Here is a 57,276-nt window from a genome sequence, read left to right on the forward strand (position 1 = left end):
TCGGCGCGCGTCACGTCCAGGTGGAACACGAAACGCAGCTGGCCCGGGTATCCCGCACACAGCAGGCCACGACGCGCCAGTCGGTCGCGTACCTCGTCGGCCTCGAGGCCGGGAGCGGACCTCGCGAAGACCATGTTGGTCCCGCTGGGCTCCACGGTCAGGCCCTCCACGTCCTTCAGGCCCTCGGCGAACAGCGCGGCGTGCGCGTGGTCGTCCGCGAGCCGCGTCACATGGTGGTCGAGGGCGTAGAGTGCCGCGGCCGCCAGCACGCCGGCCTGCCGCATCCCGCCACCCAGGACCTTGCGCCAGCGCCGCGCACCGGCCACGAACTCACGTGATCCCACGAGCGCCGAGCCGACCGGCGCGCCCAGGCCTTTGCTGAAGCAGACGGAGACACTGTCGAACCGGCCGGCGATCAGCCGTGCCTGCTCGTACGGGTCGTCCCCGCCGGCCACCGCCGCGTTGAACAGCCGCGCCCCGTCAAGGTGCGTGGCGAGTCCGTGGTCGCGGGCGATCTGGGTGGCGGTCTTCAGGTAGTCCATCGACACGGCCCGGCCACCGATGGTGTTCTCCAGGCAGAGCAACCGCGTCCGCGCGAAGTGCGGGTCGTCCGGTTTCACGGCCGCCGCGATGTCCAGCGGGTCCAGCGTCCCGTCCGCCCGATGCGCCAGCGGCTGGGGCTGAATGCCCCCGAGCACGGCGGCGCCACCGCCCTCCCACCGGTACATGTGGGCCATCTGGCCGGCGATGTACTCGTCCCCGCGGCCACAGTGGGTGAGCAGAGCGCACAGATTGCTCTGCGTCCCCGAGGAGACGAACAGCGCGGACTCGAATCCGAGCAGTCCGGCGATCCGCTCCTGCAGCGCGTTGACGGTGGGGTCATCACCGAAAACGTCGTCGCCCACGTCGGCCTCGGCCATTGCCCGGCGCATCGCCTCACCGGGCCGGGTGACGGTGTCGCTGCGCAGATCGATGACGCGGCCGGGCTCCCCGTGGGCGGCATCCGTCGCGCTCACTGCAGGGGAGACATCGACGCCGGCGGTACGGGCGGGATCAGTGGTGGGCACACGCATACTCTGCCACGCCGGGAGCGATCTGGACCGCCGGGGTTGCACGAGGCCACTCCGACGGTCCGAAGAGTGCGGCCCGGGACGGTCCTAGTCTCGGACCTCGACCCAGAAGGCGTCCGTCCCGTACAGGATGCGGTCGCTGAAGTAGTACCAGCGCAGCAGGCCGCCTGCGGAGCGGTTCTCTCCGTTCGGAACCGCGCGGACCGAGAAGTCCCAGGTGAAGCTGCCCGCGCCCTCCTCGGTGGACTGGAACGGGTACTCGTCACAGTCCTGGGTGGCCGTGTCGTACGGCGGCAGTCCACGCCAGTCCTCGTACGGGGGCCTGCGGTTGCAGGCGGCGTCCTTCATGGCCTCGTTGGCCTGAGCGGAGGGACTGCCGTCGGCGACGCGGTGCAGACCCTGATCGTCCCGGGCACCGCTGTACTTGCCGGGGATGTGCTTGGGCTCCAGCTCGATCGGATAGGTCTTCTCGGGGGTGTCCTGGGCGACCCGGATGTGCCGGGCGACCGAGGAGACACGGGTGTCGCTGATGTCGTACTGGAGGTGCGGGATCACCTCGTAGTTGACGCACGCCTTCGGATAGTCGACGCCGAACTGCGAGAAGTAGTCGGCGGAGTCGCAGCGGAAGGCGCGGTCGGCGGTGGTGGCATCGGGGCCCACGTAGCCGCCGCCGGAGCCGCCGAATCGGAAGTGCCAGTGGTGGAAGAGAACTTTGTCCGTGGAGGTGGACGCCTCCTCCTCGGAGTAGATGTCCCAGTGCAGCCACTCGCGGTGGTAGTCCCACTCGTCGAAGGTGTGCTCGATGCCACTGCCGGTCGCGAAGCAGTACTCGTAGCTCTCCGCGCAGTCCGAGAGGATGAACATCTTGAGGTCCGGGGCGGTGAAGTACCGGTCCCACAGGCTCCAGTCGTCGTACTCCACGGAGTCGTACTGGGCTTGGAGATAGGTGCGCAGAACGCGCTGCTGACCGTTGCCGACCGCCACCGCGTGGTAGGCCACGCTGTTGGTGCCCTGATACTCCGGCTTGCCATCGATGATCTTGAAGTACTGGACGCCTATGCGCATCTTCCGGCACCACAGCCAGCGGTTGAGGGTCTCGCCCTGGGCGGAGGATGCCCCGGCGCGGTCGAGGCACTGGTTGGTGTCCTGAGCCGGGGGCTCGTCACCGAGGTTGGTCGGCGGGAGGCCCAGGGCGGCGGCCTGAGCGGAGGCCCGTCCGTCCGTCGCCAACGGCACCTTGGAGGTGTCCAGGTACGACTTGGCTCCCGCCTTCCTCGCCTCGGCCAGGGCTTCCTTCATCGCCTGCTCCGGGGACAGGGACGCCGTCTTGGCCTTGGGTGCGGGCGCGGCCCGCCACGCCGACCGGGGACGCTGCGTCTTCTTGTCGACGTCCTCGCCGGTGAGGATCACCGGCTTCCCGATCCACTTCCCGTCGGCCGCCGTCCGTTGCCCGCTCCCGCCACCGGGCGAGGGCGCAGGCGTGGCGGACATGGCCGGCGCCCCCATCGCCAGGATCAGGGCGAGCGCCGCCACGACGGCGGACAGTAACTTTCCGGCCCCTGCGCGCACTACGGTTGGTTCTCCCACGATCGCGGTCCTCTCGTTGCTCCGAGTACGAAGAGTTCTCAAATCCCGAAAGCGAATGGCCGCAGACAACGTTGGTTCGGAGGACGGAACCAGACCAGGACGGAACCGGACGTTCCCCTTGTGCGGGACGTCTGACCCCGGCCTCGAAGGGAAGTGAAGGACCTTGCCCGGTCAGCCTGTTGACGTGCCGTGGAGCCGCATCGAGCACCTGCTCGCCCGGAACGCTCCCGCCTGTCACGCCCGGCTGAATCCGCCCGCCGATCCCGCGGTGCTGCGGGAGGCGGAGCAGGAGATCGGCCGCCCGCTGCCCGACGGACTGGCCGCCTGGTGGCGCGCCGCCGACGGGGTCTCCCCGGCCCGACCGACCCTCGGCGAAACGCCGTTCCGGCTCTTCCCGTACGGATGCGACCCGTACCCGGTGGAGGATGCGCTGAGGCGACGGAAAGAGTATCTGTGCTCAATGCGCGACACCGTGCCGCCGCCGCTCGCCGACGCTCTGGAAGTCTGGCTGGCCCGCTGCGGCCAGGACCGGGCCGGCACGTACTACCCGCATGACGTGACACCGCTCTGGCTTCCGCAGTGGCTGCCGGTGGGTGGGGACGCCATGGGCGGCGGCCTCTTCGTCGACCTGCGCGCAGGCGACCAGTACGGGTGCGTCGTCCGCCACGGCACCACGTCCCACGGCCCGGAACCGTCCTGGCCGAACATCGAGACCCTCCTCGCCCACGTGGCGGACACGCTTGAGGAACTCGGCGGGGACGGCGACTGACGGCGAACCGAACGGGTCTCGACGAGCCCGGCAACCGGCCCCGTAGTCGGACAGTCCGTCCCGTGGGGCGAGGGTCTCAACTACCTCCGAGCCGAGCCGCCGTCCGATCGGCGAACAGCCGAAGGACCATCGCACGTTCCGCGGTCGCCGAGACCCCACGCCCGGCAAGCCCACGCGAGCCGTGAGGCGCCGGTGCGGCCTGTGGTGACAAGAAACTAGGCCGTACCTCCCCATTGCGGGGTCGGCTTCTTCGGGTCCGTGGCGGTGATGGGTCTGCCGTCGGCCCAGTTCCTGTAGGTGATGCCGAAGGTGTCGACGGGCTTCTCATCCGCGTAGCCGTCCGTGCGGGTCACTGGGATGTTCAGGGTCAACGACATCGGCAGGTGGCGGGAGTCGGTGGTCAGGGTGAAGGTTGCCGTTCCGGACGTGGAGATCTTGAGGTACGGGCGGTAGAAAGCTCCCACCGTCGGATCGGCGGCCAGGTCGCTCAGGGCGGCGGTGCCGCGGAGAGTCGGTCCGCTGCCCTTCACCTTCTTCTCGGTGAACCCGGACGCCTTCGCGATCAGCGCCGCGAGGTCCGCTGGTTGCGCGAGCCACTGGGCTTCCAGGGCGTTGCGGACGGAGAGGTCGGTGACCGTGTCGGTGACGGGGACGACTTTGGTGGTTCCGTAGGCTCCGGCGCCCTTGGTGGCCGGCGTGTTGTCCGGGGTGACGTAGGCGCTCCCGCCGACCAGCACGATGTCCGGCGGAGTCCAGTTGTGGCCCTCGCCGTAGTCGTACAGCACATGTGTCGCGGCTCGGACCGGCTTTCGGCTCATGTCGAGCCGGCCCTGTCCGACGAAGAAGTTCGGGTCGCCCGGAGGTCTGGCGTCGATGTCGAAGGCGACCAGCTTCCGCTCGAGCATCGCGGAGGTGACAGCGGACGCCGCCGCCGCTCGCTGGTCCGGAGCGGCATTCGGCGCCGCGCCCGCGTTCAAGGCGCGGAGGGCGAGCAGGGCGAGGAGGGCCGTCACCGCAACAGCCGCTCCGGTCCGGACTGCCCGCCGCCGGATCGTCCTACCGTTGCCCGGCGCCGGCGGTCGACCGTCGGGAGGTCCGGGTGGCGAGGGCGGCTCTTGAGGTGAACGGCTGGGTACGCCGGTGGAGTCGGAGACTTCTTGCATGGCCAGATCGACGCGCTCGCGGAAGGCGGCGGCCAGGATGACGGGAATGGCGACCGGGGCGGCCTGCCAGATGAGCCGCTGCTGAGTGGTGCGGCACATGGAGCAGTTGCCGCAGGTCCGGCAGGTGCTGTAGTGCTCGACCACGCGTTCGGCGAGGGCAGCGGTGTAGCCGGGGCCGTTCTGCCGCTCGTGGTCCGCCAGCAGCTCACCGAGCACTGCACACCGGGTCCCGCCGTCCCGGACCAGCAGCAGGACGTGGAAGCGCTTGGCCACCAGTTTGTCGAAATTGGTGCACGCCTTGCTGACGGTGTTGGGGTCCTCGCCCTTGCGGGCCGCGATCTCCCGTCCTGTCAGCCCTCCGAGGTTCCGCAGTCGATAGAGGTCACGCTGGTCGTCATCGAGACTCTCGAACACCGTTTCCAGGAGCCGATGGACCCGTTCGAGGCGGATGAGGTCGTGGCCCGCCTCGACGACGCGTTCGCGTTCTTTCAGCTCTTCGACCGCTCCGTCGGCCATACCCGGGCGCTCCTTGCGGCCTCGCGACCAGTGTTTCAGCACCCGGCGCCGGGCGACCTCGACCAGCCAGGCCTCGAGTTGGTACGGCGGTCCCAGCGACGTGTACCGGTCGAAGTAGCGGAAGGCATCGACGAACGTGTCCTGCACGATGTCCGGCGCGTCGTCGGCGTCCACCCGGCCGGCGATGAATCGCAGGACGACGGGGCGGTGGCGCTCCGCCATCACGGCGTAGACGTCGGCTCGGGCGGCAGGGTCCGGGTACCGCGCAAGAAGGCGCAGCAGTTCCTCGTCCGTCTCGTCGGCCAGTCCTCGACAGGAAGCCCGCTCATTCATCCCGCGCCTCCGTGAGCTGCGGAAACGGCAATCGGAGAAAGCCAGTTGAAGAATCTTGCTCGGGAGGCGGGAAAAATCCGCCGGACCCGGCCTGACCCTCCGTACGGCCCCGAGCCCGAGGAGGCACCCATGTTCCGTACAGGAGGGCGTTCCACGCCCACTCGTCCCGTCGTCGCCGGTGGGTGGTCCCGATGAGTGTCTTCTCCCGTGCGGCCGTGTCCACGGGAGCGCCGCTCGCGATTCTGAGTGTCCGGCACGACTGGCATGGGGTCGCGCTCGCCGCCCTGGTCACGATCGTGGCAGTCCTCGGCGGGGAGGTGGTGGGAGCCGTGTCCCGCTGGGCGCTCGCACCCGCACAGCGCCAGCAGCGCTGGCTGCTCAAGCACGGCCATGTCACGGGGCAGTTGACCGCGCGGCAGCTGGTCGAGCTGACGCGGGCGACTCATGCGGCGGAGCTGTCCGCGCGTCCTGAAACGACGCCCCCTCCCGCACCCCGCACAGACACGACAGGCCTGTGACGGCGGTCCCCCAGTCCCCATACGCCCCTCCCCCGCCCGGGTTCCCACCCGGCATCCCATGCTAGAGAGGACCGCCTCATACCAGGGCTACTTCGACGAATCACCCCGTGGAGAGGTCCGGCATCGTCCGGCATCTCACCGCGTGCCGGCTGATCCGGAGCCGATGCTTGCATCGGCATCGGCATCCGCCCGACCAGCCGCCGTCCGCGGTGGCGGTGGCGGTGGCAGTGATCGTGTCGTCACCGACTGCGAGCACCCCGTAGTCCTCTGTACGAGTCCGGTTTCGCAGCCCTGTACGAGGCCGGCCGGGACGAGGTGCGCCGTATTTTCAGGGATGGTGTCGTTGGAAGCGGACGAGACCGAGGTGCGCCTCGACGGTGTGCGGCAGAGCCTGGAACCCGGGCAGAACGTCGTCTCGCATGGAGTGGACCGCAATCTCGGCCTCGACACAGCGCTCCTGATCAACGGGCCTGACCGATGCCGTCGTATCCGTGGGAGAGCTACCGCGAGAGGGAGGACCCGATGCCGTCTTTGCTTTCGGTGAATGTCGGTATGCCGAAGAATGTGCCTTGGCAGGGCCGGACCGTCTTCACGGGCGTGTGGAAGTACCCGGTGAACGGACCGGTCATGGTGCGTCGTCTCAACATCGACGGCGACGGGCAAGGGGACACGGCCGGCCACGGCGGTGAGCAGCGGGCCGTGCTGGTCTACCAGATCGAGTCGTACCGGCACTGGAAACAGCACTTCGGGCGCGACGATCTCGGGCACGGTCAGTTCGGGGAGAACCTCACCGTCGACGGCCTTTCGGACGACGAAGTGTGCATCGGTGACCGGTACCGCATCGGGGAGGCCGAGTTCGAGGTGACCCAGCCGCGGGTCACCTGCTACCGCGTGGGTATGCGCCTCGGTGAACCCGAGCTGCCCGCTCTGCTGGTCAGCCACCACCGTCCCGGCTTCTACATGCGGGTCCTGCGGGAAGGGCACATCCAGACCGGCGACGAGATCGTCAAGATCGGGTCCGGGCCGGGCACACTGAGTGTGGCCGACACCGACGCACTGCTCTACCTCCCCGGCCGGGACCCCGAGCGGCTGCGCCTGGCGGTGAGCATCCCCGCTCTGAGCCCCGGCTGGCAGGGCTCGTTCCGTGAACTGCTCGAGGCCGCGGAGAGTCCGGGCGCTGCTGCCGCGGGCGGCGCGGCGTCGGTCTGGGACGGCTTCAGGGCTCTGCGCGTAGCCGAAGTGATTCCCGAGACCGCGACGGTCTCCTCCATCCACCTGGTCGCCCCGGACGGGTCACGGCTGCCTCCTGCCCGCGCGGGCCAGTATCTGACCCTGCGCGCGCCCGGAGCCGGACAGCCTGCCCCGGTGCGCAGCTACTCGCTGTCCTCGGGGCCCGATGACGGCCGCTACCGGATCAGCGTCAAACACGAGCCGCACGGCGCCGTCAGCGCGTATCTGACCACGAAGCTGCGGCCGGGTGCGATGCTCGATGTCGCGGCTCCCCGAGGCGACTTCGTCCTCCAGGAGGGCGCCGGACCGGTTCTTCTCATCTCCGCCGGCATCGGTCTCACTCCGGTGCTGGCCATGCTGCACGAGCTTGCGGCCTCGTCCAGCGGCCGCGAGGTCTGGTGGATCCACGGTGCCCGCGGCCCGCGGGAACACGCACTGGCCGCAGAAGCACACGCGCTGCTCACCGCGCTGCCGCACTCCCGCGAGCACGTGTTCTACAGCGCCGCCCGGCCCGGCGAGTACAACCGCCGTCAGGCCCGGCCAGGACGTCTCACCAAGGACACTTTGACCGCTCTCGGTGTCCCGGCGGACGCGACCGCCTACGTCTGCGGACCGGCCTCATTCATGACCGACATCAAAGACGCGCTCACCGCTGCCGGGGTCGATCCTGGCGCCGTCCATTCCGAGCTGTTCGGCGCACTGCCCTCCATCACCCCCGGTCTGGCCGGACAGAGCGGTCTGCGGCCGCATCAGCCGCCCGGTCCGCCCGGGACCGGCCCGGTGGTGACCTTCGCCCGCAGCGGCATCTCCACACCGTTCCCGGACGGGCGAAGCAGCCTGCTCGAACTCGCCGAGGCATGCGACGTTCCCGTCCGCTGGAGCTGCCGCACCGGGGTGTGCCACACCTGCATCACACCTCTCCTGTCCGGCGAGGTCGCTTACACCACGCCCCCGCTTGAGGATCCCGCCGCGGGACAGGCGCTGATCTGCTGTTCCCGTCCCGACACCGACCTCGTCCTCGACATGTAGGAACGGCCCGGTACCGACCGCACCAGTCCGCCGCAGGAAACCGCAGGAAACCGCCGAAGAGGATGTCGAGAAAGGCCCGGTTGCTCCGTCCCGGAGCCGGCTGCGGCCACCGTGGCCGTACGGCACGAAGGAGGCCCGGCATGACCCACTGCGCCGAACTCGTCGGCTGGCTGGAGCAGTAGGGGGACAGTCATCGGCTCTGTCGAGTCCGCGGCCCGAAGGCATCATCATCGGACTCGCCGAGCAGTTCGCCTGACGACTACCGAAGGGGCTGTGGTCCCAGGGCTGTGGTCCCAGGGCCATGGCCCCCCGACCCGCCCACGGACGATCTCAGGGCCGGGCGGCAGCGTCCTGGGGGACGAAGGCGCGCTCCAGCAGGGTGTACAGGGTGTCCCGCTCCTGCTCGTCGAGTCTGTTCAGGCCCGCTTGGGTGGTGTGCATCTTCCCGCGGATCACGTCGATGACCCGCTCGCCCTCCGCGGTCAGGACGACGTTCTTGACGCGGCGATCGGAGGGTCTCGGCTCGCGGCGCACCAAGCCGCGCTTCTCCAGCCGGTCGATGATCCCGGTCATGTTGGAGGCGTCGCAGGTCAGCGTGGTGGCCAGCGCGCTCATGGAGGCGGGTCCCCGGCGCAGCACGTTGAGTGTCTTGCCCTGGCTGGCGGTGAGGTTCTCGCTCGCGGCGGCGACCGTGAAGTCGCCGTAGTAGGCAGCCAGGGACACCGAGAGCAGCTCCATGAGCTGGGCCGGGTCACTGCGGGGAGTACCAGTCACGCTCGTCACCCTACGCCAGGAAACTTGACGATCTCAAATATTGATGGCTACGGTCACGCCATTGCTTGATGTTCTCAAGCATCGATGTTCTCAAGTAGTTCTTCAGCTCTCAAGGCAGGAAATCCCTCCGTGTCCCACCCACAGCAAACGGTCACCCGACGACCCGCAGGCGACACCACGGTCGTCCTGGCGCTCGGGCTCGCCGCCATGGTCGTCTCGATGATGCAGACCCTCGTCGTCCCGATCCTGGGGATCATCCAGAACGACCTCGACACCACGACGGCGAACGTCAGCTGGGTGACCACGGCCACGCTCCTGTCGGCCGCCGTCTTCACCCCGCTGCTGGGACGGTTCGGCGACCAGCACGGCAAGAAGCCGACCCTCGTGGGCGTACTGCTCGTGATGATCGCGGGCTCGGTGCTCGCCGCCACCACGACCTCGCTGACCTGGCTGATCGTCGGCAGGGTGATGCAGGGAGCGGCCACCGCGATCTTTCCGCTCGCCCTCTCCATCCTGCGCGAGGAGATCAGGCCGGAGAAACTGCACGGCGCCATGGCCCTGGTCAGCGGCACACTCGCGTTCGGCAGCGGGCTCGCACTGGTCGGTGCGGGACTGCTGACCCGCGGCTCCGACCCCGACTACCACCGGGTCTTCTGGCTCGCCGTGGTGCTCGCGGTGGCGGCGCTGGCAGGCGTGCTGCTGGCGGTCCCCGCCTCCCGCACGAAAACCGGAGGGCGGACGGACTGGCTGGGCGCGGTCAACCTGGCGGTGCTGCTGGTGCTGCTCCTGGTGCCCATCTCGCAGGGACACGCATGGGGATGGACCTCCGGCCGTACGCTCGGGGCCTTCGCCGGCGCGGTCGTGATGGCAGTCGTGTGGGTCATCACCGAGCTCCGGGTCAAGGAACCGATGGTGGACATGAAGATGTTCGCCCATCGTCCCGTTCTCTTCACCAACCTGGCCGGGCTGCTGCTGGGCTTCGCGATGTTCGCCCAGTTCATCGGCGTCTCCTACCTCGTCCAGATGCCCGAGGACATCGCCGGCTACGGCTTCGGCGCCTCCGTGCTCCGAGCCTCCGTCGTGTACCTGCTGCCGACCACCCTCGTGTCGCTCGTGGGCGCCCAGCTCGGCGGTGTACTGGTGCGCCGGCTCGGCGCGCGCGGCACATTGGCCGCCGGTGCCTGCTTCGGCGTGCTCGGCTTCACCTGGCTGAGCACCGCGCACGACACCACTGCCTCGGTGATCGGTGCAGGCATGATCATCGGTCTGGCGATCAGCTTCGGTTACGCCTCCATGCCCGCGCTCATCGTTGCCAGCGTTCCGGCCCACCAGACCGGCATCGCCAACGGCATCAACTCCATCTCCCGCTCCGTCGGCAGCGCCGTCGCGAGCGCGGTGATCACCTCGCTGCTGGCGTCCAAGACCATTCCGCTGCCGCAGGGGATGCCGGCACTGCCGCAAGAAGGCCAGTTCACGTTGAGTTTCGTGATCGCGGGAGTGGCGTTCCTGCTGGTTGTGGTCGTCGCCCTGTTCGGGATCAAGGTGGCGCACCAGCCTCGTACGACCGTACCGAGGAAGGTCACGGATTCCGGGACGACGCCGCTTGCCGAAGCCGAACCCCGAGCCGAGATCGTCTGATCGCAGACCCCGTACTCCCTCGCACCTTCTTCGAAAGGCAGATCGTCCATGACGACCCCGGACCACACCGGCCACGGCCGCTTCCACGACCAGGTCGACCACCCCACTGCGGTCGCGGCGGAGACCGCCCGCTTCGTCGCCGCGGTCAGGAACGCCGACCTGGCCGCACCAGTGCCCACCTGCCCCGGCTGGACCCTGGCCGACCTGGTCAAGCACACCGGCAGCGTCCAGCGCTGGTTCTCAGCACTCCTGTGTGCTCGCATCCAGGAACCGCCGCGCACGCGTGAAGTGGATCTGCGGCTCCCGGACCAGGAAACCGGATACGCCGAGTGGTTGGACGAGAGTGCGACCGTGGCCGCGGACGCGTTCGCGACCACCGAACCGGACTTGCCGATGTGGGCATGGGGCGTCGACCAGCACGCGCGATTCTGGGCACGCCGGATGCTCTTCGAGACCGTGCTGCACCGGGTCGACGCCGAACTCGCACTCGGCCTCGAACCCGCCATCGACCGAGCGGTCGCGGTCGACGGGATCGATGAGTTTCTCGTCAATCTGCCCCTCGCCACCTCTTTCGCCCCCAAGGTGGCCAACCTGCGCGGCCCCGGCCGGACCATCGGCTTCCACACGACCGACGGGGACGATGCCTGGCTCGTCCGCCTGCGGCCCGACGGCTTCGGACTCGAGACGAACGGCCACACCGCCGACACCGCCGACACCGCCGACGCGACCGTACGGGGAACTGCGGCCGACCTGCTCCTGCTCGTCTACGGCCGCCTGCCCCACACCGCGGGGGCCATCGCCCACGAAGGCGACGAGCACCTGCTGGCCCACTGGTTCGCCAACTCCGCCTTCTGAAGCACCGCGTTTCGTCCTGGCGAAGGCCACCTGCGTTTCGAGATGCCGTCCGGCTGCGACGGCGAGCTGCCGGAGCGGCTGCGCGGTTCTCCTGGAGACCATCGCGCCGCAGGACCGGACGATCGGACCGGGCAGTGCCGTCCTCCACCTGAGCGGCGCGTTCCCCCGCCGGTGCTCAGTCGGGGCGTCCGAACATCGCGCTCGTCACGTGCTCCGGGACGAAATCCTGCGCGTCACGCACGGACGCGCAGGAGCGGTGGGCGCTGAAGGCGCCGGGGGTGCGGCCCGTCATCGCCTTGAACACCCGGTCGAAGTGCAGCTGATCATGGTACCCGGCCTGGGCCGCCGCATCCGCCCAGGTGGCACCGGCCTCTTTGCCACGCAGGACCGCCTGCAGCCGCATCACCTGCGCCGTCCCCTTCGGGGTCAGCCCGATCCGGCAGCGGAAGCGGCGCTCGAGGTGACGGCGGCTCCAGCCCGTGCGCGCCGCGAGTTCCTCGACCCGGATCCTCCCGCACGTGCCCTGAATACGATGCCAGGCCCAGGCCACCTCGGGGCTGGCGGCGGGACCGGTTTCGAGCGCCCGACGCAGGACGTGGTCCAGCAGGGCGAAACGGCGGCCCCAGTCAGGGGCGTGGGCCAGTCGGGCGGGCAAGTCGGCCCAGGGAGACGAGCGCAGTTCGTGCACGTGCCGCCCCCCCGTCGGTCAACGCGGACACGGCAACCCTAGAAGTGCCGGGCGTCCGGTGACCTGAACGTCCCGAAGTCGGCTGGTATCAGGCAACGTCGGCCGGATATCCGGCATCCCGGGCCGCAGGTCGCACTCGTACAAGCACTCGACGCCCGCTGCCGACAATGCTGAGGCATCGCGGTCGGACGATGACCGCGATGGAGCGCAGACGCTGATCACCGTGGATCCGGACCACCACCTGGAGTCGACCACGGCACACGGATCGAGAAACCGGCGCGGGGTCAGCCGGTCAAGGTCAGGAGCACTTCGTCGATGATTTCCCCTCGCGCGTTCGCGAAGTCCCGCTCACTGCCGGAGACCTCGAACCCGCACTTCTTCAGAACCTGGATCGAGGCGAGGTTGTCCGCCGCCGCGCGGGCGTGCAACGGACGCTCCGTCGCGATGACGAGCAGCTCCCGCAGCGCGGCCGTGGCCGCGCCTCGCCCCCAGTACTGCCGCCCGATCCAGTACGTGACCTCGCGTTCCTCGGGCGGACCGAACACGGCAGCGTTCCCGACGACCTCGTCGTTGTCGCCGACGACGGTGCGCGCGATGACCGCTGGGTCTTGACGGATCCGTGCCCAGTGTTCCTGGAACAGCGCCCGGTCTGATGGGTCCTTGGCAGTGAATGCCGCCATCCGGAGCCCTTCGAGATCGTTCATCTGAGCGAAGAAGACGGGCAGGTCGGCGTCTCTCACAGCTCGCAGCACTACTTCCATCAGAGCCCCCCGGCTGGTGATCGTGAGCGGTAGGCAGCGGAGGCTACCGGCGGTTGCCTGCAGTGTCAGGCATACCGCGACATCTGCGCAGCACTCGCAGGGTCCACACGCCCGTCTTCTCCGAGCGTCAACATCCTATTCCTGGACCGCGGTTCCGGTGGCAGTGGAATCCAGGAGATCCCCTGCTGCAGTACCGACCGGAGCTGATCGATGGCTGTCCGGCGGGTACCAGCCTGACTCCCGACATGTGATCGGGGAGCGAGATGTGATCACGTCGTTCGCATGGATGCAGCCGCTTCGCTGGTGTGCCGCACCTGGTCGGCGGTCAGGCGTCGAAGGTCCCAGATCAGCTCGGCCATGTCTGCCGCCGCAGGCTCCTGGGTGTGCGGCTCCTCGGACGGTGCGATGCCGGTCAGTGCGGTCAGGTCGCCGACGGGGATGCCCAGCAGGGTTCCGAAATCGGCAACAAGGTCGGGGGCCAGCTGCTTGCGGCCCGCGCCTACCATTCCGTACGTGGACGCGGACCAGTACCTGCCAGTCAGAAAGTGGAAGGTCCTGGCCATGCCCATCCAGTCCAGATTCCGGTATCTGAGCATGCGGACGAGCAGGGCCCCGGGTGGCCCAGCAGGCGGGTCAAAGAGCTGCGGGAACGGCGGTGGCTGCGCCAGCTTGCGTTGTGGCAACGACCGAACGAGGTGGCGCAGCTCGCTCTTCTTCTCCGATGGGAGATCTAGGGCATGTTGCACCACATGGGGGACCCACTTCCGGGCGCCTGCGTCCAGGGGAGCCAGGTCGTCCGGAACCGTCGCCCCCGCCATCACGAATACGTCTACGGCATGCATGCCGAGTGCGGGTCCGAGTGATCGGAGCAGCGAGGGTGTCGGCGCGACGCCGGCCAACACGCTCCGGAGCTCAGGTTCGGGGACTCCGGCTCGCCGCGCCAGGACGCCGATGTCCAGGGTCATGTGAGCGGACAACCTGGCCAGCAGCACACCGAAGCCCTGATATCCCGTCATGCCGCCAGCGTAGAACGGCCGTCACCTGCCCAGACCGCCGGTCCCGTCCCGTTCGACAGCACGCTCCGGTCGAGACAACGACCCGGCTGACCGACATCACGCCTTCAAGTTCAGCAGTCAGTCCAGGGGGTTCGGCCTGATGGTCACTCGGTTGGTAGTAGCCCGTACCGCATGCTGTTCGCACCACCCATGCGGGCCCGGCATGAGCACGTCGCGACTCCGCGCAGCAGACAGAAGCGGCTCGGTCGCTTCTGGGCAGCTGACCGCTCGGACCTCCGGGGCTCGCTCAACCGGAGTGGAGGATCCGGAAGCGATCGGGTTCCGTCGGGTCTCGATCGACGACTTGGACCGGCGCCCAAGTCCATTGCCAGACACTGATTCCTGGCGTGCGGGAGAACCGGATCTGCCCACGGGTGCCTTCGACGGCAACACGCGGCCAGGATTCGGCAGTGCGCGCCCGGTCGGCGCCGTGAGTACGCAGCACATCGGCGAGGACGGCGACCGTGTCGTAGCCCTCGAAGGCGACGAAGGAGGGCGCTTCGGCCAGCCGCTCGTGGAGGGCCGTCCCGACCCGTGCGCCGAGTGGACTGAGGAGCTCGGGCAGGTAGCGCAAGAACGGGATAGCGGCACCGTCTTCGCCCAGCAGCCTCGCCCATTCGGCGAACTCCGGCTGCCCGGCCGGAGCACCGATCATGATCTGTGCGAGGCGGCGGTCACGGCGCACGGACTTGACGATCGACACTGCCGGCTCCGGGTGGCCTACCAGGAGAAGAAGGGCTGTCGCGCGATGGTCGACGAGTTCGTCGCACAACGCCGTGGGGGCGAGCGCGCGCATGTCGAGTTCGATGACGGTGCCGCCGCGTGGAGCGAGGTAGTCCCGCAGAATGCGGGCCCCGGATGCCCAGTAGACACTCGGCTCGGCTGCAACGGCGATGCGACGGTGGCCCGCGCCGAGGAGGAAGTCCGCGTAGATCCGCCAGCCGTGGGACTGCGCCGGGGCGAGGCGCGCGACCCATTCCGTCGGCTGTTCGGTGAGCGCGTCGAGGACCGCTGACGAGCAGAGGAACGGCAGGCCGAGCGCGTCGGCCCTGGCGGCAGCGGCGCGGGCGACGACGCTGTGATACTCCCCCGCCAAGGCAGCCACGCCCAGGCGAGCCAATTCGTCTACGGCCGCCGCGGCCCTCTGCGGATCAGCCGCGGTATCCCGGACCACCAGCTCGACCGGCCTTCCGGCGATCCCGCCGGCGTCATTGACTTCGCCAACGGCCAGTTCGAGTCCAGCGAGCAGGTGTCGGCCTGCCTCGACCCAGCCAGGCCGGGTCAGCGGAACGAGGACACCGATCCGGACGGATGATGATCCGTCAGTCCGCTTCACTCCAGATGGCGATGGTGGCGTGTTCATGCGGTGGCGTCTCCCGTGTGACGATCCCGTGGCAGTCTGCCCGGATCGTAGAGCGGCAGGACCCGGCAGTGCGCGGTCACTCCGTTCACTCGTCTCGCCTGGGCGGAACCCCATGAGACCCGACCGACCAACACCGAGCGGCCCGCACCGTCTGCTTGAGTGATCGTCACGTTGCGGGTGTCGGCCGAAGAAGTTTCGAGGTGGGCTGTCGAATCCGGGCCGGCCGTTCGACGTAGAGGCGAGAGGGAACAACAAGCACCCGGAGGGACAGCACCATGGCTCAGTACGCGATCCTGATCTACGCGAAGACCCACGCCGACGAGGCCGAGACCGTTCCCGGGGCGAGGGAGGCCCACGACCGCCACTTCGAGGACATGGTGAAGTCCGGGTCCCTGGTCGCGGCATTCGCGCTGCAACCCGCCGCCGACACAGCGACTTCGATCCACGGCGACGCGGTGACGGACGGCCCGTTCATCGATGCCAAGGAGGTCATCGCCGGCTTCGCCATCATCGAGGCGCCCGACCTGGACGCCGCTCTGGAGATCGCCCGCGCCAATCCCGCCACCCAGCAGGGTGGCGGTGTCGAGGTGCGGCCCGTCGAAGGCGGCTTCATCGCGGACGGGTCCGCCCCGGCATGACGCCCCCGGCAGACGTCGAGACGGCGGTCGCGGACGCGCACCGACACGGATGGGCCCTGGTGCTCGCCGCGACGGCGCGCGTCGCGCGCGACCTGGATCTGGCCGAGGAGTGCGTGCAGGAGGCGTACGCCGCGGCCCTGGCGAGCTGGGCCCGCGACGGGATCCCGAGCCGACCGGCGGCCTGGCTGACCACCACGGCCAAGCGCCGCGCGATGGACGCGGTGCGACGCGAGCAGACCTTCCGCTCGAAACTCCCGCTGCTGGTGGTGCCCGAGGAGACGGAGGTCGAGGTGCCTGTCGACGAACGGGCCGCTGTCGAGCCGGAGGACGTGGTGCCGGACGAACGCTTGCGGCTGATCTTCATGTGCTGCCATCCGGCGTTGGCCCAGGAGGCGCAGTTGGCGCTGACGCTGCGGCTGGTGTGCGGTGTGACGACCACCGATATCGCCCGGGCGTTTCTGGTTTCGGAGCCGACGATGGCCGCCCGTACGACCCGGGCGAAGAAGAAGATCTCGGCTGCGCGGATCCCCTTCCGGCTCCCCGGAGCGAGTGAGCTGCCGGAGCGGCTACGCGCTGTGCTCGGCGTGATCCATCTGCTGTTCACCGCCGGACACACCGCGCCGTCCGGCGCATCTCTGGTGCGTACGGACCTGGTGGACCGGTCGCTGCGGCTGACCCGGATGCTGCGGGAGCTGATGCCCGACGAGCGGGAGGTACGGGGGCTGCTCGCCCTGCTGCTGGTCACCGACGCCCGGCGTGCCACCCGGGTCGACGCCGCCGGTCGCCTGCTGCGGCTGGAGGACCAGGATCGATCGCTCTGGGACCGCTCCGCGATGGCCGAGGCGCACGACCTGATCGTGGACGGGCTGCGCGGCGGGCGCCCGGGACGCTATGTCCTGCAGGCGGCGATCGCCTCGCTCTACGCAGAGGCGCCGTCCTACGACCGTACGGACTGGCCGCAGATCGTGACCCTGTACGACGAGTTGCTGTCGGTGTGGCCCTCACCGGTGGTGGCGTTGAACCGGACGGTGGCGGTGTCGATGGTCTCCGGTCCGGCGCAGGCGCTGGCAGAGGTTGCGGAGTTGGAGAAGGACGGCCGGCTTGCGAAATACCAGTACCTACCCGCGATCAAGGCGGACCTCCTGCGTAGGCTGGGCCGCTCGGAGGAGGCTTCGATCGCCTACCGCCAGGCGCTGGAGTTGACCGGAAACGACGCCGAGCGCGAGTTCCTGGCCGAACGCCTCGCCGACCCGCAACGCGCATAGGTACCGGGCGCCCGCCAGTCCTCGTCCGAGGCCGCGCAGGAATCCGGCTTCGGCAGGTCGGGCGCCTCGAGTTCGTCCGCCTCCGAGCCCGGCGGCGCTAGGCGTCCAGCCCGAAAGACGCAGGACGTGGCGTGGGGGCACTGTGCGCGGAAGCTCGCATGTTGTTCCGCCGTCACCAGAGGTCACCCAAGCCCCTCACGTACTCGAACTGTTGCACGTCACCCGAGGGCAACCATGAGCCGTATTCGGATGTCTGAACGGGTGTCCTGTGCTCGGCCACGGGGCGGATCCGGCATGGGCTGGACGACCGGACGCCGTGAGGGCGGCGCAGGCACAGACGGAGGACCGTGGACACGCAAGGCGGCAGGAACATCGACTCCGCGGACCAGTGGGTCCTCGACCCGGAGACCGGTGACTACCGGCCGCGGAGCGACGCCGGTGACACTCCGGCCCCCACGGTGCCACCGCAGGGAGGCCGTCGCGCGCGCCGCGAGGGGGATCGGCGGTCCGTCCCCGAGCCGCGCGAGGGCCGCCGCCGTAGCGGAGGGGCGAGATCGCGGAAGGCCAAACGGTCCAGGAAGCGGAAGGCCCTGATGTGGACCGCGGGGACGCTGGGTTTCGTGCTGCTGGCGGGCAGCGGCGGGGCCTACCTGCTGTACCGGCACTTCAACGGCAACATCAGCACGGTGGACGTCGGCACGGCGGGCAGCAAGAACGCGACCAGCAAGGACGCGGTGAACATCCTGGTCATAGGCACCGACAGCCGGATAGGTCTGGGCGGAAAGTACGGGGACGCCGGCAGCGTGGGCCACGCCGACACCACGATCCTCTTCCACGTGGCGAAGGACCGGTCGAACGCGACGGCGATGAGCATCCCACGCGACATGGTCACCGGCATCCCGGACTGCCCGACCAAGCAGAAGGACGGCTCCACCAAGACGATCTCGGGGACGCCCAGGACGGCGTTCGGCCCGCGCTTCAACGAGAGCCTCGGCCAGGCGGGCCGCGACCCGGGCTGCACCATGCGGACCGTCACCAAAATCACCGGCCTGCCGATCGACCACTTCATCCTGGTCAACTTCGAGGCCGTGAAGACCCTGTCCGCTGCTGTCGGCGGCGTACCGATCTGCCTCAGCCATGCCATCGACGACACGGACCCCCACGGCCAGGGCTCCCATCTGCACCTGTCCAGCGGCCCGCACACGGTCCAGGGCGAACAAGCCCTGCAGTTCGTCAGGACCCGTCACTCGCTGAAGAACGGCAGCGACCTGGACCGCATCGACCTGCAAAAGCAGTTCCTGGGTTCGATGATCCGTCAGATGAAGTCCGGTGACACCCTCTCCGATCCCCGGAAGCTCTTCAAACTGGTGAACGCCGCCACCAAGTCGCTCACCGTGGACACCGGTATCGGCGGTGTCGGGAAGCTCACTTCCCTCGCCAAGGACCTCAACCGGGTCGATTCCGAGCACATCACCTTCACGACGTTCCCGGTCGTCGACAATCCGGCCGAGGGGAAGATCCACAAGACCGTCGTGATCGACGAGACCAGGGCGCCCGCGCTCTTCGCGGCGATCAAGGACGACGTCTCGCTGACCAAGATCGACAAGAAACCCAAGGCTGCCGACGCCAAGCTCCGCGGCCCCAAGGCGGACTCGTCGAAGGTCCGGGTCGTCGTCTACAACGGCGGTGGCCCCCAAGGCGCGGCGCAGACCACCCTGCAGTGGCTGCAGACGACCAAGGGCGTCACCCACGCCACCAGCGGCGGCAACGCCCCCGGGGCGAAGCAGGACCGCACGACCCTGATCTACGGGCCCGACCAGGCCGACCAGGCCCGGGCCCTCGCCGCGATGATGGGCCTGACCGCCTCGGCACTCCACCCCGGTACCCAGGACCTGGGACCCGGCAGCGACATGACACTCACCCTCGGGCACGACTACAAGGGCGCCGGAGTGCCGCTCACCGACCCGGACAAGCCCCCGGTCGACATCCCGCAGTCACACGCCGACAAGAACGTGTGCGTCGGCTGATCCCGACGAGTACGTCACGTCCGCCCCAGCGCGGGGGCGCGGCCGGGCGGTCGAAAGGCAAAGGGTTGCGGCTCGCGGCCGGGTCGATGGTTTGATCGTCCCTCCTCGGCGTTGCTCTGATGCGTAGCGATCCAACGGCGCGTTGTGTCATACGAAGGAAGAGGGCGGAGGTTGTCAGCGAGACGATCCCTGGGCCAGCGGTTCGGCTGGTTGTGGGCGGCATACGCGGTGAGCGCCTACGGGTCGGGGCTGGGGTTCGGGGCATTCCCGCTGATCGCCGTGCCCAGTACGCGGGCGACCCTCCGCCTTGCGATGCACCGCACCAGACGCCGCGAGCCCCGCCCTCCGGGCGGACGACGCTACTTTCGAAACACGCCCTAGTGTTCTGAGTCGGGAATTCTGTTCAGATAGCTGGCGAGACGTTCGAGGATCTCGTCTGCGGTCTTCGTCCAGACGTAGGGTTTCGGGTCGGTGTTCCAGGCGGAGATCCAGTTGCGGATGTCCTTCTCCAGGGCCTGGACGGAGCGGTGGACGCCGCGTCGTATCTGCTTGTTGGTCAGTTCGGCGAACCATCGCTCGACGAGGTTCAGCCAGGACGCGCCGGTCGGTGTGAAGTGCAGATGGAACCGGGGATGGGCCAGTAGCCACTTTTTGATCGCGGGGGTCTTGTGGGTGGCGTAGTTGTCGCAGATGAGGTGGATGCCCAGGTCGGCAGGCACCTCTTTGTCGAGCTTGATCAGGAACTTCTTGAACTCCTCGGCCCGGTGTCTGCGGTGCAGGGAGCCGATCACTTTGCCGGTGGCGACCTCGAGGGCGGCGAACAGGGTGGTGGTGCCGGCACGGACGTAGTCGTGGGTCGCCCGCTCGGGAACCCCGGGCATCATCGGCAGCACGGGCTGGGACCGGTCCAGCGCCTGGATCTGCGACTTCTCGTCGACACAGAACACCAGGGCCCGCTCGGGCGGGTCCAGGTAAAGGCCGACGACGTCGTGGACCTTGTCGACGAAGTACGGATCGGTCGACAGCTTGAAGGTCTCCGACCGGTGCGGCTGCAGGCCGAATGCCCGCCAGATCCGCGACACCGACGACTGCGAGAGGCCCATCTCCTTCGCCATCGACCGCGTCGACCAGTGCGTCGCGTTCTTCGGAGTGGATTCCAGCGTCCTGGTGACGACCGCGGCGACCTGTTCGTCCGTCACGGTCCTGGGACCGCCCGGACGTGGCATGTCGCCCAGACCGGCGATCCGGTACTGCACGAACCGGGCCCGCCAGCGGCCCACCGCATGAGGTGTGGAACCGAGTTGAGCAGCCACGTCCTTGTTCGAGGCGCCCTCGGCGCAAGCCAGGACGATCCGACACCGCAATGCCCATGCCTGTGGCGTGGAATGGCGCCGCACCCATTCCTCGAGTGCGGCCCGTTCCGCATCCGACAGCGTCAACTCGGCCTTCGGCCGCCCCGTCCGTGCCATAGAGCAAGCCTATACATCTGAACGGAATTCCCGACTCAGAACACTAGCTTGACTCTGTCGGTGATCTTGGATGGTTGAGGTCAGGTGCCGAGGGTGCGCCAGGACTTTGAGCGGGGGATCCCCTGCTGGTCCAGGAAGGTCTGGAAGGCGGTCGGTGGTCTCGGTGAAGAGGGTTCCTCGGTCGCTGGCCGGTCGCTGAGTCGTTCGATGTTCACGGCGATGGCCGTGAGTACGTGTTGCAGGTGTGTTTTCGGCTGTCCTCGGTAGCGGCAGCGGCGTATGCCGTGTCCGTGGGCGAATTCGTTGACCGTGCCTTCCACTCCGGAGCGGACCGCGTAGCGTGCCTTCCACTCCGGAGCGGACCGCGTAGCGTGCCTTCCACTCGGGCGTCTGTTGCTCGGTTCGGACGCGGAGTTGCAGGTCGCGGAGTTCTCGTGGGGGAAAACCCACGGTCCGGGCGCTGTCGGCGGTGGTGGTGCACTGGGCGCGGACCGGGCAGGGCCGGCACTGGCCCTTGGTGAACCGGGCCACGATCAGCGGGGCCGCGGTGGGAGAGGGTGTCGGGTAGGGGCCGTGCCAGCCCCGGCTGACCTGGCCCTGGGGGCAGGTCACCTGCTGACGGTCGTAGTCGATGTGGAAGTCGTCCCGGGCGAAGCCCTCGCCTCGGCGGTGCTGCCGGGTCGGGTTTCCCGGCAGTGGTCCGGTGACGGTGACCTCGTGCTGCCGGGCGGCCTGGTCCAGGTGGACCAGGGAGGTGTAGCCGCTGTCGACGAGGTGCTCGGCGGGCAGCAGGCCGCGCCGACGCAGACGGGTGTGGATGCCGGGCAGGACCTGGCTGTCGTGGGTGGTGGCCGCGGTGGTGGCCACGTCCGTGATCACGTTGGGGGTGTCGGGGCGCAGGTCTCGGTCAGGTGCGCGGAGAACCCTTTCCAGCTGATGATGTGTCCGTGGCGTGCGTAGCGGGCCGAGGCGTCGTAGGGAGAGACGATCGCCCGGGACGAGGGCGGCAGCCCGGGCCCGCCGTCCTCGTCGGTGCGCCAGAGCAGGCGGCCTGCGGCGTCGTGGTGGTAGTTCTGCACCATGATCTGGCGCAGGGCCTGGACGCGGGGGCCGGACGTTCGGTCTGCCCCGTGCTGGTAGAGGTGTTCCAGGAGTCGGAGGGCGTCGTTGCCGGTGGCGAGGATCCTGGTCTTGGGCCTGGTGGGGTTCTTGCCCAGGCGGACCGGTCGGCCGTAGCGGCGTCCCCATTCCTCGTCGACCAGGGCGTCCAGCAGGTGCGGAGCGGTGCCGGCGACTTCTTCCAGCGCGGCGCGTACCGCCTCGGTGATCAGCTCCAGGCGTGTCAGGTCGCGCACCGCGGCCAGGACATGGGTGGAGTCGGTGCGCTGCGTGGTGCGCTCGCGCACCAGTCCGGCCTCCTTCAGCCGGGCCAGTGCCAGGTCGAGGAGGCGGTCGGCGCGGTCGCCCTCGGTGAGACGGTCGCGGAAGTCGGCCAGCACGCTGTGGTGGAAGCCGGGGTCGTCCAGCTCCATGGCCATCGCGTACTTGAAGTCGATGCGGCAGCGGACCGCCTCGGCCGCCTGACGGTCCGACAGGCCGAGCAGGAACTGCAGCACACAGACGGTGGCCAGCTGGGCGGGCGAGAGGCCGGGGCGTCCGTCACGCGGATACCAGTCGGCGAAGTCCTCGTCACGCCACAGCCCGTCGAGGCGGTCTCGCACCCATATCGCCGTCGTACCGCCCGGGTTGCTCGCCCGCGCGATCTGCACGGTCAGAGAAGGGACCTGCTCACCGGAACGGGAACGGAGCGACAACGGACACCTCTACGACTTCACCGGTACTCGTAACAGCCCCGAGCATGCCCGCTGATCATGCTGCCACACCACGAAACTCCAAGATCACCGACAGAGTCAAGCTAGAAGATGCGGATGCGTTCGAGGTGGTCGTGAGCCGGATCGCGGTCGGTTCGCGCGGATCGAACCCCGCTTGCGGGCTGGGAGGTTGGTGCTGGGCCTGCTGTCCGACCCGCCTCGCAAGAACTGCTGATCCAGGGTCTGTCCGGGCTGGGCTCCCACCACCTGAGCGCCATCCTTACGACAAGGTCACCCGGACAGGCCTGGCCTCTCTCGTACTCCTGGCAGAGTCCTGGCCCGGCCCGGGCGGGCCACCCTCCCGGTGGACGAATGTCGCGCCCACCGACGCATCACACGCCGACTGCCCCGGCGGGCACTGCAATTCGGGCTCACCCCAGAGCAACTGCCCAGCCCTGGCAGGCTGGGCAGCGACTGATTCGGTGACGGCCGGCACTCACCCGCACGAGTTGGCGTGGCTGAAGTCCAGGACCACGCGCTCGGGGCTGTGCAGCTTGAAGACCTTGTACGTGGGCTTGGTCTGGAACGCGGTTGCGAAGTTGACCACGCCTTCGAAGTCTCCGGTCAGGGCGAGCCCCTTCAGCTTGGGCAACTGGATCTTCACCAGTCGGGGACCCTGGTAGACGGACTTGCCCGCGCTGTCGTGCGCGACCGCGGGAGAGAGCCTGATCTCCAGGAAGTACTTCCCGGTGAGCGGGACCTTCTTCCCGGAAGGATCGTAGCGGGGCGTCTGGACCGGCTTCACGGTGACGGCCGGGGCGGTGCCACGTACGTCGACGACGAGCCGGTCGTAGGTGCAGTGCCCGGCCCACCGGGCGTTGACGATGCGCGCGGGCGGCGAAGTCTTAGCGGCCGCCTTCGACTGCGTGACCGCGGAGGCGGGGACCGTGGCGCCGACGGCGGTGAGAAGGATGCCCGCGACAATTGCTGCACGGGATGGGTGATTTTGCATGACGCCCCCAGATGTTCTGGTGAAGGGGACCGATGATTCCACTATGAGAGACATCACCGGGGTGCGAATGGTTGCACGGTCAGGGCCTTGTTGTCCCGCCTTTCGGAGGGGCTATGGCCTCGGGCCGCCCGAAACCCGGTTTCCTCGATTCGACCGCTGTTCCTCGCGGCTCACCACCATCGCCAGGGCGGCACGATTTGCCGCGGCGGGCCTGAACTCAGTCCGGTTAACCGGTGCACTTCTCAGCCGCCGCCAACATCATCCGATCGCTCACGCAGGCATGATCGCTCGGCTTTCAAGCAAGAAGGCCGTTGCCAGTCCCCCGACTGCGTCACCTCCACGGCCGACGCCGGCGCGGCGGCACTGTTCACCGCGGTGGCGTGGCCGCGCCAGCCCAGGCGACCGCGTACACGGTCAACCAGCCTTCCGGCGAGTGCCTCGACAAGTCCAAAACACCCGTCGGTCGCTTCCCAGAACCCAACCGGCCGGGGCTCAGGGTTTCCACGTGCGCAGGAAGGACGCGATCCGGGCGGCAGTGCAGCGCGGATCATTCAACTCGTGGGCGAGTGCTGTGAGTTGTTCACGCGTGGGGTTGACCGGAATATTGCTGGCCTCGAGGTACATGACGGCGACGGCGCAGGCGACGGTGAGGTTGGAACGCTCCAGCCAGCGGCAGCGGCCCAGGTTGTGCACCAGCGCGGCGGCGCGGGCGTAGGCGCCGTCGTAGACGGGTGTGTCGAGGAGTTCGCCGCGATGGCGGGAGACAGCGGCGATGGGCACGCCGTAGTCGTCGGCGGCCGGGTCGCGGTGCCCGGCCCGTTCCGCCACTTCGAGGATCCAGGACTCGTCGACGTGCAGGATCACGCGACGGCGCCCGGCCGCGGATCGGCGTACGGAGCGTCGAGCTGCTGCTCCAGATCATCGAGGAAAGCGCCGTGCTCATCGATGAGCCGCTGGGCGGCCGCCATGCCGGCGGCGCGGGCGCCGGTGGTGTCCTCGATGATGAGCCGCTCCACGTACTTGTTGAAGTCCAGCCGACGGGCGGCCGCGGCGGCCTTGCCGGCCGCGAGCACGTCCTCTTCCAGCCGGACCTGCGTCTGCTTCTTCGTGGAATTCACACCGGCATGGTATCAGGGTGGTAGCAGTTGCCGCCGGACGTGGAACCGGTACACAGTCGGCCCCGAACGCAGTGGGGTTGACGTGCTCGGGCAAACCTCCCACGCCGACGAGCGCCCCGCCTCCTCGGATCATCGCCGCTGCGTTGCCCCGCATTCACCTCACCGGGATTCGGGTGGAGCGGGGAGCAATCCCATGACCACGACCCTCGTGCGCTCGTGCGCTCGTGCGCTCGTGGCCGACGCTTGCGCGATTCATTGACATGCCCCTGCCCTGTGGCTAGCTTCACGAAGCGTTCTCGTCTGCGCCCCAGGCGCTCGCGGCCCCGGGGCCCTGTCAACGCTTCGCATCGCCAGTGCCCCATTTCGGCGATGAGACAACGTTGTCACCATCCACCGTCACTCAAGCGCGCTCGCCGCTCAAAAGCACCCCCTCCGCACGAAGACAACGTTGTCAAGTTCTGTCTCCCGCCCCCGAGTAGAGGAGAAAACCCCCGTGCTGACACGACTGTCGAGACCCCCCGGAACCACCGCGATCGGCTTACTCGCCGCTGCGGCACTGGCCGCGGCCGGGATGTGCGCACCCGCGTGGGCAGCCGGCAAGGCTGCGTTCGTCGCGTCACCGGCCACCGTGGTCAACCCGTTCATCGGAACGTCGAACCAGGCTGACGACTTCCCCGGGGCCGACGTGCCGTTCGGCATGGTGCAGTGGAGCCCGGACACGCCGTCGCGGCCCGACGGTGGCGGATACGAGTACAACGACTCGTCCATCACCGGCTTCAGCCTCACCCACATCGCCGGACCTGGCTGCGGTGCGGCCGGCGACATACCGGTGCTGCCCACGGTCGGCACCGTGAACACCGGTGCGACGGACGCGTTCTCGCACGCCAACGAGTCGGCGTCCGCCGGCTCGTACAAGGTCGCCCTCAACAACCAGGTGACCACCGAGCTGACCACCACGACACGCAGCGGTATGGCGCGCTTCACCTTCCCCTCCAGCAGCCAGGCCAACCTGATCTTCAAACTGACCGGGAGTCAGAACGGCGCCACCTCGACGCAGTTCACCAAAGTCTCGAACACCGAGGTGAGCGGCCAGGTCACCAGCGGCCACTTCTGCGGCGCGGGGAACACGTACAGCGTCTACTTCGACATGGTCTTCGACCAGCCGTTCGCCTCGCAAGGCACCTCGATCGCGAAGACATCGGCCGCCACCCCCGAGAGGCCCGGCACGACGTCGAAGAACGCCGCCGAGAAGCCCAACAAGCCGGTACTTCACGGCAAGAACCCCACCACAACGGCCCCGAAGGCCGCCAAGGGCAGCGTCTCCCCTAACGCCGCCGCTCCGAACGCCGCTGCCTCGAACGGCTACGTCACCTTCAACACCACCAGCAACCCGGTGGTGCAGGCCAAGGTCGGCATCTCCTACGTCTCGATCGCCAACGCGACGGCCAACCGGGCCGCGGAAAACACCGGTTGGGACTTCAATGCGACCCGCACCGCCGCGCAGAACGCCTGGAACAGCGCACTCGGCAAAATACAGATCGCCGGCGGGACAGCCGCACAGCAGCAGAGCTTCTACACCGCGCTCTACCACTCGCTGCTGCACCCGAACGTCATCAGCGACACCAACGGCCAGTACTACGGCTTCGACGGCAAGACACACACCGTGGACACCGGCCACGGTGCGGCATACGCGAACTACTCCGGCTGGGACATCTACCGTTCGCAGGCCCAACTCGAGGGCCTGCTCGCCCCCCAGGTCGCCTCGGACACAGCGCAGTCGATGATCGACGACTACGCCCAGACCGGAATCTTCCCCAAGTGGTCGGAGAACAACGGCGAGTCCTACGTCATGGTGGGCGACCCGGCCGACGCCATCCTCGCCGACTACTACGCTTTCGGCGCCAGGAACTTCGACACCACGACCGCACTCGCCGACATGGTCAAACAGGCGAGCACGGCCAACAACGACCGGCCGGGCCTCAACTACCTGAACTCACCCGGCTACATGCCGCACGACGGCAGCTATGGCTGCTGCAACTTCTACGGCCCGGTCGCCACCACACTGGAGTACAACACCGCCGACTTCGCGATCTCCGCTCTGGCCGGGGCACTTGGCGACACCAGCAACCAGAAGACGTACGCCAACCGCGCCCAAGGCTGGCGCAACGTACTCAACCCCGCCTCCGGCTTCGTCGAACCGCGCAACGCCGGCGGCTCCTGGACCGGTGGCTTCGACCCCACCAGCGGCACCGACATGGTCGAAGCCGACTCCTGGATCTACACCGGGATGGTCCCGTTCAACATCGGCGGCCTGGCCCACGCCAAGGGCGGCAACACAGCGATGAACCACTACCTGGACACCGTGCTGCGCAGCTACACCGGTGACAAGGGCTACGCGTGGGTCGGCAACGAACCCAGCATCGAACTGCCTTGGGAATACGACTACACCGGACAGCCCTACAAGACACAGGGCACCGTCCGGGCCATCCAGGACCAGATCTGGGCGAACACACCCGGCGGCCTGGCCGACGGCAACGACGATCTCGGCGCGATGAGCGCCTGGTACGTGTGGTCCGCGCTCGGCATGTACCCCGAGACCCCGGGCACCTCCGACCTCGCCCTGGGCTCCCCCCTGTTCACACAGGCCGCGGTCACCCTCCCGTCGGGCAAGACCCTGACGATCAACGGCAACGGCGCCGCCGACAACGCCCCCTACGTACAGTCCGCGGCGTGGAACGGCACCGCCTGGAACAACGCCTTCGCTCCCACCACGGCGATCACCGACGGCGGCACGCTGGACTTCACCCTCGGCACCAGCGCCAACACCTCCTGGGCAACGGCGGCGTCCGCCGCCCCGCCCTCCTACGCCGGTGACACCACGGCCCCGGCCTCGCCCCGCATCGGCCCCATCACCTCCGCGGTGGCAGCCAACCTGTGCGTGGACGACGCGAGCTCCTCCACCACCGACGGCAGCCACGTCCAGATCTGGAGCTGCAACAGTACCTACGCCCAGGACTGGATCATCGCCGGCGACGGAACGGTCCGGACTCTCGGCAAGTGCCTGGACGCCGACCACAGCGGAACCACGAACGGCACCCTGGTCCAGCTGTGGACATGCAACGGCAGCGGCGCCCAGCAATGGACCACGGGCGCCAACGGATCGCTCGTCAACCCCCAGTCCAAGCTGTGCCTGGACGACCCCAACTCCACCACCACAACCGGCACCCAACTCCAGCTCTACACCTGCAACGGTTCGAACGCCCAGAACTGGAAACTGCCGACCTGAACCACCGGCACCGGCACCGGCAACCTGCGGGCGATGCCGGACACCCCGTTCCGCTGACCATCCCCGCAGGTGGACACATTCGTAACCCTTGTCGGCGAGGACCCTGACCGGCTTTCGCCGGCAGGGTCCTCGCCGGGAGGGCGGAGAGAAGGGGCCGGGTACGGACGGGAGGAATGCCCTTGAGCGATGAGTTTTGCCTTGGCCTCCAGTCTGTATCCACATACCCCGACAACCGCGCTCGAGGAGAACGTCATGACCGTCACCTACACCTTCGACGTCTTTGCCAGCCTCGACGGGTTCGGCGCTGCCGGCGGAAACTGGACCGGTTACTGGGGCAAGCAAGGCCCCGAGCTCCTCGACCACCGCCTCGCCCTGTACGACGAGGAGCAGCGGATGGTCTTCGGGGCCAACACGTACAGGGCGTTCGCGCAGATGCTGGCCTCGAGCACCGAGGAGTCCGAGGTGCGTGACCCGTGGGTCACGCGGATGAGGAGCCTGCCGGCAACGGTGGTGTCGACCACCCTGGAAGAACCCCTCGACTGGCCGGATGCGAACGTCGTGAGCGGCGACGCCGTCGATGTCGTAGCTCGGCTCAAGAAGGACTCTGACGTACCGCTGCGCTCGCACGGCAGCCTGTCGATGAACCGGGCGCTGATGGCCGCCGGTCTGGTGGACCGCGTCCAGGTGACACTCTTCCCTGTGATCACCGGTCAGACCGGGCTGGACCCCATCTTCCAGGGTGCGGCCGACTTCGACCTCGAACTCATCGAGCACCGGACGCTCGACGGCCAGATCCAAGAGCTCGTCTACCGGCCCATCCTGCATGTCTGAGAGAGGCCTGAGAGCGCCTCGTCCAACCGGACCGCGGTTTTCGGCCCCTGGCGCCGAGCAGGCCGAGCAGGCCGGAGAGTTCTACCGCGTCCGCCGTGCGGCCCGGTCCTGGCGCGGCCCACGTACCTGTCGTCGTGTCCGTACCCTGGGAATATGCGGATGCGCCCCACCCTGAGCTGGACCCCTGCCGAGGACCTGCCGCCTGGCACCACGGATCTGGAGCCGGTCACCGACGCGCTGAGCACTGGCGGTGTGCTTGTGCTCAGCGGGGCGGGAATCTCCACGGAATCCGGCATCCCCGACTATCGAGGCCCGAGCGGGACCCTGAGCCGGCACACCCCGATGACCTACCAGGAATTCACCGCAAGCGCCCAAGCCCGTCGACGGTACTGGGCGCGCAGCCACCTCGGCTGGCGGACCTTCGGCCACGCCCGCCCCAACGACGGACACCGAGCCGTGGCCGCGTTCGGACGGCACGGCCTGCTCTCAGGGGTGATCACCCAGAACGTCGACGGTCTGCACCAGGCCGTCGGCAGCGAGGGCGTCGTGGAACTCCATGGGAGCCTGGACCGGGTCGTCTGCCTTGTCTGCGGCGCGTTCACCCCGCGCCGTGAACTCGCCCGGCAGCTGGAGGAGGCCAATCCGGCGTTCGAGCCGGTGGCCGCCGCGATCAACCCGGACGGTGACGCCGACCTGACCGATGAACAGGTCGGCGACTTCCGCGTGGTTCCCTGCGCAGTCTGCGGCGGCGTCCTCAAGCCGGACGTGGTGTTCTTCGGCGAAACCGTTCCGCAGTCGCGGGTCGAGCAGTGCCGCCGGCTGGTCCGGGAGGCGACTTCGCTGCTGGTCCTGGGCTCTTCACTGACGGTGATGTCCGGGCTACGGTTCGTGCGCCAGGCCACCCAGGCCGGGAAGCCGGTGTTGATCGTCAACCGGGACCCGACCCGCGGCGACCAGCACGCCCTCACGCGAATCGCGCTCCCGCTGGGAATGGCCCTCACCGCCGTGGCCGGCCGCCTGGACATCCCCCTCGATGAAGCGGCGGCCGATACCTCACCGGCACCGGTCTGCCGGGGAGGAAGGAGGTCACCACCGTTGGCATAAGCCTAGGAGTCAGGGTTCGGCGGCTGTCAGGGCTTCTGCGTACTCGCGGTGTGGGGATATCGCCGGGCGCGAGCCCAGACGAGCTGCTCTGCCGCGCTGTTCAGCAGGGTGTCGAGGACGACGGGGTAGGCACTGTGCGTCATCCGCCCGGCCAGGAGCCGCGCGGTGGCCGCGATATGCGGGTGGGTGTCGGCGGGCAGCTCGGCGTAGGTGGAGTTCCACATCTCCTCGTCCGCTGCGCGGGCCTCGTCCGTGAGCGCCAACGACCCTGCGTCCAGGGCCGCGAAGGCCAGAGTGAGGTCGATGAACGCGTGGTAGACGACGACCGCGTCCGGGTCCGGGAAGCCCGCGGTGCGCAGGATGCCGAGGATCGTCTCGTCCACCGCGATCTCCCGGGGCCGGCCGGTGACCCGGCTGGCAGTCAGCACAGCAGCCTGGGGATGGGCGAGGTAGGAGGCGTGAATGGCCTGGCCCAGAGCCCGCAGGTCGGACCGCCACTCTCCGGTGGCCTTCCAGGTGTCCAGCACCCGCCCCATCAACTCCTCGCCGATGGCCCTGGTCAGGTCGTCCAGTCCGGCGAAGTACCGGTAGAGGGTGCTGGGGTCGGCACCGAGGACCGCGCCCAGCCTGCGTGCCGTCAGTCCAGCGCTGCCGTGCTCCCGCAGCATCCGCAACGCCGTTTGCACGATCAGCTTCTCGGACAGCACAGTCCCCTGCTTCGTCGGCCGACGCCTGCGCCGCGCCGCCTCCGGCACCACCTGTTTCGCCACGCCCACTCTCCCTGCCGACAGCGCATCGACACTTATGCCAACGTTGTTGACCTTAACCCAGGACATCCCGTTGCATCCGACCAGCCCCGGAGGCGTCCGCCTCCGGCAACGAAAGGTGTGTGACATGCGAGTTCTTCTCGTGGGCGCGGGAGGCGTCGGCACGGCCGTCACCCGGATCGCGGCCCGTCGCGACTTCCTGACCCACATGGTCGTCGCGGACTACGACCTCGCACGCGCCGAGGCGGCCGTCGCGGCGCTCAAGGAACACGGGGACCGGTTCAGCGCGAGGCGCCTGGACGCCTCCGACGAGGACGCGGTGCGTCAGGCGCTCACCGAGGAGAGGTGTGACGCCCTGCTCAACGCGACCGATCCGCGGTTCGTGCTGCCGCTGTTCAACGCGGCCCTCGCGGCGGGCACGCACTATCTCGACATGGCGATGTCCCTGTCCGCGCCGCACGCCACCGACCCGTACGAGCGATGCGGTGTAAAGCTCGGCGACGCGCAGTTCGAACAGGCCGGTCCGTGGGAGCGCTCCGGGCGGCTGGCCCTGGTCGGCATGGGGGTGGAGCCGGGCCTGTCGGACGTCTTCGCCCGGTACGCAGCCGACGAACTCTTCGACGAGATCGAGGAGATCGGCGTCCGCGACGGCGCCAACCTGACGGTCGAGGGCTACGACTTCGCCCCGTCCTTCAGTATCTGGACGACCATCGAGGAGTGCCTCAATCCCCCGGTGGTCTACGAGAAGGATCGTGGCTGGTTCACCACCGAACCCTTCAGCGAACCTGAGGTCTTCGACTTCCCCGAGGGCATCGGCCCGGTGGAGTGCGTCAACGTCGAGCACGAGGAGGTCCTGCTCATCCCCCGGTGGGTCGACGCCCGCCGGGTGACGTTCAAGTACGGCCTCGGCGACGACTTCATCGACAAGCTGAAGACCCTCCATGAGCTGGGTCTGGACGCCACCAAGAAGGTCACCGTCCCCTCGGAGAACGGGCCCGTGGCGGTCTCCCCGCGCGACGTGGTCGCCGCCTGCCTGCCCGACCCGGCAACACTGGGCGACCGGATGACCGGCAAGACCTGTGCGGGCACCTGGGTCAAGGGCACCAAGGACGGCTCGGCTCGCGAGGTCTACCTCTACCACGTGGTCGACAATCAATGGTCGATGCGCGAGTACGGATCCCAGGCGGTGGTGTGGCAGACCGCCGTCAACCCTGTCATCGCCCTCGAACTCGTCGCGGGTGGAGCCTGGTCGGCCGGCGGCGTCCTCGGCCCGGAAGCCCTGCCGCCCCGCCCCTTCCTCGACCTGCTCAACGAGTACGGCTCTCCGTGGGGCCTGCGCGAGGAGGGCTGACGGCCGACACATGCCACGAGCCGGGGAGCGGCCGACGGGCTCCTCGGCTGGGGCCTCCCCGTCACCGCCGAACTCCGGTGGCGGAGCGGATCCGTGTGTCGACCGACCATGATCGATCTCGCCGACAACCGCTGCCCCTCTGTTCTCAAGGCCGGGGACCCCTGCGAGTTCGCGGAAGCTGAAGTTTCCTCAGCACGAACCCGAGGGTGCGCTGTCCCGATTCTGGGGGTGGACCCGCGGGTTCGGGGTCAACTCGCGGGGTCGGCCTGGCCGTGTCCCGCCGAGCGCAACGCCAGTGCGTTACTGACCTTCTCGGGTGGTTGTCGGGGGTGACGTCTGGTGATCCCTGCGGTACGCCGGTGGGATGCGGTATGCACAGGGTGGGGGTCTGGCTGCTGAACGGCAGGCTGTCCGTGACGCGACAGCCCGGTTGTCAGGTCTCACTGCAGCGGGTGGGGACCCAGCAGCCCTTCTGTCTCGAGTTCAACCCAGTCCGCAGCGATCGAGTGCAGCACGAACCTGATCGAGCCCCTCCACTCTCCAGCGGTCCCGATCAGGCATTTGATCGACTCGGCGCCAGCGCCAGGCCGAGAACATCGCCCAGTTCAGGGCGCGGCACCGGTGAATCAGGTCGCGCGCTCGGCGAGCATCCGCCATTGCTCCCGTTTGCGGCGCCAGTGGACGAGGTCAGCGCCGGACATAACGAACTTGTCGCAGCTGTGGCAGTTGAGGTTCCCATCGGCGCTGGCAGGCGGAGACCTGCTATTTCTCGCCGAAGTCCACTGTCTTGGACGGCCGGGTGCTGCGTTCACGCAGTGTGCCCGGTCTTGAGCAGGAGATCTTCGCGCTGCTGACGGTCTACCAGGCGCTGGTCCGCCTCGCTGACGACGTCACGACGGCCACGCCGGGGCTGTCCGTCCAGCGGGTGAGTTTCACCGTTCTGTTCCAGGCCGCCGCCGACCAGATCATCGTCGCCCCAGAGCCGGTCCGAAGCAGTACGGCGTCGCTGATCAGAGCCATCGGCCGGGCCGGCCGGCCTCCTTCCCGAATGGTGCCGCCAGCGTCTGAAGGTCCGCTATCGCAAGACATCCAGCAAGTACGCATTCCAGCGGGACCGACATCCGCGCACCGTGCGGGCGTACACATTGGACTTCAAGATGCTCAAGGACGGAGACATCGACACCGGGCCCGACGGTCAAAGGGCTATTCGCGGTTGGCCGTGGTGGCCTGCTGATTCAAGCGTGTGCGCCGTGGGCGCTCGGGTCACTGGGGTGGAGCGGTGGCGCGGCTACCGTGGGTGCACGGCGTAGGTCAGGTGGGTCACCCGCGACGACGGCTCCGAACGGACCGGCTCCAGCGCGACCCTGGACGCGTCCACGCCGTCGAACAGGCGGGTGCCGGCGCCGAAAAGCACTGGTGACAGCGTGATCGAGAACTCGTCGACCAGGCCGGCGTTCAGGTGCTCCAGGATCGTCGCGCCGCCGCCCGCGATGCGGACGTCGCGGTCGCCGGCAGCCTCGCGGGCCTGGTCGAGGGCGTGCTCGATACCGTCGTTGACGAAGTGGAACGTGGTGCCGCCGAGCCGCTCCCACGGGTCACGCTTGGTGTGCGTCACGACGAAGACCGGAGTGTGGAACGGCGCCTCCTCCGGCCATGACTGCTCGCCGAGGTCGAACATGCGCTTGCCCATGACGCTCGCGCCGGTGCGCTCGAACGTCTCCCGCGCGATGTCGTTGTCGCGGCCCTCCTCGCCGCCCTCGCCGAGCTTCAGGTTCTCCCGGAAGAACCGCAGTGGGAAGATCCACTGCTGCAGTTCCATCCATTGCGCCATCCAGCGCTGCACATCGGGGTCGTCCTGCTTGTCGGGCGCGAAAAGGAAGTCGTCAACGGGCACGGACTCGGGCGCGATGAACCCGTCCAGCGACATCGACACGCTGAAGAACACCTTCCCGGCCATCAGCCCTCCGCCCCCTTCCGAACGATCTCGGTGACGTAGGAGGCCAGGCTGCTCAGGGTCTGCCGGCCGCCCTCGATCGCGTGGTACTTCTCGACCGCCTCGTCGCGCAGTTCCTTGGTGGGGAACACCGTGTGCATCACGATCCGGGTCGCCGCGCCGTCCGGCGCGAAGGTCAGGACCGACTCGAAGGCGTTCGGGTCGTCGCGGGACTCACCGTGCAGCAGCGCGATCCGCTCCGGCGGAGCGATCCGCACCCATCGGATCCATTCGGAGTAGTCGGTCCCGTCCGGCCCGTGCAGCACGAAGTCCCACTCCCCGCCCTCGCGGAACTCGAAGGACCGCGTGGTGGTGGTGAACCCCTCCGGCCCCCACCACTGCGACAGGTGCCGGACCTCGGTGAACGCCTCGAACACCAGCTCCCGCGGGGCGTCGATGACCCGAGAGATCACGATCTCCCGGTCGGCCGTCGCCCGCTCCACTCGCGTTTCTTGCCTTGCCCCTGCCATCGGTCATTCCTCCTGCCGTGCCTGCTTGAGGTCCTGCACGTAGGTGTCCAGCCGGTCGAAACTCTCGTTCCAGAACCGCTCGAATCCACCGACCCACTCGTGGACCGGCCGCAGTCCGCGGGCGTCCAGCCCGTAGAGGCGCTGCTTGCCCACCCCGCGGACCCGCACCAGCCCCACCTCCCGGAGCACCCGCAAGTGCTTCGACGCCCCCGGCTGGCTCATCCCCAGCTCCTGGGCCAGGTCGGTCACCGGCCGCTCACCCGCCCGCAGCAGCGCCAGGATCTCCCGGCGCTGCGGCTCGGCGATCGCGTTGAACGCGTCCGACGTCGTCGCTGCTCGTGCCATGACAGCTATCATATTCCCATATCGGCATGCGTCAAGCGGGTTGGGAATCGGGCGAGTCCTGCCGGATGACCATTGCCGGTCAAAGCAACGGCGTTGCCGCCGAGTGGTGTGGGCCGTGAGCACCTTCGCGGAAGGTGCGGTACAGCACGCACCGGCGCAGCGGCCCATGGGGCACGCTCGGATCCTCGAAGTCGTCGGCCTGATCCCGGGTCATGCCGATCCGGCGCATGACTGCCTGGGAACGAAGGTTGCCGACGGTCGTCGACGCAACGACCTCTGACAGCCCGAGGGCCTCGAAGCCGAAGGCCAGGCAGGCCAGGGCGGCCTCGGTGGCGTAACCGTGACCCCACGCCGAACGAGTCAGCCGCCACCCGATATCCACACCCGTGAACGGCATGTCCTCGTCCACCTCGTCCAAGCCGGCACGGCCGATGAACTCGCCGGTCTCCCGCGCTTCCAGCGCCCACCACCCAAAACCTCGCTCGTCGAACTCGGCCTGCATGAGCGTCACCGCGGCATCGCTCTGCTCCCGTGTCAGCAGCTCTCCCAAGTGCTCCCGGACTTCGGGATCGGCGTTCATCGCCGCCCACGGCACGAGGTCGGACTCCCGCCATCGGCGGAGCAGAAGACGATCGGTGTGCAGTTCGGGCATGCCGCCAGTCAACGCGATCAAGATCAGAGCGTCGATCAGTTATATCCGCGCCAGATCGGTCAGGAGGCCGACGGTGTCGCTGGTGCAGGCCCCGAGGGGGGCATGAGGGTGGCCGGTGCGGAGAGGGAGCGATGGTGAGCGGGGCCGGCCCGCCGCGCTCACGTCACCGTCTCCGTGAGGACACTCTCAGACGGGCTGCCACAGCTCGACCCGATTGCCTTCGGGATCGACGACCCAGCCGAATCGACCGACGCCCTCCATGTCCTGCGTCTCCTGCGCCACCTCCGCTCCCTTGGCACGCAGCTGCGCGAGCATCGCATCCAGGTCGCGGACCCGGAAGTTGAGCATGGTCTGCTGGGCACGGGAGCCGAAGTAGTCGCTCTCGGACTCGAACGTCGCGAACACCGTCGGCCCGGCGCCCTGACGCCACACGCCGTTCTCATCGGCGTCCAGGCCCAGGCAATCGCGATACCACGCGCCCAGGGACACCGGGTCTGCGGCCCGCAAGAAGTAGCCACCGATTCCAAGCACACGTTCCATGCCGCCATGGTGCCAGGCCGGTGATCGGGCGAGGTGGCACCACACCATCGCCCGCTTCACACCCCCGTCTCAACCGCGCGGGAACTCATCGGCTGTGCCGAGCCGCCGGGGCGCGTGACTCAACTTCATCTCCTGGCGGCCGCCGCAATTCCAGTCCAACGGCGCTGTCGGCCGTTTCCCGGTCGGCGCGAGCCCGCCGCTGCGCCGCAATGGCCGTACGCCCGCCCCTGTCCCTGATGCGGGAGCGAAGGCGCCCGTCCTCAGCGCGGCCTCGCCCTGCGGGTCGAACCCCACCAGGGCGTTCATCGAGAACGCGGGGACGTCGTCGGCGGAGATCACCGTCCTCTGAGAGGGGAGGTGCCCCTCTGATCCAAGTCCCCGTCGATGACGCCGAGCTTCCGCTTCCGCTTCCGCTTCCATCTCCGGACGGACCGAACTCGTCTCGCAGCACGGTCACAACCACCAAGATGAGGACCGCAACCCGGCAAAGGAGTGGTGGACGTGGTCGATGCTCAGGATGGTGCTCCGGCAATCAGCCTGTCCAAGGTGCAATCGCAGGCGCCGGACCTGGTCAGCCTCTACAAGTCGGCCGGATCCAGCGTGCGCGCGCATGGCCTTGAGGGAGTACGCGCCTCGGTCTATCTCGTACTGGACCGCTCCGGGTCGATGCGGCCCTACTACAAGGACGGCACCATGCAGCACCTTGGTGAGCAGGTCCTCTCTCTGTCCGCCCACCTCGATGACAACGGCACGGTTCCGGTGGTGTTCTTCTCCACCGACATCGACGGATCCACCGACCTCAAGCTCGGAGGTCACCGGGGCCGCATCGACAAACTCCACGAAAACCTCGGCCACATGGGGCGCACGAACTACCACTGGGCCATGGACGAGGTGATCCACCACCACGCGGAATCCGGCAGCGGCTCCCCCGCCCTCGTGATCTTCCAGACCGATGGTGGGCCCTCAAGCAAACTTGCCGCCGAGCGCTACCTGTGCAAAGCCGCCCAACTGCCGCTGTTCTGGCAGTTCATCGGTTTCGGTGACCCCGACGACAACGAGTTCGCCTTCCTCCGCAGGCTCGACGATCTGGCCGTACCGAGACATCGCGTCGTCGACAACGCGGGCTTCTTCCACGCCGGCCGTCATCCGCGCACCGTGCCTGACGAACTGCTCTACGACCGGCTTCTGCAGGAGTTTCCCAGCTGGCTTGTGTCCGCTCGTGCCGCTCAGGTCCTCCAGTGAGAGCCAGGCCCTGGACGACGGTGTCCCAGTCCTTTCCAGATCTGTGGCGATCGTGTGGGGTCTCGGCGGATCCGCGGCGCGAGTTGCGTTGGCCCGGTCGTCGGCGCCTCGCTCCGGCGGGACGGCCGTAGGCGGCTTGACCTGGGGCGGGTCTGCCGCGGCGAACGGCGAGGGCGGCATCACCGGCGGCAGGTGCGGTATGAATTCTGGTGTGAACGATCAGACGCAGCCCTCGACCGTTCGCGTGTTCATCGCTCTTGCCCCGCCCGACCACGCGAAAGAGGAACTGGCCCGGGAGCTACGCCCCGCCTACGAAACGCATCCTCACATGCGGTGGAACCGCGTCGAAGACTGGCACATCACCCTGGCGTTCCTGGGAGAGATCCGGGGTGAGGCAGTTCCACTCCTGCGACCGCCTCTCGCCGACCTCGCGGCGGAGCACCGACCGCTCCGCTTGGCACTGCGCGGCAGCGGCAGCTTCGACGACCGCGTGCTGTGGAGCGGAATCGACGGAGACCTCGATGCGCTGCACAAGCTCGCCGCCGATGTGCGTTCCACCGTCAGGGACTGCGGGGTCGCCTTCGAGGACCGGCCGCTTCGCCCCCATCTGACGTTGGCCCGTGCCCGCCGAGGAGACCGGTCCTCGGCAGCGGAAATCGCCCAGGGGATCGCCGAATTCAACGGCCACCAGTGGCACGCCGAACGTCTGCACCTGGTCGGCAGCAACGTCGGCCGTAGCAGCGGACCGATCCACTACCGCGACATCGAGGCTTGGACTCTCGGCAACGGGAACTCCACTCGGTCTTGAAGCAACCAACCGTTCCTCCGACCGTTCCTCGCAAGAGTGATTGCCCTGGGGGCGCGCAAAGACCACAGAACCGTGCAGTTCAGATCGCCGGCGTTGGTGGCGAGTCGCCGAGAGGCGGCCGGCTGCGGAGCGGGTTCGATGTGCGCCGCTCCGCAGCCGGCCCTGAGTCGTGGGTGGCGGCTACTTGTAGCTGCCTACTGATAAGTGACGGTGATCGGGGCGTGCACGCTCTGGCGTGGGAGCGTGATGGTCAGAACCTTCGAGGTGCTGTCCCAGTGGTAGGCGTGCGGGGACAGCTGCATGCCGGTCGCCGAGACCTTGGTGGGTGCGTGGGTCCCCAGGATGGAGAGCGTCCACAGGCGGGTCTTGACCTGGCCGGGGAAGGAACCGCGCACCGGACGGATCGACAGTGTGTGGTGGGAACCGTTCTGGCGGTACCGGATGGTCGTCGTGGCGCTCTGGTTCTTGTGTTTGGTGGTGCCGTTGTCCTCGTAGAGGTGGAACGAGCCCGACGCACCGGCGGCGACGGTGAGTGTGACGTCGGTCAGGGGGTTTCGGTCGTCGCTGGAGACGTTGTGGGTGCGGGTGGGCAGGATGCCGCCCGCCTTGATGAACACCGGCATCGAGTTCAGGTCGGCGGTCACCTCCTGGGTACCCCCACCGGTGTAGGTCTCGCCGGTGAAGTAGTTGGTCCACTGGCCGGGCGGCAGCCATACCGAGGTGGTGGCGGAGGTGCCCGGTGTGGTCACGGGGGCGACCAGTATGTCGGAGCCGTAGAAGTACTCGCTGTCGGCGGCAGCGTACGCCTGGGGCTCCTCGGGGTACTCAAGGTAGGTGGGACGGACGATGGGCACGCCGGTACGGTTCGCTTCCTCGGCGAGCGTGTAGGTGTAGGGCACCAGGTTCTCGCGGAGATTGAGGAACTTGTCGGCCGACTGCCGCGCCGTCGCGCCGTACTGCCAGGGCAGCCGGTCGCTGTGGTTGCTGTGCAGGCGGTCGATCGGCTGGAAGGCACCGAACTGGACCCACCGGGCGTACAGGTCGTCGGGCAGTTTGTGCGTCGTGCGGCGCTGCCCGCCTTCGGTGTACGTCTCCGAACCGGTCAGCCCTGTCGTGTCGTTGTGGCCGCCGATGTCGTGGGTGATGGCCGCCATCCCGGTCGCGGCGGACTCCCCGGGGGTGTAACCGACCTCCAGCTTCAACGTGCCCCACGTCGAGGAAGTGTCCCCTGTGAAGTGGACGGTGCTGCGCTTGTCCGCCCACGGTCCGGTCGGCAGCCCCTGCTGGCCGCTGTACCCGGCCGCCTGCAACGAGCCGTACGCACGGGAGAGAACGAATCCGCGGCCGAGGGTCTTGGCCGCGGCGGTGGCGTACTGCTGGTTGATCCACGCGTCCGGGGTCACACCCGCCAGCGACGACTGCGATGCGTCGCAGCACCAGTCGAGCCACCAGAAGTCGTTGCCCTGCTGATCCATGGCTTGGTGCAGGTCCATGTACGCCTTGAGCTGGTCCGGGTCGCCGAAGTCGAAGGTGTAGCAGTTGTTCTCGACATTGGCGCCCGAGGCGCAGCCGCCCTTCGTCAGTTTGCCCTTGGCCGTGGCCTGCGCCTGGGCGAACTGGGGATCGGACGCGAGGATGCTGGGGTGCACATTGAGTGTGTTGTGCAGTCCCTGGGAAGCCGACCAGTCGAAGAAGCCCTTGGGATCGGGGAACTTGGCGGGATCCATCTCCCAACCGCTCCAATTGTTCACGGCCTTGAAGTCCGTGTCGGTCACCAGGACGTCCAGCGGGGCGCCTTCGGAGCGGAACGCCGGAAGGATGGCGTTCTGGTAGTCCGCCGCGGTGCGGTCGATGTACTCCGAGTACCAGACGCCGTATGCCCATTGCGGCAGTAGTGCGGGTGGTCCGGTCAGCGTGGCCAGATCGCCGAGTCCCCGCTTGTAGTCGTGTCCGTAGCCGAAGACATAGCCGTCCTGGTAGGGCGCGGCGCCGTGGTCGGGTCGGGGGACCGCCTTCTGCGCCGTGGTGTCGTACAGCGCTGACGGAGTGTCGTCCAGCAGATACCAACCGTCCTGGTTGAGCAGGCCGGGCGTGGTGAGAAGAGAGTTTTCGTTGCCGGTCACGCCGTCGAGGCCGCGGCGGTATCCGCCGAGCGCGATGTGCGGTGGGGGCGCGGCCGCCTCGGGGGCGGCCACCGAGACGGTGTCCGCGTTGATGTGACAGCTGGCCGCCTCGGGGCAGTTGAGGGTGACGTCGTCCGTGCCCGCTGTGAGTGTGACGGGCACCGAGGCCGTCTGCCAGTCGTCCCAGTCCTTCGTCGTGGGGAACGACAAGGTGGTGTCGGTGCCGGCGGTGGTGTTGGTGCCGATGGCGGTGTTGGTGCCGACGGCGGATACGGTGGCGGTGCGGTTCTGGTGGAGGCCGTCGCCGCCGACGCCGTTGGCGTAGCGCACCCGGAGGGTGTAGACGCCGTCGGCGGGCACGCCGACCACATGGGTCGTCAGGCTCGATCCCTGGTGGAGGTCACCGACGAATCCACTGCCGGCATATCCCTGGTGATCGGTGGCGTTGACCGCCGTACCGCCGATGCGTCCGGCCTCCGCCTCGCAGCTGACTCCGTACGGACAGTCCGTGATCGCGGTGCTGGAGACGGGCGGGTACGCGTCGCCGGGCCGGACGAGCGCGACGCTGTCGACATTGACGTTGCCGGAGTCCGCGGCCGTTCGGGTCAGGGCCAGCGTGTGGTGACCCGCGCCGAGGTGGACGCTCGCGGTGGCGACGTTCCACGTGTCCCAGTTCGCCGTGACCGGTAACGACACCGTCTGCGGCGCTCCGCCGTCCGCGGAGAGCGTCAAGGTCCGGGTCCGGCTCTGGCCGTCACCACCGCGGGAGTTGGCGTAGCGCAGGTCGAATTGATACGCCCCATCATTTTTGACATCGATGTCAGCGGACGCCGAGCTGCCTGTGCCTTCGAATCCCGCCACGAAGCCGGTCCCCGTGTGGCCGCCATGGTCGGAGGCTACGGAAAGCCCGTTGAGACGCACGTTCTCGGCCTCGCACAGTGTGCCGAGCGCGCAGGTCAGACGCTGCCACGGGGCGGCGGTCACGGGAGTGGAGCCCGCCGTCATCCGCACCGAAAGGTTCTGCGCGTCGAATGGCCCGGAGTCGACCTTGTAGCGCAGGCTCATCGCGCTTGTCCGTATGGTGAGCCAGCCGTTGGAGGTGCCGGCACTGTATGCGGCCGGCTCGAACCCCTCGCGGCCGATGGCGTTGAACGTCGGTTCGTCGGTGAACTTCCGGTCGCCCGCGTATTCGGTACGGATCAGTGTGGGTGAGAGGATCTCGAAGCGTGCGTCCCCCGATGAGAGGGTTGGGATTCGAGGGCCGTGCGCACCACCGGCTGACGCCAAGTCAGCGCCTGTCAGTGTCATGGTGGCGGCCACGGCAAGGGCAGCGGCGACGCTCACCTGCTGTCGCACGGATCTCAGCCGTCGCCTCTTCGGACCAGTCGTCATGCGCAACATCCGTTCTGCTTGCTGTGGGGAACCCTTCTCCGTATGCCGGTTGAGACTTGGAGTCGGGATTCCCGCCTGCGGGCAATGTTCGGGCTGCGGCCTCCTCCGGGAGCGCGGCGGTACAGGATGAAACCCTCCTCGGACCCCGCCCACAGAGATCAGCACTTGGCATCAGAGCATGTCCACTCTCACAGTGTCCATATGGGCGACCGCAGAGTTCCGGCCGGTCGAAGCCGCATGCTTCCAGGAACTTTGGGCTGCCCGGCGGGGAAGTCGTCCCGTCCCGAGGGTGGTGGTTCACCGTCCGGCCGCGCGGGCGGCGCGGGCCGTGGGGAGGTAGCGGAGGCGCTCCGGGAGCAGGGGGACGAGGGTGCGTACGACCGCGCCGAAGCGACACAGCCTGCGTTCGTCCCCCGGCGTCCAGGGAACGCCGAGCCGGTCCCGCGCGGCGGGCGGGAGCAGGCCCACGGTGACGAAGACGTGCAGGCGGCCCAGTGGCCGGCGGAGCAGCGGCCAGAGCCCTCGCAGCAGCCTGCCCGAACCGGGAGGCGGGGCGATGGGGCGGCCGGGGTCAAGCAGTTCCCGGACCACGACGGTGCTCTCCAGTTCCTCCTGGATCATCGTGTCGAAGTACGGCCAGAACTCCTCGGGGGTGGCCGGCATGTCGCGGTCGTTGATGCCGAGGATGGCGCCGAGTCGCAGCAGTTCGTCGTAGAGGCGGCGCTCGTCCTCGGGGGACAGCGGCCGGGACAGGTAGCGGGCTGCCCGCAGGAACAACCGGGTAGGCGGTGGCGTGCACCCAGGCGTAGTAGGCGGGGGTGAGCGCGTGGTAGCTGCGGCCCCGGGTGTCGGTGCCGCTGACGGACTTGTGCAGGCGGCGCAGGCGGCGCCCCTCCTCGATCGCCCGCTCGCCGCCGTAGACCCACAACTGGAGTGATTCCAGCGAGCGTTCGGCGCGCCCCCAGGGGTCCGTGCGGAACACCGAGTGGTCGTCGACGCCCGCGCCGACCGCCGGGTGGGCGACCTGGAGGACGAGGGCGGCGGGCAGCGAGAGCAGGAGCCGTACGTCGCCCGCGATCTCCCACAGGATCGTCCCCGGGGCGAGCGGTGCGGGCTGGGCGGTCGGCTTCATGTCACCTCGCCCCCAGCGGACGGCGCGCGGCGGGATCGGTGCCCGGCCGGTGGGTGGCCCAGTAGGCGACGGCGAGCGTGCCGGTGATGCGGAACGGGGGCGGGACGAGCAGCATCAGGAATCTCACGACGAGGGCGAAGCGCCGCAGGGCGCGCTGCTGCCGACGGCTCCAGGTGAGGTGGAGCCTGTCGCGCAGGCGGGGCGGCAGGGTGCCGACGGTGACCAACAGCGCGTAGTGGGCGGCTATTCGAGCAACGGGCCGCCATAGCACGCCCGGGAGCAGGCGGAACGGCTTTGCCGGGTGGACGAGTTCGTCGACGACGTCCCGCACGGACTGGTTGTACTCCAACCGGTTGTCGACCATGTCGTCGTAGTACGCGGTGAACGCCGCCCAGTCCGGGGGCAGATGGTGGTCCTTGAGGCCCCAGACCCGTCCGACGTCCCGCATCTCGCGGTAGTACTCCTCTGTCTCCTCTTCGGTCATGCCCTTGCCGAACAGGCTCTGCGCGTCGACGGGTCCTTTGACGAGGGTCGCGTGCACCCAGTGATAGGCCTCCGGGTTGAGCGCGTGATAGCGGCGGCCCGCGGAGTCGGTGCCCTTCATTCCGGCGTGTACGTGGATCAGGCGCCGTGCCTCGTCGGTGGCGGCGCGCTGTCCTCCGTAGATGACGGTGCTGAGCGAGAGCAGGGTGCGGATCAGGCGGGGCCAGGGTTCGGCGCGGAAGTTGCTGTGGTCCTCGACGCCGGCGCCGACGACGGGGTGCGCGACCTGGAGCAGGAGCAGCTGGGGCGCCATGAGGGTGGCACGGGCGTCCCCGAAATGACGCCAGGCCATTCCGCCCCGACAAGGCGCTCTCACTCCGGAGGATTCCTCAACTCCCTTGGAACGTACGGGTGTTGGATCGGCCGGCAGGTGCGGCAGAGCAGCCATGACGCCTCCGTTTCTCCGTTGCGTCCGGAGTATTGACGTGCCCGGTGAAACAAGTCAATAGTTTTTGTATCTTCGACTCATCGACGGCCTCCCAACGCTCACCGCCATCACCTCAGCCCTGCGAAAGGGACTTCCCATGAGTGACAGATGCACCTATACCGGGACGAGTACCCCGGGTGCGGGTCGTACGCACTGGAAACGCAGCGCCGTCATGTTCGTCCCCTGCACCCTGGCCGTGGGGGCACTCGGCATCGCCCTCGCCCAGGGGGCGCTCGCCGCGTCCTTCGCCGTCTCCGGCGCCGCGTTCAAGGTCTCCGCCTCGGAGATCACCGCGGAGGGCATGTCGTCGTTCCCCTCCTCCATCGGCGACTCCGCTGACGACGCCAAACCCGTGCTGCTGGCCGCCGTCAAGAACGGCACGGTCTCCGACGTGTGCGTCTCGCTCAAGCAGAAGCTTCCGCTGGTCGGGGACATCACCATGCTGGTGCACTCCGGGGCGGACAAGCCGCTCGAAGGCAGCAACCTCGTGGTGAACGCGGACGCCCTCACCGGAGGCGGCGGCAAGGTCACCGGAGTCCAGGTCGGCCGCGACGCCTCCACTCTGACCGGTGCGCCCGGTGTCACCGGGCCCAAGGGCACCTTCGGGGTCCAGGCGAGCACCGCGGTCGCCCATGACGTCGAGAGCACCGCGTACGCCGCCAACGGGGGCGCCCTCACGCTGGAGAAGCTGGAGATCGAGTTCAGCCGCACCGGCAAGCAGTGCTTCTGACGGCGACGAAGGACGGACTCGGTCATGTTCAGCTTCGTCCTCGGCTTCCTGTCGGAACTGGCGCGCGAGACCGGCGACTGGTTCGACCGGATCCTGCCCGCGCCCCGGCTGCGCCGCTCCCTGCGCGGCCGGCGGCGCGGGCGTCCGTTCTGGGCAGCGGTTTGGGTCATCGCGGGAGGCGTGGAGATGGTCGCCATCCCGCTGGCCCCGCTCCCCCTGATGATCAAGATCGGCGTGGGCGCCATGTCGGCCGTCGGCATCAGTCTGGTGCTGATCGCGGGCGGCCTCTTCTTCCTCTTCGAGCCCGACCAGCGGATGTTCGTCTCCGTAGTCACCGCCATCGCCTCGCTGACCTCGATGGCGACGACGAACCTGGGCGGCTTCGGCGTCGGCATGATGGCCGGGCTGATCGGCTCCTCGCTGGCGTTCGGCTGGATGCCCGACCCCGTCCGCGAGACGGACGGCGACGACGGGGACCGGCTGCCCGGCCCGTCAGGGACCGGGCAGGGCGATCCGGCCCCGGCGGAACCTGCCGAGGCCGCACCCGGCGCGACGGGCATGCCGCGGGAGGGCGGTGCCCCGAAGGACCAGGAGGTCAGTGCCCCAAAAGCCCGTGAGGACCGTGCCCGCTCCGGCAGCCGCCGGAGGCCCGCCCGGAGCCCGGCCCTCTTCGTGGTGAGCGCGATGGTGGTGACGGCCGGACTCCCGGCCGTCGGCACCGCCGCCGCCGCACCGGGCACGGACGTGTTCCCGCTCCCCCGGCCCACCCTGGCCCGGCCCTGGGATTCCGCCCCGTCCCCCTCCCCCACTCCCACCCCCTCACCGGGCGGTACCGGCTCCGCATCGGCTCCTCCCGCTGCGGCCGGATCACCGCAGGCCACCGGAGACACGGACGCGGACAGCGGCGATTCGCCGGACCAGGACGACAGCCAGGGGCCGGGAGAACGGGACGACCGGGCCGGGGCCGCCCGGGTCACGCTCCCGTGTCTCACAGGCGTCGACACCGGAGGGCTCCCCGACCCCGACCAGGAGCTGGAGGAGGCCACCCCCGGCAAGACCTCAGCCGACCCGGACGACCTGACCGCGCTGCGCCCGCCGGTCGTCGTCGGCGACCGGCCGGGGCGCCCCCGGTCGACCTATCCGATCAGCCCCGACCACCCCGAGGTCGGCGCCGACACCCTGACCGCGTACGGCGCCATCATCCACGGCGCGGCATATCTCCCGACGGCCGACGGCGGACGGATGAAGGTGCTGTGGGTGCACGCCGACCGGCTGATCGCGGACAACTACACCTTCCGTCTGGAGGGCGCGGGCCAGGTCCGGACGATCGACGTGGACCTCGACATCCCGCAGGTCGACATCTACGTCACACAGCTCACCGGCTCCATCACCATCCCCGTACTCGGCGTCGCCACCCCGCGCATCTGTGTCGGCGCCGACATCGTCCCGGCGAACCTCCCTGTCGCCGTACAGCTGCCGAAGCTGTCGGTGACCGCGGTGGAGGCCGGCCAGGTGCTGGTCGACGCCGAGACCGTCAACTTCGCCGACCTGTCCATGCACAGCAAAGACCGATAGGAGACCGTCCCCATGGGCCGCTACAGCCGGCTCCACCGCATCCGGCGGATGGACCCGCACCAGGACTACGAGGAGATCTTCCGCTGGGTCACGCAGTACGAGTTCCCCTGGGACTACCTTCAGGGCGTCTCGGTCGCCTTCCTGCGGGACTACGGCGTACCGCGCATCTCCCGACTTCTGGACCGCACGCAGGAGTTCGAGCGCGCCGGGCAGAAAAGGTACGACGACAAGGTGCTGATCGCCCACGAGATGGTCCGCGACGGTATGGAATCCGAGCAGGCCCGTGCCGCCGCCCGCCATCTCAACCGCATCCACGGCCGCTACCGCATACCCAACGACGACTACCTCTACGTCCTGGCCACGACCGTGGTGGGTCCCAAACGGTGGATCGACCGGTACGGCTGGCGGGCACTGTCCGAGCAGGAGACCGAGAGCCTCGCACTCGTGGGGCGGCGCATGGGCGAGCTGATGGGCATCACCGGCATACCCGCCGACTACGCGGGCTTCGCCCACCTGCACGACACCTACGAGCAGAGGATGTTCGCGTACGACCCGGCCAACCGGCGGGTCGCCGCGGCGACGCTGAGGGTCGTCACCCAGTGGTATCCGAACCTGCTGCGCCCCCTGGTGGCGCGTGCCTCGCTCGCCGTCCTCGACGAACCGCTGCTCACCGCGCTGGGCTTCCGTCCGCAGCCGCGTCCGGTCCGCAGTGCCGCCCACCACGCCCTGCGCACCCGGGCCGCACTGCTGCGCCACCTGCCGCCGCGGCCCGACTGGTGGCCGTACCGGAACAAGCCCCGCAGCTACCCCTTCGGCTGGACCCTGGACGACCTCGGCCCGCACTGGGCCCAGAGCAGGCCGCTGCAGCCTCTCCTGGACGAAGGTTCCGCGGCCACGGACAGAACACCCGCACCCCGGCCGCCCGTGGACCGGCAGCAGGCCCGCGAACGGACGGCGGACGAGCCACCCGCGGCCATCACTCCCTCTCCGGCGGACGAACCGGACGAACCACCGGAGCCCTTCACTCCCCCCACCCGTCCGGCGGACCGGCACACACCTCAGGAGCAGCGATGACCCGGACGGACCGAGAAGCCGCGTCGCACCCGGCGGCCTTCACCGTCCACGCCCCGGCGACGGGCAAGGCGCTCGCCGACCACCCGGTCGACGGACCGGCGGAGGTGGCCCGCGCCGTGCGGCGGGCCCGGTCGGCCGCGGCCCGCTGGGCGGCACTGCCCGCGGCCCGGCGATGAGCAACGCCGGCCAGACCTGCGCGGGCGTCGAACGCGTCTACGTCGTACGGGAGGTGCACGCCGCCCTGTGCCGCAAGGTGGTGGAGCGGGCCGGTGCGCTGAGTGTCGGCCCGGGCCGGACTCCGTGTACGGTCCGATGACGATGCCGGGGCAGGCGACGGTGGTCCAACGGCACGTGGACGAAGCGCTGGCGGCCGGTGCGCGCGCACTGCTGGGCGGATCGGCGTCGGTTTCCGGGGCGTACGTGACGCCGGTCGTCCTCGCCGACGTACCGGAGGACTCGCCCGCGATGAGGGAAGAGACCCTCGGGCCGACGGTGGCGATCAACGCGGTGGCCGACACGGACGAGGCGATCGAGCGCGCCAACGCCTCCCCCTACGCGCTGGGCGCCTCGGTGTTCAGCGGCGACCGACGCGCCGGCGCCGCGATCGCCGCCCGGCTGCGGGCCGGTGCGGTCTCCGTCAACTCCGTGCTCGGCTTCGCAGCCGTGCCCGCGCTGCCGTTCGGCGGCTCGGGGGATTCCGGTTTCGGACGCGTCCATGGCGCGGACGGGCTGCGGGCCTTCACCGCACCCCAGTCCGTCACGGTCCAGCGCTTCGCCCCGCCGGTGAACCTGACGTCGTTCACCGCTGCGGCGGCCGCCCGGGCCCGCGCGGTCTCCTTCGCGCGGTGGCTGCACCAACGGCGCTGAGGCGCCGCACCGGAGACGGACCGTCAGGCGTCGAGGAGCGGGGCGAGGTACCGGCGGGCGAACGCGCGGGCCTGGTCCTCGTCCTCCATCTCGATGCAGCTGGACGGGTTCAGCAGGAAGGAGACCGCGACGCGGATCATGAGTTCGGCGACCGGCCGGGGGTCGGATTCGGGGTGCCCCTCCGCCTGCTGGGCCCTGCGCAGATGCGCTGTCAGGTAGTCGCAGGTGGCCGCGAGCGCGGGCCCGCCCTGAACGGTCAGGTAGGGCAGCACCACCTCGGGTTCGAGGCGCAGCAGACCGCCGAAGAGCGGATGGGCCCTGGTGTACCGCAGGGCCACCACGAAGCCCTCGACGACCCGCTCGGCCATGGTCGGCAGAGGTGCCACCGCGGAGTCCAGCTTCTGGAAGAACCTGCTGCCCTCGCGCAGCAGGCAGGCCTCGACCAGTCCGTCCTTGTTCTGGAAGCGGCGGTAGATCGTGACCCGCGAGACCCCCGCCCGTTTGGCGACGTCGTCCACCGAGGAGCGACGCAGGCCGAAGGTCGTGAACTGCTCCAGCGCACCGTCCAGGATGCGCCGCGCCACCTTTTCCTCGGTCTCGGGCCGGGCGATGGCCCGCGCGAGCAGGGAGTCGTTCGCAGATGTCTTCATGGTGCTCCTCACGATACCGCCCCATCCACCCCGAAGAGACTATGAAACATTCTGCATTTCTTTGTAACTCATCCGGAACCCGGAGGACCCTATGAGCGCCCGACTCACCCCGGAACAGGCCGACTTCGCCGCGACTTCGCCAAGCGCGAGTGCGGCACACGTGAACAGCGCGACGCACTGACCATGAGCGGCCGTGAGACGCACAGCGCCGAGCTCTACGCCAGGCTCGCCGACTTCGGCTGGCTCGGTGTGTGCCTGCCGGAGGAGTACGGCGGTGCGGGCGGCGGACTCGCCGACGCCTGCCTGTTCCTGGAGGAGACGTCCTACGGGATGGTCCCCGCGGGCGGCTTCGTCACCACCGTCATCAGCGCCAAGGCCTACGAACGGTTCGGCACCGGGCGACAGAAGGCCGAGGTGCTCACCGGCGCGGTGCGGGGCGCGGTCCTCGCCATAGCCATGTCGGAGCCCGCGGCCGGCTCCGACGTGGGCGCGCTGAGCTGCCGCGCGCGACGGGGGCCGGACGGCGGCTGGCTGATCGACGGACAGAAGACCTGGATCTCCAACGCCCATGTGGCCGACAGCATCCTGCTCGTGGCGCGTACCAGCGGGGCCAAGCACGCCGGGCTCACCATGTTCCACGTTCCGTCAGACACCCCCGGCGTGGAGATCCGGGGCATCGAGACCATGGGCGGCCGGGAGGTGAACGACGTCTCCTTCAGCGATGTGCGGCTGCCCTCGAACGCCGTCGTCGGGGAGGTCGACAACGGGTGGCGGCAGCTGATGGCCGGACTGAACCACGAGCGGCTCTTCCTGGCCGCCGACATGCTCGGCCTGGCCCGGCGCGCCTTCGACGACACTGTCGCCTACGTCCGCGAGCGCGAACAGTTCGGCCGACCGGTCGGCTCGTTCCAGGCTCTGCGGCACCGGATCGCCGATCTCGCCGTGGAGATCGAGTGCACCCGGCTGCTGGTCCGGGAGGTGGCCGCGGACTGCGACGCCGAACCGGACCGGCTCTTCCCCCGCGAGGCGTCCATGGCGAAGCTCAAAGCCACCGAGACCGCCAAGCGGGCCGCCCTGGAAGGCATGCAGATGATGGGCGGCTACGGCTACGCCACCGAGTACGACATGGAACGCCATCTGCGGGCGGCGGTCGTCTCCACCGTCTACGGCGGGACCAGCGAGATCCAACGGGACTTGATCGGCAAGAGTTACGGGCTCTGACGTACGGGGCCCGGCGGGCGCTTTCGCTGCGGGGTGAAGCGCCCGCCGCCGTGTTCCGGACCGAGGATCAGCCCTCGTACAGCTCCGTCAGCGCGGCGCCGTACTTCTCGCGGATGACCCTGCGCCGCATCTTCAGCGACGGCGTCAGCTCACCGGTCGCCGGGCCCCACTCCTCGGCCAGCAGCCTGTAGCGCTTGACCTGCTCGGTACGGTTCAGCCGGGAGTTGGCCGCGGCCACGGCCCGGTCCGTCTCCTCCCTTACGGCTGGATGCGCCGCCAGGGCCGTGAGGTCGCCGCCGGTGTCGATGCCGTGGGCCGCCGCCCAGGCCGGTGCCGCCTCCGGGTCGAGGACCAGCAGAGCCACGAGGTAGGAACGGTTGTCGCCGTGGGCGAGGGCCTGCCCGATCAGCGGGTGCTCCTTGAGGGCGTTCTCCACCAGCGCGGGGGAGACGTTCTTGCCGGTCGAGGTGATGATCATCTCCTTCTTGCGGTCGGTGAGCCAGAGGTAGCCGTCCTCATCCAGCCGCCCGATGTCACCGGTCCGGAGCCAGCCCTCCTGCGACACCGCGGGCCGCACCGTGCCGTCCTCCCGCAGATAGCCCGAGAACACGGTCGCCCCGCGCACCTCGATCTCTCCGTCCGCGGCGATCCGGACCTCGGCCGAGGAGACGGGCCGCCCGACCGAACCGAGCCGGAATCCGGTGCGGGGACTGTTGGCGGTCGCCACCCCCGTGGTCTCCGTCAGCCCCCATGCATCCATGATCACGATGCCGAACCCGGCCCAGAACCGCACCACGTCGATCGGCATGGGCGCCGACGCGCTGGCCGCCCAGGTGACCCTGTCCAGACCGCCCGCGGCCAGCAACGGCAGCAGGACCTGCTCCCGGTGCCGGACGTAGGCGGCCTCCAGTCCGGCGGGCGGCTCCTCGCCCCGCTCCCGGTGGGCGACATGGTCACGCGCCACCCGCGCGGCCTCCTCGATGACCGCCTGCTGCTCCGCCGGCAGCAGCGACAGGACGGACCGGACGGTGGCGGCGAGCTTCTCCCACACGCGCGGCACGCCGAAGAACTGGGCCGGGCGCACCTTGCGCACCGTTTCGGCGAGGCCCGCCGGATCGGGACACAGATGGACGTGCGACGCACGGTGGCACGGCAGGTAGATGCCGAGCATGCGTTCCGCGATGTGCGCGAACGGCAGGTAGCAGATGTGCTCGACGTGCGGCGGCAGCTCCACGACCTCGTCCAGCGCGCGGGCGTTGGCCAGCACGTGCCGGTGGTTGAGCACCACGCCCTTGGGTTCCCCTGTGGTCCCGGAGGTGTAGACGACGGTCAGCGGGTCCTCGGGCCGGGCCGTGTCCAGGGACTTCGCGAACTGCTCCGGCACCGGTTGCCTACCGAGGGCGGCGTACGGGAAGTGGCCGTCCTGCGCCCCGGGTTCCACGACGACGAGCCGGTCCAGGCGCGTGTCGGCGTCGTCGAGCAGCGGCGCCCACAGGTCCACCTGCGCCCGTCCCTCGACGACGGCGATCCGGGCCCGGCAGTTGCGGGCGATGTGGGTGACCTGTTCCGCGGCCGAGGTGCCGTAGACGCTGACGGGCACCGCGCCGAGGCGGACCAGCGCCAGGTCGGACAGCCAGTGCTCGGGCCGGTTGGCCATCATGAGCAGGACGTGGTCGCCTCGGCCGACGCCGAGCGCCGCGTACCCGGCCGCGAGCCGGGTGGTGCGCTCCCGGACCTGGGCCCAGCTGAGTGTGGTCCAGCCGTTCTGGCCGGTTCCGCCGCCGTCCGCCTGCCTCCAGGACAGGGCGGGCAGGTCGGCGTACTCACGGGCGTTGCGTTCCAGCAGCGACGGCAAGGTCGTTCCGGTCGGTTCCGCTGGTGGTCTCCCAGTGCTGCGCGGGGCTGTCGTCATCGAACTCGGCCTCCTGGCGGTCGGGCACTCGGTGTTTTGGGGGACTCCGTCCAACTGCCCTGCGCGGTCGCGCGGTCGATCCGCTCCCGTGGCCGCGTGGTCGCTGGTCGAGCTCATCGGTTCCTCTCGGGAGGTGATTCAACGGCTGCGGAACCGGGGACTTACTGAGCGTTCACTAAACAACGTAGGAGCGACAGGGAGGCCGGTCAACTCCTGGGACGGGTCGAGTTTTCGACCGCGTTCGCAGGAGCATGTCGAGACAACTTCCCTTCTGGGTAATGGACTTCAAAGAGAGGACGTCGAGTGAGCGCCGGCGGCTTCCTCCGCACTTGCTGATCGATCGATAAGCAAGAAGGCAGCGGTAACGGCCCCCGCTTGGCCGTACGATGTCCCCCGTCGCCGACCCGTCCGAGGAGAGCCGTTGAGCACCGAACCGAGTCAGGCCGTCGCCGCCCCCGCGCAGCGCTGGCGCTCGTACGGACCGCTCACCCTGCATCCCATCCTTCAGCACGCCATGGAGGCGTTCAACGAGCACGGCTATCACGGCACTTCGGTCCGGGAGATCGCCGGGCGGGTCGGCGTCACCGTGCCCGCCCTCTATTACCACTACGAGAACAAGCAGGCGCTGCTCTCCACATTGCTGGAGACATCCATGAGGGACGTCCTGGACCGCTGTCGGGCCGCCGCCGAGGAAGCCGGTGACGACCCGCTGCCCCGCTTCAGCGGCATGGTGGAGTCGATCGTGCTCTACATGGCCCACCGCAAGGGGCTGGCCTTCCTGGACACCGAGATCCGCAGCCTGGAGCCCGCGAACCGCGCCCGGTACGTGGCGCTGCGGGACTATCTGGAGCACATGCTGCTGGACACCGTGCAAGCGGGCATCCGCCAGGGCACCTTCACCACTCCGATTCCGGCCGACGCCGTCCGCGCGGTCCTCATCATGTGCCAGGGCGTCGCCAACTGGTACCGCGAGAGCGGTTCCCTGACCGCCGAGGAGGTCGCCGAGCGCCACGTCCTGCTGAGTCTCGGCACGGTTGGCTACCGCGGAGCCTTCAGCGGCGAGGCCGTCCCGGCACCGCGGCCACGGGGGGCGACGCGGAGGCGACAGGCCTGAGGTCTCCAGCAGGACCGGAGTTCCTCATGCCGTGCCGACAACCCGTTGGCGAGCAGGATGCAGGATGGAGGCAGATGGAGGCAGTCGGCCTGGTCGCCTGCTGGTCTTCGCCCTCTTGACCGCCCTCAGGCCCGGGCTGACCGTACCGCCATCAGGAGCCCGCTCGCCCAGGCCATGCGGACGGAGTGAAAGTCCTCTCGTGCCTCCAGGTCGGCCAGGAGGCGCTTGACCGCGGCTTCGTGGTCCTCCGGCCAGTCGGGCTGCGGGGTGAGGTCGTCGATCAGGTACGTCCCGCCGAGGGCCACGAGTTGCAGGGCTCGTTCCAGGTGGCTGAACTTGCCGGGCCAGGTGTCCGCGAACACCAAGTCGAACGGTTCCCCGCCGTAGTTCCGCAGCCATGCGCCGCCGTCCTCGGCCACGAAGGTCACCCGTGGATCGGACCCCAACTCCTCGCGGGCGACCCTCTGGACGACCTCGTCGAGTTCGACCGTGACCAGATGAGAAGCGCGGTCCATCCCACTGAGAAGCCAGGCGGTACCCTCGCCCACGCCCGTGCCGAGTTCGAGGATGCGGCCACCGGGACAGGCGGCCGCGAGGACGGCCAGCAAGCTGCCGGTGCGCTCCTCGCAGGACCTGATGAAGCCCGCTGCGCGCGCGGCAGCACGCAGGGCCGGCAGAGAGACCGGGAATCGGCTCGGCATGTCGTCCATCCGGTGGATGATGCGGCCTCCGTGCCTGCCCCGCAACGACTTTCCCGCCTTTCAGCGGCTCCCCGGCCGGTCCCCGACAGCATGTTGCCCCAGGCCGCATCGTCGACTACGGGCCGCAAGCACAAGGCGGTCAACCCGAACAGGCCGAACAGGCCGACCACCACAGGAAGCACGGACCGCGGCGGCCAACTCCCCATCATGCGAAGCCGATCCGCAAGGAGCGGTCGAGCGCGGCATCGACAAGACCGATGGGCGGCTCGGCCCTGGCCGGCCGCCACGGCAAGGGCCCGCGCAGTTTCCGGGCCGCAGAGTTGCGAGCCTCCGCCATCCGGATCCGCAGCCTCGGGCCGGCATCATGCCGTCCTCTGCTCGCCGATCGCGTCGGCGAGGGGCGTGTTCGCTTGGCCGACCGCGGCATTCCGCGCACGGAGAATCGCCCAACCGACCAGCGCCGCAGCCATCACGGTGAGCACGAGACCAGCCACCGTGGCGGCTTCCTGGAATTCCGCGGACTGCTGCGTGCTCCAGTTCGCTGTGGCGATGTCGCCGGTGAAGAGGGTCGCGAGAATGGTGCCGGTGACGGCGATGCCGACGCCTGAGGTGACTTCGGTTGCGGTGTCGGTGAGCGCCGCGCCGATGGAGGTCCGGTCCTTGGGCAGGCCACCGAGCACGTTGACCGCGGCGACGACGCCGGCCACGCGCATCCCGGCGGCTACGAGGACGAGTGCGATCGCGACCCATACGTATCCGAATCGGCTCAGCAGACTGTAGAGGGCGAGCCCGAACACGACCGCTGCGGCACCGAGCCATGCGGCGCGGCCGATACCCACGCGTTCCACGAGCGGATTGATGAACGGGCCTGCCGCGAGGAGGACGACGACCTGCGGCAGCATGCCGATGGCGGCGAGCGCGGGCGTCCACCCCCAGTCGAGCTGCAGTTGCAGGGTCACCAGGTAGCCGAGACCAGCGGTCGCCAGCCCCGCGGCGGCCTTGTAGGCCAGGCCGCTGGAAACGAGCGGGCGAGCGACGAGCTTCGGGTCGAGAAGCGGATAGCGGATCGAACGCTCACGGACGAAGAAGGAAATCGCCCCCGCGACGGCCACAGCGGTGGCCGTCCAGGGCGCCCACGAGCCGATGCCTTCGTTCACGAACAGTGTGGGCGCGACGAGCGCGAGCACGATCGCCGCCGTGCTCAGCACCGCTCCGAGGACATCCACCGGGTCGCGGTGGAGGTCAGCCGCCTCGTCCGCGGCTACACCGACCCGCACACCGATCACCGCGAGCACGGCGATCGGCACGTTCACCAGCAGCAGGACCTGCCAGGGAGCGATGGCGAGCACGAAGCCTCCCAACGTCGGGCCGATCGCGAGCCCGACGAGACCGACGGTCGAGATGAGCGTTATCGCACGGACGCGCAGGCTCTCCTCCTCGAACAGCCGGAAGGCCAGCGCCATCGACCCTGGAGTCGTCATCGCCGCCGCGACACCCATCACTGCCCGGACGACGATCAGTTGCTCCGCATTGGTGACGAAAGCGGTCGCCAGGCTCGCGACACCCAGCAGCACCAGCCCGACCAGCATGATCCGTCGCCGGCCGAACCGGTCGGCCACCGCGCCGAACACCAGCATCAGACCGCCGAACACGACTCCGTACGCGCCCGTCACCCATTGCAGCGCGATCGTCGAAGCACGCAACTCGCGTCCGATCGTGGGCAATGCGACGTTCAAGATCGAGTTGTCCAGCATCTCGAACAGAAACACTGCCGACAGCCCGGCCAAGGCCACCCAGGCCTCGCGCAACGACCGGGGCACAGGAGAGGGATCCGCCACAGCGAGTGCGGGTCCGGTTTCGTTGGGAGTGCTCACGAGCAGCCACCTAAGATAGAGAGGTCTGTCTTACGGCTGCCAGAGTAGGGCGCTAGAATAAGATAGGCAAATCTTTCCAAGGAGGTTACGGATGCCCGAGCGGCGCCGCGGAGCGGCACTGGAGAAGGCGCTCCTGGATGCGGCCTGGGAAGAACTCACGGACAGCGGCTACGCCAGGTTCACCATGGACGCCGTCGTTCGGCGCGCGGGCACCAGCCCTCCCGTCCTCTACCGCCGCTGGTCCGACCGTGACGAACTCGTCCGGGCAGTCGTCGTCCACATTCTGGAGAAGTACCGCCTCGGCATTCCCGACACGGGAAGCCTCCGGGAGGACGTCCTCACCCTCATGCGGGAGATCAACGCGACCCGTGTCCAGCTCATCACCGTCATGAGCGTGCACCTGGCCGGCTACTACCAGGAGACCGGCGTCAGCCCCGGCGAGCTCCTCGCGAAGGGGCGCGCGAAAAGCGTCGACGTACTGTTCGACCGGGCCATCGACCGCGGCGAGATCAAACCGGGACGCCTCACCGAACGCATCAAGTCCCTCCCCTTCGACTTGCTGCGCCACGAAATCCTTACGACCTTCGCCCCCGTACCCGACCATGTCCTCGAAGAGATCGTCGACACGATCTTCCTCCCCCTGGTGCACTGACCCCAGCGGCAGCCAGAAGCTGGTCGAGGCGGTCCGACCCGGACAGTGGCGCTGTCGAAGATGACTCCGACGGGCTCCACCGGGCTGTCGGGCGGGCGAGTTCCCCCGGCAACCGCACGATCCGTGTGGTGCCTTGTTCGGGATGTCCCACAGCCTCGACAGCACCGGTGCCGGAAACGCGGCCGGCCGCCTTTTGATCTGGACCTGTGACTCGCCGTCGGCGGAAGGTCAGAGTCCTGGTCCGTAGCCAGGGTCCGGGTGCTGTCGAGGGGTCCACCACTCCATGAGTCCCCAGATGCCGAACACGAGCGCGACCAGAGCCGCGAGTACCGAGACCCACGGCCGGCAGGTCCAGCGCGTGGTCAGCGACCAGACCAGCAGCGGCACCAGAGCGCCGCCGAGCACGATGAGCGGAAGGTCGACGTAGAGCACCCGCAGGTTACGGGCATGGCCCTCGAACCCGCCGTCGATACTGAACGCCGCCCGCGGTGCCCACACGAGTGCCGCTGTCGTCGCGCCGAGTCCGGCAAGGAGGCAACCGGCGCCGCCGGTGGTTCTTGAAGTGGTGTCCATGTCCCGTCCAGTGGAATTCCGCCCCTGCCAGTGACGGACGCTGACGGCATGGTGCGTGGTTCCGCTCGGGTTCATGGACGGACACCCGGTCACGGCGGAGACATGGAAGGGAGGCCGGTCGGAACCAGTGGGAGGAGCCCGAGCGCGCCGCCGCCGACCGCGGGAACAAGGACGCGCAAGTCCCGCCGGGCGCAGTCTCGTTGAGTGTCCTTCCAGGTCCCGGGACTGCCCAGGGAATGTCAGTACCACCTGCGATGCTTCCGGAGCCACCCAGGAGGAGGAACCGTGAGCTTCGGCTACAAGACGTCATGGCTCGCTGTGCGCGACGCCGCACCGGAGGAGGTCGCCGACGCCCTCGGACTGCGGAACCGGCGGATCATGGACTGGACCGACGGCACCAACGCCGCCTACCGCCAGGGAGTCTTCGTGGCCAGGCCGGTCCCCGACTGGACGATCGCCCACGGCCGGATCCATCTGGCCCCCGGAACCGAGGCCACCGATCCACGCTTCCCCGCCTGGCTTCAGACGCTGAGTACGCAACTCGGGGATGTCCAGTTCTTCGCCACCGACCGCATCGGCGAGTACCACGCCTGGGCCAAGGCTGAATCCGGCGCGCTGACCCGCGCCTACTGCTACAT

Annotated in this window: 48 protein-coding genes and 4 pseudogenes (2 of these 52 running past the window's edge); 23 read left to right on the forward strand and 29 right to left on the reverse strand. The window is 68.9% G+C overall.

The genetic code is table 11. From position 1 onward, the window contains the following. Together ltaE and N4G66_RS21025 are read right to left on the reverse strand one after the other, a co-directional pair. On the reverse strand, nt 1–1,067 hold the 5' portion of the coding sequence (ltaE, locus tag N4G66_RS21020) for a low-specificity L-threonine aldolase (RefSeq protein WP_261705686.1). 58 nt of this gene lie to the left of the window's left edge; 1,067 of the gene's 1,125 nt are visible here — the first part of the coding sequence; its start codon is at nt 1,065–1,067; its stop codon lies beyond the left edge, outside the window. A gap of 90 nt (nt 1,068–1,157) precedes the next feature. Then, nucleotides 1,158–2,603 carry a NucA/NucB deoxyribonuclease domain-containing protein gene (locus tag N4G66_RS21025; protein ID WP_261705687.1) on the reverse strand — a complete coding sequence of 482 codons (1,446 nt, stop codon included), beginning with the start codon at nt 2,601–2,603 and terminating at the stop codon, nt 1,158–1,160. A 238-nt stretch (nt 2,604–2,841) separates the two neighbouring features. On the opposite strand from N4G66_RS21025, the gene N4G66_RS21030 reads away from it, so the two are divergent. Beyond that, complete coding sequence (locus tag N4G66_RS21030) at nt 2,842–3,426, forward strand: SMI1/KNR4 family protein (protein ID WP_261705688.1); 585 nt, start codon at nt 2,842–2,844, stop codon at nt 3,424–3,426. Nucleotides 3,427–3,641: 215 nt separating this feature from the next. Here the strand turns inward: N4G66_RS21030 and N4G66_RS21035 are convergent, their stop codons facing one another. Beyond that, nucleotides 3,642–5,438 (reverse strand): RNA polymerase sigma factor, encoded by a 1,797-nt coding sequence (locus tag N4G66_RS21035; RefSeq protein WP_261705689.1) that lies wholly within the window; start codon nt 5,436–5,438, stop codon nt 3,642–3,644. A 191-nt stretch (nt 5,439–5,629) separates the two neighbouring features. Here N4G66_RS21035 and N4G66_RS21040 point away from each other — a divergent pair, with 191 nt between their 5' ends. Next, nucleotides 5,630–5,956 (forward strand): hypothetical protein, encoded by a 327-nt coding sequence (locus tag N4G66_RS21040; protein WP_261705690.1) that lies wholly within the window; start codon nt 5,630–5,632, stop codon nt 5,954–5,956. Nucleotides 5,957–6,478: 522 nt separating this feature from the next. Then, nucleotides 6,479–8,215 carry an MOSC and FAD-binding oxidoreductase domain-containing protein gene (locus tag N4G66_RS21045; RefSeq protein WP_261705691.1) on the forward strand — a complete coding sequence of 579 codons (1,737 nt, stop codon included), beginning with the start codon at nt 6,479–6,481 and terminating at the stop codon, nt 8,213–8,215. 330 nt (nt 8,216–8,545) lie between these two features. Here N4G66_RS21045 and N4G66_RS21050 read toward each other — a convergent pair whose 3' ends face one another. After that, nucleotides 8,546–8,953, reverse strand: coding sequence for a MarR family winged helix-turn-helix transcriptional regulator (locus N4G66_RS21050; protein WP_261705767.1), 408 nt, complete (start codon nt 8,951–8,953; stop codon nt 8,546–8,548). Between the two features lie 165 nt (nt 8,954–9,118). On the opposite strand from N4G66_RS21050, the gene N4G66_RS21055 reads away from it, so the two are divergent. Together N4G66_RS21055 and N4G66_RS21060 are read left to right on the forward strand one after the other, a co-directional pair. Then, nucleotides 9,119–10,627 (forward strand): MFS transporter, encoded by a 1,509-nt coding sequence (locus N4G66_RS21055; RefSeq protein ID WP_261705692.1) that lies wholly within the window; start codon nt 9,119–9,121, stop codon nt 10,625–10,627. Nucleotides 10,628–10,675: 48 nt separating this feature from the next. Next, a complete protein-coding gene (locus tag N4G66_RS21060; RefSeq protein ID WP_261705693.1) occupies nt 10,676–11,482 on the forward strand; it encodes a maleylpyruvate isomerase family mycothiol-dependent enzyme in 807 nt (268 codons plus the stop codon). Between the two features lie 175 nt (nt 11,483–11,657). Here the strand turns inward: N4G66_RS21060 and N4G66_RS21065 are convergent, their stop codons facing one another. The 4 genes from N4G66_RS21065 to N4G66_RS21080 all read right to left on the reverse strand — a co-directional run bounded on the left by N4G66_RS21065 (nt 11,658) and on the right by N4G66_RS21080 (nt 15,349). Then, the gene (locus N4G66_RS21065) at nt 11,658–12,170 is read right to left on the reverse strand and encodes a helix-turn-helix domain-containing protein (protein WP_261705694.1); all 513 of its coding nucleotides are present in this window, start codon (nt 12,168–12,170) and stop codon (nt 11,658–11,660) included. Between the two features lie 284 nt (nt 12,171–12,454). After that, a complete protein-coding gene (locus N4G66_RS21070) occupies nt 12,455–12,931 on the reverse strand; it encodes a GNAT family N-acetyltransferase (protein WP_261705695.1) in 477 nt (158 codons plus the stop codon). 269 nt (nt 12,932–13,200) lie between these two features. Then, entirely contained in the window at nt 13,201–13,947 is a 747-nt protein-coding gene (locus tag N4G66_RS21075; protein WP_261705696.1) for a hypothetical protein, read from the reverse strand. Between the two features lie 286 nt (nt 13,948–14,233). Then, entirely contained in the window at nt 14,234–15,349 is a 1,116-nt protein-coding gene (locus tag N4G66_RS21080) for an ABC transporter substrate-binding protein (protein WP_261705697.1), read from the reverse strand. Nucleotides 15,350–15,624: 275 nt separating this feature from the next. Here N4G66_RS21080 and N4G66_RS21085 point away from each other — a divergent pair, with 275 nt between their 5' ends. The 3 genes from N4G66_RS21085 (at nt 15,625) to N4G66_RS21095 (ending at nt 19,279) form a co-directional block, all read left to right on the forward strand. Continuing rightward, a complete protein-coding gene (locus N4G66_RS21085) occupies nt 15,625–15,987 on the forward strand; it encodes a YciI family protein (RefSeq protein ID WP_261705698.1) in 363 nt (120 codons plus the stop codon). Further along, nucleotides 15,984–17,252 carry an RNA polymerase sigma factor gene (locus tag N4G66_RS21090; protein ID WP_261705699.1) on the forward strand — a complete coding sequence of 423 codons (1,269 nt, stop codon included), beginning with the start codon at nt 15,984–15,986 and terminating at the stop codon, nt 17,250–17,252. Before N4G66_RS21085 ends, N4G66_RS21090 begins: the two co-directional genes overlap by 4 nt. 347 nt (nt 17,253–17,599) lie before the next feature. Further along, nucleotides 17,600–19,279, forward strand: coding sequence for an LCP family protein (locus tag N4G66_RS21095; protein WP_261705700.1), 1,680 nt, complete (start codon nt 17,600–17,602; stop codon nt 19,277–19,279). 377 nt (nt 19,280–19,656) lie between these two features. Here N4G66_RS21095 and N4G66_RS21100 read toward each other — a convergent pair whose 3' ends face one another. From N4G66_RS21100 to N4G66_RS21130, 7 genes and pseudogenes are all read right to left on the reverse strand, one after another. Beyond that, nucleotides 19,657–20,748, reverse strand: a complete 1,092-nt coding sequence (locus tag N4G66_RS21100; protein ID WP_261705701.1) for an IS630 family transposase — start codon at nt 20,746–20,748, stop codon at nt 19,657–19,659. Between the two features lie 80 nt (nt 20,749–20,828). Next, the gene (locus N4G66_RS21105) at nt 20,829–21,068 is read right to left on the reverse strand and encodes a transposase (protein WP_391858843.1); all 240 of its coding nucleotides are present in this window, start codon (nt 21,066–21,068) and stop codon (nt 20,829–20,831) included. 76 nt (nt 21,069–21,144) lie between these two features. Further along, nucleotides 21,145–21,627: pseudogene (locus N4G66_RS21110) on the reverse strand (IS1182 family transposase); the annotation flags it as partial. Further along, nucleotides 21,624–22,562 (reverse strand): transposase, encoded by a 939-nt coding sequence (locus N4G66_RS21115; RefSeq protein ID WP_261705702.1) that lies wholly within the window; start codon nt 22,560–22,562, stop codon nt 21,624–21,626. The gene N4G66_RS21115 and the pseudogene N4G66_RS21110, both read right to left, overlap by 4 nt. Nucleotides 22,563–23,055: 493 nt before the next feature. Then, nucleotides 23,056–23,571, reverse strand: coding sequence for an AMIN-like domain-containing (lipo)protein (locus tag N4G66_RS21120; protein ID WP_261705703.1), 516 nt, complete (start codon nt 23,569–23,571; stop codon nt 23,056–23,058). A gap of 492 nt (nt 23,572–24,063) precedes the next feature. Further along, nucleotides 24,064–24,435, reverse strand: a complete 372-nt coding sequence (locus tag N4G66_RS21125) for a fic family toxin-antitoxin system, toxin component (protein ID WP_261705704.1) — start codon at nt 24,433–24,435, stop codon at nt 24,064–24,066. After that, nucleotides 24,432–24,689, reverse strand: a complete 258-nt coding sequence (locus N4G66_RS21130; protein WP_261705705.1) for a hypothetical protein — start codon at nt 24,687–24,689, stop codon at nt 24,432–24,434. The genes N4G66_RS21125 and N4G66_RS21130 overlap by 4 nt, the downstream gene beginning before the upstream one ends. Nucleotides 24,690–25,182: 493 nt before the next feature. Between N4G66_RS21130 and N4G66_RS21135 the strand changes: the two genes are divergently transcribed. The 3 genes from N4G66_RS21135 (at nt 25,183) to N4G66_RS21145 (ending at nt 29,910) form a co-directional block, all read left to right on the forward strand. Further along, on the forward strand, nt 25,183–27,975 hold the full coding sequence (locus tag N4G66_RS21135) for a lectin (protein WP_261705706.1): 2,793 nt from the start codon (nt 25,183–25,185) through the stop codon (nt 27,973–27,975). A gap of 252 nt (nt 27,976–28,227) precedes the next feature. After that, nucleotides 28,228–28,806 (forward strand): dihydrofolate reductase family protein, encoded by a 579-nt coding sequence (locus N4G66_RS21140; protein WP_261705707.1) that lies wholly within the window; start codon nt 28,228–28,230, stop codon nt 28,804–28,806. A 153-nt stretch (nt 28,807–28,959) separates the two neighbouring features. After that, nucleotides 28,960–29,910 carry an NAD-dependent protein deacetylase gene (locus tag N4G66_RS21145; protein WP_261705708.1) on the forward strand — a complete coding sequence of 317 codons (951 nt, stop codon included), beginning with the start codon at nt 28,960–28,962 and terminating at the stop codon, nt 29,908–29,910. 26 nt (nt 29,911–29,936) lie between these two features. On the opposite strand, the gene N4G66_RS21150 is transcribed toward N4G66_RS21145, so the two are convergent. Continuing rightward, nucleotides 29,937–30,680 (reverse strand): TetR/AcrR family transcriptional regulator, encoded by a 744-nt coding sequence (locus tag N4G66_RS21150; protein ID WP_261705709.1) that lies wholly within the window; start codon nt 30,678–30,680, stop codon nt 29,937–29,939. Nucleotides 30,681–30,804: 124 nt separating this feature from the next. On the opposite strand from N4G66_RS21150, the gene N4G66_RS21155 reads away from it, so the two are divergent. After that, nucleotides 30,805–32,028, forward strand: coding sequence for a saccharopine dehydrogenase family protein (locus N4G66_RS21155; RefSeq protein ID WP_261705710.1), 1,224 nt, complete (start codon nt 30,805–30,807; stop codon nt 32,026–32,028). Between the two features lie 1,288 nt (nt 32,029–33,316). On the opposite strand, the gene N4G66_RS21160 is transcribed toward N4G66_RS21155, so the two are convergent. The 5 genes from N4G66_RS21160 to N4G66_RS21180 all read right to left on the reverse strand — a co-directional run bounded on the left by N4G66_RS21160 (nt 33,317) and on the right by N4G66_RS21180 (nt 36,028). After that, nucleotides 33,317–33,985, reverse strand: a complete 669-nt coding sequence (locus N4G66_RS21160; protein WP_261705711.1) for a dihydrofolate reductase family protein — start codon at nt 33,983–33,985, stop codon at nt 33,317–33,319. After that, complete coding sequence (locus N4G66_RS21165; protein WP_261705712.1) at nt 33,985–34,491, reverse strand: SRPBCC family protein; 507 nt, start codon at nt 34,489–34,491, stop codon at nt 33,985–33,987. The genes N4G66_RS21160 and N4G66_RS21165 overlap by 1 nt, the downstream gene beginning before the upstream one ends. A 3-nt stretch (nt 34,492–34,494) precedes the next feature. After that, entirely contained in the window at nt 34,495–34,836 is a 342-nt protein-coding gene (locus tag N4G66_RS21170) for an ArsR/SmtB family transcription factor (protein WP_261705713.1), read from the reverse strand. Nucleotides 34,837–34,915: 79 nt separating this feature from the next. After that, nucleotides 34,916–35,488, reverse strand: coding sequence for a GNAT family N-acetyltransferase (locus N4G66_RS21175; protein WP_261705768.1), 573 nt, complete (start codon nt 35,486–35,488; stop codon nt 34,916–34,918). Nucleotides 35,489–35,674: 186 nt separating this feature from the next. Next, on the reverse strand, nt 35,675–36,028 hold the full coding sequence (locus N4G66_RS21180) for a VOC family protein (protein ID WP_261705714.1): 354 nt from the start codon (nt 36,026–36,028) through the stop codon (nt 35,675–35,677). Nucleotides 36,029–36,529: 501 nt separating this feature from the next. Here N4G66_RS21180 and N4G66_RS21185 point away from each other — a divergent pair. Together N4G66_RS21185 and thpR are read left to right on the forward strand one after the other, a co-directional pair. Then, the gene (locus tag N4G66_RS21185) at nt 36,530–37,270 is read left to right on the forward strand and encodes a VWA domain-containing protein (protein WP_391858844.1); all 741 of its coding nucleotides are present in this window, start codon (nt 36,530–36,532) and stop codon (nt 37,268–37,270) included. A gap of 199 nt (nt 37,271–37,469) precedes the next feature. Next, complete coding sequence (gene thpR / locus N4G66_RS21190) at nt 37,470–38,078, forward strand: RNA 2',3'-cyclic phosphodiesterase (protein ID WP_391858845.1); 609 nt, start codon at nt 37,470–37,472, stop codon at nt 38,076–38,078. Nucleotides 38,079–38,272: 194 nt separating this feature from the next. On the opposite strand, the gene N4G66_RS21195 is transcribed toward thpR, so the two are convergent. From N4G66_RS21195 to N4G66_RS21205, 3 genes and pseudogenes are all read right to left on the reverse strand, one after another. Beyond that, nucleotides 38,273–41,509, reverse strand: coding sequence for a TIM-barrel domain-containing protein (locus tag N4G66_RS21195; RefSeq protein WP_261705770.1), 3,237 nt, complete (start codon nt 41,507–41,509; stop codon nt 38,273–38,275). Nucleotides 41,510–41,890: 381 nt separating this feature from the next. After that, nucleotides 41,891–42,725: pseudogene (locus N4G66_RS21200) on the reverse strand (oxygenase MpaB family protein). Nucleotide 42,726: 1 nt separating this feature from the next. Continuing rightward, nucleotides 42,727–43,560 (reverse strand): oxygenase MpaB family protein, encoded by an 834-nt coding sequence (locus tag N4G66_RS21205; RefSeq protein WP_261705716.1) that lies wholly within the window; start codon nt 43,558–43,560, stop codon nt 42,727–42,729. A 232-nt stretch (nt 43,561–43,792) separates the two neighbouring features. On the opposite strand from N4G66_RS21205, the gene N4G66_RS21210 reads away from it, so the two are divergent. From N4G66_RS21210 to N4G66_RS21225, 5 genes and pseudogenes are all read left to right on the forward strand, one after another. Continuing rightward, nucleotides 43,793–44,425, forward strand: a complete 633-nt coding sequence (locus N4G66_RS21210) for a DUF6230 family protein (protein WP_261705717.1) — start codon at nt 43,793–43,795, stop codon at nt 44,423–44,425. Between the two features lie 24 nt (nt 44,426–44,449). Then, nucleotides 44,450–46,000 (forward strand): DUF6114 domain-containing protein, encoded by a 1,551-nt coding sequence (locus N4G66_RS21215; RefSeq protein ID WP_261705718.1) that lies wholly within the window; start codon nt 44,450–44,452, stop codon nt 45,998–46,000. Nucleotides 46,001–46,012: 12 nt separating this feature from the next. Continuing rightward, complete coding sequence (locus N4G66_RS21220) at nt 46,013–47,074, forward strand: oxygenase MpaB family protein (RefSeq protein WP_261705719.1); 1,062 nt, start codon at nt 46,013–46,015, stop codon at nt 47,072–47,074. Next, a complete protein-coding gene (locus N4G66_RS45675; RefSeq protein WP_315903666.1) occupies nt 47,071–47,250 on the forward strand; it encodes an aldehyde dehydrogenase family protein in 180 nt (59 codons plus the stop codon). Before N4G66_RS21220 ends, N4G66_RS45675 begins: the two co-directional genes overlap by 4 nt. Continuing rightward, nucleotides 47,244–47,941 (forward strand): annotated as a pseudogene (locus N4G66_RS21225) (aldehyde dehydrogenase family protein); the annotation flags it as partial. The gene N4G66_RS45675 and the pseudogene N4G66_RS21225, both read left to right, overlap by 7 nt. A 23-nt stretch (nt 47,942–47,964) precedes the next feature. Here N4G66_RS21225 and N4G66_RS21230 read toward each other — a convergent pair. Next, nucleotides 47,965–48,591 carry a TetR/AcrR family transcriptional regulator gene (locus N4G66_RS21230; RefSeq protein ID WP_261705720.1) on the reverse strand — a complete coding sequence of 209 codons (627 nt, stop codon included), beginning with the start codon at nt 48,589–48,591 and terminating at the stop codon, nt 47,965–47,967. 91 nt (nt 48,592–48,682) lie between these two features. Here N4G66_RS21230 and N4G66_RS21235 point away from each other — a divergent pair. Next, a pseudogene (locus N4G66_RS21235) lies at nt 48,683–49,812 on the forward strand (acyl-CoA dehydrogenase family protein). Between the two features lie 67 nt (nt 49,813–49,879). Here the strand turns inward: N4G66_RS21235 and N4G66_RS21240 are convergent. Further along, nucleotides 49,880–51,724: an AMP-dependent synthetase/ligase gene (locus N4G66_RS21240; RefSeq protein WP_261705721.1), complete on the reverse strand. Its 1,845-nt coding sequence runs from the start codon at nt 51,722–51,724 to the stop codon at nt 49,880–49,882. A gap of 421 nt (nt 51,725–52,145) precedes the next feature. Here N4G66_RS21240 and N4G66_RS21245 point away from each other — a divergent pair, with 421 nt between their 5' ends. Beyond that, complete coding sequence (locus N4G66_RS21245; RefSeq protein WP_261705722.1) at nt 52,146–52,838, forward strand: TetR/AcrR family transcriptional regulator; 693 nt, start codon at nt 52,146–52,148, stop codon at nt 52,836–52,838. A gap of 125 nt (nt 52,839–52,963) precedes the next feature. Here the strand turns inward: N4G66_RS21245 and N4G66_RS21250 are convergent, their stop codons facing one another. Together N4G66_RS21250 and N4G66_RS21255 are read right to left on the reverse strand one after the other, a co-directional pair. Then, a complete protein-coding gene (locus N4G66_RS21250) occupies nt 52,964–53,548 on the reverse strand; it encodes an O-methyltransferase (RefSeq protein WP_261705723.1) in 585 nt (194 codons plus the stop codon). 353 nt (nt 53,549–53,901) lie between these two features. After that, the gene (locus N4G66_RS21255; protein WP_261705724.1) at nt 53,902–55,413 is read right to left on the reverse strand and encodes an MFS transporter; all 1,512 of its coding nucleotides are present in this window, start codon (nt 55,411–55,413) and stop codon (nt 53,902–53,904) included. 91 nt (nt 55,414–55,504) lie between these two features. Between N4G66_RS21255 and N4G66_RS21260 the strand changes: the two genes are divergently transcribed. Further along, a complete protein-coding gene (locus N4G66_RS21260; protein WP_261705725.1) occupies nt 55,505–56,065 on the forward strand; it encodes a TetR/AcrR family transcriptional regulator in 561 nt (186 codons plus the stop codon). 228 nt (nt 56,066–56,293) lie between these two features. Here N4G66_RS21260 and N4G66_RS21265 read toward each other — a convergent pair whose 3' ends face one another. Then, entirely contained in the window at nt 56,294–56,638 is a 345-nt protein-coding gene (locus tag N4G66_RS21265; protein ID WP_261705726.1) for a hypothetical protein, read from the reverse strand. Between the two features lie 285 nt (nt 56,639–56,923). Between N4G66_RS21265 and N4G66_RS21270 the strand changes: the two genes are divergently transcribed. Then, a protein-coding gene (locus tag N4G66_RS21270) for a hypothetical protein (RefSeq protein ID WP_261705727.1) crosses the window boundary here: on the forward strand, nt 56,924–57,276 show its 5' portion. It continues 271 nt past the right edge of the window; 353 of the gene's 624 nt are visible here — the first part of the coding sequence; its start codon is at nt 56,924–56,926; its stop codon lies beyond the right edge, outside the window.

Source organism: Streptomyces rhizosphaerihabitans (genome assembly GCF_025399795.1).
Taxonomy (GTDB): Bacteria; Actinomycetota; Actinomycetes; order Streptomycetales; family Streptomycetaceae; genus Streptomyces; species Streptomyces rhizosphaerihabitans.

Bases quoted from the DNA above. Each gene is read 5' to 3' on its own strand.
- N4G66_RS21230 (WP_261705720.1), bottom strand. From the start codon at position 48,591: ATGAAGACATCTGCGAACGACTCCCTGCTCGCGCGGGCCATCGCCCGG.
- thpR (WP_391858845.1), top strand. From the start codon at position 37,470: ATGAATTCTGGTGTGAACGATCAGACGCAGCCCTCGACCGTTCGCGTG.
- N4G66_RS21205 (WP_261705716.1), bottom strand. From the start codon at position 43,560: ATGGCCTGGCGTCATTTCGGGGACGCCCGTGCCACCCTCATGGCGCCC.
- N4G66_RS21035 (WP_261705689.1), bottom strand. From the start codon at position 5,438: ATGAATGAGCGGGCTTCCTGTCGAGGACTGGCCGACGAGACGGACGAG.
- N4G66_RS21220 (WP_261705719.1), top strand. From the start codon at position 46,013: ATGGGCCGCTACAGCCGGCTCCACCGCATCCGGCGGATGGACCCGCAC.
- N4G66_RS21120 (WP_261705703.1), bottom strand. From the start codon at position 23,571: ATGCAAAATCACCCATCCCGTGCAGCAATTGTCGCGGGCATCCTTCTC.
- N4G66_RS21160 (WP_261705711.1), bottom strand. From the start codon at position 33,985: ATGGCCGGGAAGGTGTTCTTCAGCGTGTCGATGTCGCTGGACGGGTTC.
- N4G66_RS21260 (WP_261705725.1), top strand. From the start codon at position 55,505: ATGCCCGAGCGGCGCCGCGGAGCGGCACTGGAGAAGGCGCTCCTGGAT.
- N4G66_RS21155 (WP_261705710.1), top strand. From the start codon at position 30,805: ATGCGAGTTCTTCTCGTGGGCGCGGGAGGCGTCGGCACGGCCGTCACC.
- N4G66_RS21080 (WP_261705697.1), bottom strand. From the start codon at position 15,349: ATGAACACGCCACCATCGCCATCTGGAGTGAAGCGGACTGACGGATCA.
- N4G66_RS45675 (WP_315903666.1), top strand. From the start codon at position 47,071: ATGACCCGGACGGACCGAGAAGCCGCGTCGCACCCGGCGGCCTTCACC.
- N4G66_RS21090 (WP_261705699.1), top strand. From the start codon at position 15,984: ATGACGCCCCCGGCAGACGTCGAGACGGCGGTCGCGGACGCGCACCGA.
- N4G66_RS21050 (WP_261705767.1), bottom strand. From the start codon at position 8,953: ATGGAGCTGCTCTCGGTGTCCCTGGCTGCCTACTACGGCGACTTCACG.
- N4G66_RS21140 (WP_261705707.1), top strand. From the start codon at position 28,228: ATGACCGTCACCTACACCTTCGACGTCTTTGCCAGCCTCGACGGGTTC.
- N4G66_RS21175 (WP_261705768.1), bottom strand. From the start codon at position 35,488: ATGCCCGAACTGCACACCGATCGTCTTCTGCTCCGCCGATGGCGGGAG.
- N4G66_RS21070 (WP_261705695.1), bottom strand. From the start codon at position 12,931: ATGGAAGTAGTGCTGCGAGCTGTGAGAGACGCCGACCTGCCCGTCTTC.
- N4G66_RS21180 (WP_261705714.1), bottom strand. From the start codon at position 36,028: ATGGAACGTGTGCTTGGAATCGGTGGCTACTTCTTGCGGGCCGCAGAC.
- N4G66_RS21100 (WP_261705701.1), bottom strand. From the start codon at position 20,748: ATGGCACGGACGGGGCGGCCGAAGGCCGAGTTGACGCTGTCGGATGCG.
- N4G66_RS21045 (WP_261705691.1), top strand. From the start codon at position 6,479: ATGCCGTCTTTGCTTTCGGTGAATGTCGGTATGCCGAAGAATGTGCCT.
- N4G66_RS21040 (WP_261705690.1), top strand. From the start codon at position 5,630: ATGAGTGTCTTCTCCCGTGCGGCCGTGTCCACGGGAGCGCCGCTCGCG.
- N4G66_RS21250 (WP_261705723.1), bottom strand. From the start codon at position 53,548: ATGGACGACATGCCGAGCCGATTCCCGGTCTCTCTGCCGGCCCTGCGT.
- N4G66_RS21085 (WP_261705698.1), top strand. From the start codon at position 15,625: ATGGCTCAGTACGCGATCCTGATCTACGCGAAGACCCACGCCGACGAG.
- N4G66_RS21165 (WP_261705712.1), bottom strand. From the start codon at position 34,491: ATGGCAGGGGCAAGGCAAGAAACGCGAGTGGAGCGGGCGACGGCCGAC.
- N4G66_RS21060 (WP_261705693.1), top strand. From the start codon at position 10,676: ATGACGACCCCGGACCACACCGGCCACGGCCGCTTCCACGACCAGGTC.
- N4G66_RS21210 (WP_261705717.1), top strand. From the start codon at position 43,793: ATGAGTGACAGATGCACCTATACCGGGACGAGTACCCCGGGTGCGGGT.
- N4G66_RS21170 (WP_261705713.1), bottom strand. From the start codon at position 34,836: ATGGCACGAGCAGCGACGACGTCGGACGCGTTCAACGCGATCGCCGAG.
- N4G66_RS21265 (WP_261705726.1), bottom strand. From the start codon at position 56,638: ATGGACACCACTTCAAGAACCACCGGCGGCGCCGGTTGCCTCCTTGCC.
- N4G66_RS21075 (WP_261705696.1), bottom strand. From the start codon at position 13,947: ATGACGGGATATCAGGGCTTCGGTGTGCTGCTGGCCAGGTTGTCCGCT.
- N4G66_RS21195 (WP_261705770.1), bottom strand. From the start codon at position 41,509: ATGACACTGACAGGCGCTGACTTGGCGTCAGCCGGTGGTGCGCACGGC.
- N4G66_RS21240 (WP_261705721.1), bottom strand. From the start codon at position 51,724: ATGACGACAGCCCCGCGCAGCACTGGGAGACCACCAGCGGAACCGACC.
- N4G66_RS21215 (WP_261705718.1), top strand. From the start codon at position 44,450: ATGTTCAGCTTCGTCCTCGGCTTCCTGTCGGAACTGGCGCGCGAGACC.
- N4G66_RS21145 (WP_261705708.1), top strand. From the start codon at position 28,960: ATGCGGATGCGCCCCACCCTGAGCTGGACCCCTGCCGAGGACCTGCCG.